Annotated in this window: 61 protein-coding genes and 1 tRNA gene (2 of these 62 running past the window's edge); 32 read left to right on the top strand and 30 right to left on the bottom strand. The window is 66.2% G+C overall.

The window, feature by feature from the left end; all coding sequences use genetic code 11:
- Positions 1-1095 carry the 3' portion of an ABCB family ABC transporter ATP-binding protein/permease gene (locus tag H7692_RS08075; protein ID WP_201928833.1) on the top strand. The gene continues 720 nt to the left of window position 1, outside the view, so 1095 of the gene's 1815 nt are visible here — the last part of the coding sequence; its start codon lies off the left edge, out of view; its stop codon occupies positions 1093-1095.
- Positions 1096-1257: 162 nt separating this feature from the next.
- On the opposite strand, the gene H7692_RS08070 is transcribed toward H7692_RS08075, so the two are convergent.
- Entirely contained in the window at positions 1258-1566 is a 309-nt protein-coding gene (locus H7692_RS08070; RefSeq protein WP_201928834.1) for a hypothetical protein, read from the bottom strand.
- Positions 1567-1972: 406 nt separating this feature from the next.
- On the opposite strand from H7692_RS08070, the gene H7692_RS08065 reads away from it, so the two are divergent.
- From H7692_RS08065 to H7692_RS08050, 4 genes are read left to right on the top strand one after another with little or no spacing between them, the layout of a single operon-like run.
- Positions 1973-2317, top strand: a complete 345-nt coding sequence (locus H7692_RS08065) for an ArsR/SmtB family transcription factor (protein WP_222135414.1) — start codon at positions 1973-1975, stop codon at positions 2315-2317.
- Positions 2314-2787: an ArsI/CadI family heavy metal resistance metalloenzyme gene (locus H7692_RS08060; RefSeq protein WP_201928836.1), complete on the top strand. Its 474-nt coding sequence runs from the start codon at positions 2314-2316 to the stop codon at positions 2785-2787. The genes H7692_RS08065 and H7692_RS08060 overlap by 4 nt, the downstream gene beginning before the upstream one ends.
- 4 nt (positions 2788-2791) lie before the next feature.
- Entirely contained in the window at positions 2792-3298 is a 507-nt protein-coding gene (locus tag H7692_RS08055) for an arsenate reductase ArsC (RefSeq protein WP_222135415.1), read from the top strand.
- Positions 3295-3963, top strand: coding sequence for an aquaporin (locus H7692_RS08050; RefSeq protein ID WP_201928838.1), 669 nt, complete (start codon positions 3295-3297; stop codon positions 3961-3963). Before H7692_RS08055 ends, H7692_RS08050 begins: the two co-directional genes overlap by 4 nt.
- Here the strand turns inward: H7692_RS08050 and H7692_RS08045 are convergent.
- The gene (locus tag H7692_RS08045; RefSeq protein ID WP_222135416.1) at positions 3960-5006 is read right to left on the bottom strand and encodes a phytase; all 1047 of its coding nucleotides are present in this window, start codon (positions 5004-5006) and stop codon (positions 3960-3962) included. The two genes, H7692_RS08050 and H7692_RS08045, sit on opposite strands and share 4 nt — an antisense overlap.
- Positions 5007-5133: 127 nt before the next feature.
- Between H7692_RS08045 and recQ the strand changes: the two genes are divergently transcribed.
- From recQ to H7692_RS08015, 6 genes are all read left to right on the top strand, one after another.
- Positions 5134-6906, top strand: a complete 1773-nt coding sequence (gene recQ, locus H7692_RS08040; RefSeq protein WP_222135417.1) for a DNA helicase RecQ — start codon at positions 5134-5136, stop codon at positions 6904-6906.
- 135 nt (positions 6907-7041) lie between these two features.
- On the top strand, positions 7042-7251 hold the full coding sequence (locus H7692_RS08035) for a hypothetical protein (protein WP_179493994.1): 210 nt from the start codon (positions 7042-7044) through the stop codon (positions 7249-7251).
- Between the two features lie 566 nt (positions 7252-7817).
- Positions 7818-8252, top strand: coding sequence for a TIGR01244 family sulfur transferase (locus tag H7692_RS08030; RefSeq protein ID WP_222135418.1), 435 nt, complete (start codon positions 7818-7820; stop codon positions 8250-8252).
- A complete protein-coding gene (locus H7692_RS08025; protein WP_201928843.1) occupies positions 8249-8656 on the top strand; it encodes a hypothetical protein in 408 nt (135 codons plus the stop codon). Before H7692_RS08030 ends, H7692_RS08025 begins: the two co-directional genes overlap by 4 nt.
- The gene (locus H7692_RS08020; RefSeq protein ID WP_227340011.1) at positions 8649-9644 is read left to right on the top strand and encodes a sterol desaturase family protein; all 996 of its coding nucleotides are present in this window, start codon (positions 8649-8651) and stop codon (positions 9642-9644) included. The genes H7692_RS08025 and H7692_RS08020 overlap by 8 nt, the downstream gene beginning before the upstream one ends.
- A gap of 84 nt (positions 9645-9728) precedes the next feature.
- Entirely contained in the window at positions 9729-11318 is a 1590-nt protein-coding gene (locus H7692_RS08015; RefSeq protein ID WP_222135419.1) for a GMC family oxidoreductase, read from the top strand.
- On the opposite strand, the gene H7692_RS08010 is transcribed toward H7692_RS08015, so the two are convergent.
- A complete protein-coding gene (locus H7692_RS08010) occupies positions 11315-11845 on the bottom strand; it encodes a winged helix-turn-helix transcriptional regulator (RefSeq protein ID WP_201928845.1) in 531 nt (176 codons plus the stop codon). The two genes, H7692_RS08015 and H7692_RS08010, sit on opposite strands and share 4 nt — an antisense overlap.
- 94 nt (positions 11846-11939) lie before the next feature.
- Here H7692_RS08010 and H7692_RS08005 point away from each other — a divergent pair, with 94 nt between their 5' ends.
- Both H7692_RS08005 and H7692_RS08000 read left to right on the top strand, forming a co-directional pair.
- Positions 11940-12314: a VOC family protein gene (locus tag H7692_RS08005; RefSeq protein ID WP_227340010.1), complete on the top strand. Its 375-nt coding sequence runs from the start codon at positions 11940-11942 to the stop codon at positions 12312-12314.
- Entirely contained in the window at positions 12311-12820 is a 510-nt protein-coding gene (locus H7692_RS08000; RefSeq protein ID WP_227340009.1) for a hypothetical protein, read from the top strand. The genes H7692_RS08005 and H7692_RS08000 overlap by 4 nt, the downstream gene beginning before the upstream one ends.
- 234 nt (positions 12821-13054) lie before the next feature.
- Here H7692_RS08000 and H7692_RS07995 read toward each other — a convergent pair whose 3' ends face one another.
- From H7692_RS07995 to H7692_RS07945, 11 genes are all read right to left on the bottom strand, one after another.
- Positions 13055-15421, bottom strand: coding sequence for a TonB-dependent receptor (locus tag H7692_RS07995; protein WP_201928848.1), 2367 nt, complete (start codon positions 15419-15421; stop codon positions 13055-13057).
- 251 nt (positions 15422-15672) lie between these two features.
- On the bottom strand, positions 15673-17049 hold the full coding sequence (locus tag H7692_RS07990; RefSeq protein WP_222135423.1) for an ammonium transporter: 1377 nt from the start codon (positions 17047-17049) through the stop codon (positions 15673-15675).
- Positions 17050-17066: 17 nt separating this feature from the next.
- On the bottom strand, positions 17067-17405 hold the full coding sequence (locus H7692_RS07985; protein WP_033074080.1) for a P-II family nitrogen regulator: 339 nt from the start codon (positions 17403-17405) through the stop codon (positions 17067-17069).
- A gap of 184 nt (positions 17406-17589) precedes the next feature.
- Positions 17590-18285 (bottom strand): endonuclease/exonuclease/phosphatase family protein, encoded by a 696-nt coding sequence (locus tag H7692_RS07980; RefSeq protein ID WP_201928850.1) that lies wholly within the window; start codon positions 18283-18285, stop codon positions 17590-17592.
- Positions 18286-18415: 130 nt separating this feature from the next.
- Positions 18416-18628: a DUF2007 domain-containing protein gene (locus tag H7692_RS07975; RefSeq protein WP_201928851.1), complete on the bottom strand. Its 213-nt coding sequence runs from the start codon at positions 18626-18628 to the stop codon at positions 18416-18418.
- Positions 18628-19206: a pyridoxamine 5'-phosphate oxidase family protein gene (locus H7692_RS07970; RefSeq protein WP_222135424.1), complete on the bottom strand. Its 579-nt coding sequence runs from the start codon at positions 19204-19206 to the stop codon at positions 18628-18630. The genes H7692_RS07975 and H7692_RS07970 overlap by 1 nt, the downstream gene beginning before the upstream one ends.
- Positions 19207-19245: 39 nt before the next feature.
- Complete coding sequence (locus tag H7692_RS07965) at positions 19246-19824, bottom strand: DUF924 family protein (RefSeq protein ID WP_222135425.1); 579 nt, start codon at positions 19822-19824, stop codon at positions 19246-19248.
- A gap of 8 nt (positions 19825-19832) precedes the next feature.
- Positions 19833-20234: a hypothetical protein gene (locus H7692_RS07960; protein ID WP_201928854.1), complete on the bottom strand. Its 402-nt coding sequence runs from the start codon at positions 20232-20234 to the stop codon at positions 19833-19835.
- Between the two features lie 104 nt (positions 20235-20338).
- The gene (locus H7692_RS07955; RefSeq protein ID WP_222135426.1) at positions 20339-21568 is read right to left on the bottom strand and encodes a hypothetical protein; all 1230 of its coding nucleotides are present in this window, start codon (positions 21566-21568) and stop codon (positions 20339-20341) included.
- Positions 21569-21752: 184 nt separating this feature from the next.
- Positions 21753-23195: a metalloprotease TldD gene (gene tldD / locus H7692_RS07950; RefSeq protein WP_222135427.1), complete on the bottom strand. Its 1443-nt coding sequence runs from the start codon at positions 23193-23195 to the stop codon at positions 21753-21755.
- Positions 23196-23269: 74 nt separating this feature from the next.
- Entirely contained in the window at positions 23270-24799 is a 1530-nt protein-coding gene (locus tag H7692_RS07945) for a class I adenylate-forming enzyme family protein (RefSeq protein WP_227340008.1), read from the bottom strand.
- A 146-nt stretch (positions 24800-24945) separates the two neighbouring features.
- On the opposite strand from H7692_RS07945, the gene H7692_RS07940 reads away from it, so the two are divergent.
- The 3 genes from H7692_RS07940 to H7692_RS07930 are packed head-to-tail and all read left to right on the top strand — an operon-like array spanning position 24946 to position 27901.
- Positions 24946-26487 (top strand): acyl-CoA synthetase, encoded by a 1542-nt coding sequence (locus H7692_RS07940; RefSeq protein ID WP_227340007.1) that lies wholly within the window; start codon positions 24946-24948, stop codon positions 26485-26487.
- Positions 26484-27101: a 2-hydroxychromene-2-carboxylate isomerase gene (locus H7692_RS07935; RefSeq protein WP_227340006.1), complete on the top strand. Its 618-nt coding sequence runs from the start codon at positions 26484-26486 to the stop codon at positions 27099-27101. Before H7692_RS07940 ends, H7692_RS07935 begins: the two co-directional genes overlap by 4 nt.
- Entirely contained in the window at positions 27098-27901 is an 804-nt protein-coding gene (locus tag H7692_RS07930; RefSeq protein ID WP_222135431.1) for a crotonase/enoyl-CoA hydratase family protein, read from the top strand. The genes H7692_RS07935 and H7692_RS07930 overlap by 4 nt, the downstream gene beginning before the upstream one ends.
- Here the strand turns inward: H7692_RS07930 and H7692_RS07925 are convergent.
- From H7692_RS07925 to H7692_RS07900, 6 genes are read right to left on the bottom strand one after another with little or no spacing between them, the layout of a single operon-like run.
- Positions 27898-28593 carry an ATP12 family chaperone protein gene (locus tag H7692_RS07925; protein WP_227340005.1) on the bottom strand — a complete coding sequence of 232 codons (696 nt, stop codon included), beginning with the start codon at positions 28591-28593 and terminating at the stop codon, positions 27898-27900. The two genes, H7692_RS07930 and H7692_RS07925, sit on opposite strands and share 4 nt — an antisense overlap.
- Positions 28590-28826: a hypothetical protein gene (locus H7692_RS07920; RefSeq protein WP_201928862.1), complete on the bottom strand. Its 237-nt coding sequence runs from the start codon at positions 28824-28826 to the stop codon at positions 28590-28592. The genes H7692_RS07925 and H7692_RS07920 overlap by 4 nt, the downstream gene beginning before the upstream one ends.
- Positions 28823-29446 carry an FMN-binding negative transcriptional regulator gene (locus H7692_RS07915; RefSeq protein WP_227340004.1) on the bottom strand — a complete coding sequence of 208 codons (624 nt, stop codon included), beginning with the start codon at positions 29444-29446 and terminating at the stop codon, positions 28823-28825. Before H7692_RS07915 ends, H7692_RS07920 begins: the two co-directional genes overlap by 4 nt.
- The gene (locus tag H7692_RS07910) at positions 29446-30645 is read right to left on the bottom strand and encodes an RluA family pseudouridine synthase (RefSeq protein WP_222135434.1); all 1200 of its coding nucleotides are present in this window, start codon (positions 30643-30645) and stop codon (positions 29446-29448) included. Before H7692_RS07910 ends, H7692_RS07915 begins: the two co-directional genes overlap by 1 nt.
- Positions 30642-31019 carry a fluoride efflux transporter CrcB gene (gene crcB / locus H7692_RS07905; RefSeq protein ID WP_222135435.1) on the bottom strand — a complete coding sequence of 126 codons (378 nt, stop codon included), beginning with the start codon at positions 31017-31019 and terminating at the stop codon, positions 30642-30644. The genes H7692_RS07910 and crcB overlap by 4 nt, the downstream gene beginning before the upstream one ends.
- 47 nt (positions 31020-31066) lie before the next feature.
- Positions 31067-31627: a thermonuclease family protein gene (locus H7692_RS07900; protein ID WP_222135436.1), complete on the bottom strand. Its 561-nt coding sequence runs from the start codon at positions 31625-31627 to the stop codon at positions 31067-31069.
- On the opposite strand from H7692_RS07900, the gene H7692_RS07895 reads away from it, so the two are divergent.
- From H7692_RS07895 to H7692_RS07885, 3 genes are all read left to right on the top strand, one after another.
- Positions 31626-31802: a hypothetical protein gene (locus H7692_RS07895; protein WP_222135437.1), complete on the top strand. Its 177-nt coding sequence runs from the start codon at positions 31626-31628 to the stop codon at positions 31800-31802. The two genes, H7692_RS07900 and H7692_RS07895, sit on opposite strands and share 2 nt — an antisense overlap.
- A gap of 134 nt (positions 31803-31936) precedes the next feature.
- Complete coding sequence (locus H7692_RS07890; protein WP_222135438.1) at positions 31937-32896, top strand: winged helix DNA-binding protein; 960 nt, start codon at positions 31937-31939, stop codon at positions 32894-32896.
- 52 nt (positions 32897-32948) lie between these two features.
- Positions 32949-33024 (top strand) — tRNA-Val (locus H7692_RS07885).
- A gap of 26 nt (positions 33025-33050) precedes the next feature.
- Here the strand turns inward: H7692_RS07885 and H7692_RS07880 are convergent.
- Both H7692_RS07880 and acnA read right to left on the bottom strand, forming a co-directional pair.
- Positions 33051-33332, bottom strand: coding sequence for a ribosomal protein L7/L12 (locus H7692_RS07880; protein ID WP_222135439.1), 282 nt, complete (start codon positions 33330-33332; stop codon positions 33051-33053).
- Between the two features lie 21 nt (positions 33333-33353).
- Complete coding sequence (gene acnA, locus H7692_RS07875) at positions 33354-36029, bottom strand: aconitate hydratase AcnA (RefSeq protein WP_227340003.1); 2676 nt, start codon at positions 36027-36029, stop codon at positions 33354-33356.
- 400 nt (positions 36030-36429) lie between these two features.
- Here acnA and H7692_RS07870 point away from each other — a divergent pair, with 400 nt between their 5' ends.
- Together H7692_RS07870 and H7692_RS07865 are read left to right on the top strand one after the other, a co-directional pair.
- Complete coding sequence (locus H7692_RS07870; RefSeq protein WP_222135441.1) at positions 36430-36717, top strand: AbrB/MazE/SpoVT family DNA-binding domain-containing protein; 288 nt, start codon at positions 36430-36432, stop codon at positions 36715-36717.
- Positions 36718-36734: 17 nt separating this feature from the next.
- Positions 36735-37097 (top strand): type II toxin-antitoxin system VapC family toxin, encoded by a 363-nt coding sequence (locus H7692_RS07865; protein ID WP_227340002.1) that lies wholly within the window; start codon positions 36735-36737, stop codon positions 37095-37097.
- 35 nt (positions 37098-37132) lie between these two features.
- Here H7692_RS07865 and H7692_RS07860 read toward each other — a convergent pair whose 3' ends face one another.
- The 3 genes from H7692_RS07860 to H7692_RS07850 are packed head-to-tail and all read right to left on the bottom strand — an operon-like array spanning position 37133 to position 38203.
- The gene (locus H7692_RS07860; protein ID WP_222135443.1) at positions 37133-37723 is read right to left on the bottom strand and encodes a hypothetical protein; all 591 of its coding nucleotides are present in this window, start codon (positions 37721-37723) and stop codon (positions 37133-37135) included.
- A gap of 37 nt (positions 37724-37760) precedes the next feature.
- Entirely contained in the window at positions 37761-37934 is a 174-nt protein-coding gene (locus tag H7692_RS07855) for a hypothetical protein (protein ID WP_222135444.1), read from the bottom strand.
- Positions 37931-38203: a type II toxin-antitoxin system ParD family antitoxin gene (locus H7692_RS07850; RefSeq protein WP_222135445.1), complete on the bottom strand. Its 273-nt coding sequence runs from the start codon at positions 38201-38203 to the stop codon at positions 37931-37933. Before H7692_RS07850 ends, H7692_RS07855 begins: the two co-directional genes overlap by 4 nt.
- A gap of 424 nt (positions 38204-38627) precedes the next feature.
- Here H7692_RS07850 and H7692_RS07845 point away from each other — a divergent pair, with 424 nt between their 5' ends.
- On the top strand, positions 38628-39341 hold the full coding sequence (locus tag H7692_RS07845; protein WP_222135446.1) for a hypothetical protein: 714 nt from the start codon (positions 38628-38630) through the stop codon (positions 39339-39341).
- A gap of 74 nt (positions 39342-39415) precedes the next feature.
- A complete protein-coding gene (locus tag H7692_RS07840) occupies positions 39416-39907 on the top strand; it encodes a RidA family protein (RefSeq protein WP_201928874.1) in 492 nt (163 codons plus the stop codon).
- 7 nt (positions 39908-39914) lie between these two features.
- Here the strand turns inward: H7692_RS07840 and H7692_RS07835 are convergent, their stop codons facing one another.
- Both H7692_RS07835 and H7692_RS07830 read right to left on the bottom strand, forming a co-directional pair.
- Positions 39915-40931 (bottom strand): LacI family DNA-binding transcriptional regulator, encoded by a 1017-nt coding sequence (locus H7692_RS07835; protein ID WP_227340001.1) that lies wholly within the window; start codon positions 40929-40931, stop codon positions 39915-39917.
- 50 nt (positions 40932-40981) lie between these two features.
- Positions 40982-42610, bottom strand: coding sequence for a CHASE domain-containing protein (locus H7692_RS07830; protein WP_222135447.1), 1629 nt, complete (start codon positions 42608-42610; stop codon positions 40982-40984).
- 170 nt (positions 42611-42780) lie between these two features.
- Here H7692_RS07830 and H7692_RS07825 point away from each other — a divergent pair, with 170 nt between their 5' ends.
- The gene (locus H7692_RS07825; protein WP_201928876.1) at positions 42781-43431 is read left to right on the top strand and encodes a glutathione S-transferase family protein; all 651 of its coding nucleotides are present in this window, start codon (positions 42781-42783) and stop codon (positions 43429-43431) included.
- Positions 43432-43592: 161 nt separating this feature from the next.
- On the opposite strand, the gene H7692_RS07820 is transcribed toward H7692_RS07825, so the two are convergent.
- The 3 genes from H7692_RS07820 to H7692_RS07810 form a co-directional block, all read right to left on the bottom strand.
- Positions 43593-45185: an ABC-F family ATP-binding cassette domain-containing protein gene (locus tag H7692_RS07820; RefSeq protein WP_222135448.1), complete on the bottom strand. Its 1593-nt coding sequence runs from the start codon at positions 45183-45185 to the stop codon at positions 43593-43595.
- Positions 45186-45315: 130 nt separating this feature from the next.
- Positions 45316-45981, bottom strand: a complete 666-nt coding sequence (locus H7692_RS07815; RefSeq protein ID WP_201928878.1) for a helix-turn-helix domain-containing protein — start codon at positions 45979-45981, stop codon at positions 45316-45318.
- A gap of 198 nt (positions 45982-46179) precedes the next feature.
- Entirely contained in the window at positions 46180-46851 is a 672-nt protein-coding gene (locus H7692_RS07810; protein ID WP_201928879.1) for a helix-turn-helix domain-containing protein, read from the bottom strand.
- 86 nt (positions 46852-46937) lie between these two features.
- On the opposite strand from H7692_RS07810, the gene H7692_RS07805 reads away from it, so the two are divergent.
- The 8 genes from H7692_RS07805 to H7692_RS07770 all read left to right on the top strand — a co-directional run.
- Positions 46938-47414, top strand: coding sequence for a hypothetical protein (locus H7692_RS07805; RefSeq protein ID WP_227340000.1), 477 nt, complete (start codon positions 46938-46940; stop codon positions 47412-47414).
- A gap of 208 nt (positions 47415-47622) precedes the next feature.
- Positions 47623-48663 (top strand): rod shape-determining protein, encoded by a 1041-nt coding sequence (locus H7692_RS07800; RefSeq protein WP_201928881.1) that lies wholly within the window; start codon positions 47623-47625, stop codon positions 48661-48663.
- A gap of 223 nt (positions 48664-48886) precedes the next feature.
- The gene (locus H7692_RS07795; protein WP_227339999.1) at positions 48887-50965 is read left to right on the top strand and encodes a TonB-dependent receptor plug domain-containing protein; all 2079 of its coding nucleotides are present in this window, start codon (positions 48887-48889) and stop codon (positions 50963-50965) included.
- A gap of 121 nt (positions 50966-51086) precedes the next feature.
- Positions 51087-52085, top strand: a complete 999-nt coding sequence (locus H7692_RS07790) for an amidohydrolase family protein (protein ID WP_222135452.1) — start codon at positions 51087-51089, stop codon at positions 52083-52085.
- A gap of 145 nt (positions 52086-52230) precedes the next feature.
- Positions 52231-52758: a hypothetical protein gene (locus tag H7692_RS07785; RefSeq protein ID WP_222135453.1), complete on the top strand. Its 528-nt coding sequence runs from the start codon at positions 52231-52233 to the stop codon at positions 52756-52758.
- The gene (locus tag H7692_RS07780) at positions 52755-54107 is read left to right on the top strand and encodes a DNA-packaging protein (protein WP_227339998.1); all 1353 of its coding nucleotides are present in this window, start codon (positions 52755-52757) and stop codon (positions 54105-54107) included. The genes H7692_RS07785 and H7692_RS07780 overlap by 4 nt, the downstream gene beginning before the upstream one ends.
- Positions 54108-54305: 198 nt before the next feature.
- Entirely contained in the window at positions 54306-54605 is a 300-nt protein-coding gene (locus H7692_RS07775) for a GIY-YIG nuclease family protein (protein ID WP_227339997.1), read from the top strand.
- A gap of 75 nt (positions 54606-54680) precedes the next feature.
- Positions 54681-54721, top strand: partial view of a phage portal protein gene (locus H7692_RS07770; RefSeq protein WP_227339996.1) — the 5' portion only. It continues 1066 nt past the right edge of the window; 41 of the gene's 1107 nt are visible here — the first part of the coding sequence; the start codon lies at positions 54681-54683; its stop codon lies beyond the right edge, outside the window.

Genomic DNA, 54721 nt, shown 5'->3' with positions numbered 1-54721 from the left:
CGCGAGACGGCGCGCTATCGCGACGTCGCCGACCAATATGCCCGCGCCGCGGTGAAAAGCGAGAACAGCCTCGCCTGGCTCAACATCGGGCAGAGCCTGATCACCAACGCCGCAATGGCGGGGGCGATGGCCTATACGGTGTGGGGATGGTCGCGCGGCGAATTTGCCGTCGGCGACGTCGTGCTCGTCAACACGCTGCTCGCGCAGCTTTTCCGCCCGCTCGACATGCTCGGTATGGTCTATCGCATCATCCGCCAGGGCCTGATCGACATGGAGGCGATGTTCCGCCTGATCGACACGCCGTCCGAGATTGCCGACACGCCGGGCGCGGCGGCGCTCGTCGTGAACGGCGGAGCAGTGATGTTCGAGAATGTGGTGTTCGGCTACGAGCCCGACCGCACGATCCTGAACGGCGTCAGCTTTGCTGTCGGCGCGGGCGAGACGCTGGCGATCGTCGGGCCGTCGGGTGCGGGCAAGTCGACGATCGCGCGGCTCTTGTTCCGTTTCTATGACCCGCAGGGCGGGCGCGTGACAATTGACGGACAGGATATCAAGGCGGTGACGCAAGCCAGCCTGCGCGCGGCGATCGGCATCGTTCCGCAGGATACGGTGCTGTTTAACGACAGCATCGGCTATAACATCGCCTATGGCCGCGAGGACGCTAACGCCGAAGAAGTCGCTGCCGCGGCCGAGGGCGCCGCGATCGACGACTTCATCGCCACGCTGCCGCAAGGTTATGAGACCGAGGTAGGCGAGCGCGGTCTCAAGCTGTCGGGCGGCGAGAAGCAGCGCGTCGCAATTGCGCGCACGCTGCTTAAAAACCCGCCGGTGCTGATTTTGGACGAGGCGACGAGCGCGCTCGACAGCCGCACAGAGGCGGCGATTCAGGGCACGCTCGACCGCATCGCGCAACGCCGCACGACGCTGGTGATCGCGCACCGCCTGTCGACGGTGACGGGCGCCGACCGGATCATCGTGCTGGATAAGGGCCATGTCGCGGAGACGGGGACGCACGACCAACTGCTGCGCATGCGCGGGCTCTACGCCGACATGTGGGCGCGGCAACAGGCGGAGGTTGAGGAGGGGACGGTATAATTTTCTGCGCCGCTTTGCCGACTGGGGCCACGGACGAGTTTGATCGGATTGTGGGACAAAATTTATGGCGAGAAACGCGCCGTCGAATATTTGAGACAAGCGCCGCAAGGTGGCACGACCAGAATTTGTCCGTCCGGTCGTGCCCAGGCTGCTGACCTGCTGCTACCGCGGTGATGAATGTCCCATGGGCTTGCGTTCGCGGTCGGGATAGCGACCATGCGCCACCGTACGACACCAATAGCGATTTTTAGCGCCGGGCTTGGTGAACGAAGCAATCCCGCACGTGCACGGATCGAAAGACAAAAGCTGGGCGCTACCTAACTGGTTCTGCGCATTTCGCTTCGTTTTTTCGCATGCCTCGGATTCTGTCGCGCCATAGATTTGGGCCTTGCGTTCGATGTCCTTGGCCATTGCACCACCGGCAAGGGCCAATGTTGCAAGCCCCGCGGCCGCTATAATGATTGTCTTCATGATCAATCTCCCTTCGACAGCATGTGTGCGTGTTCATGTGCAAGGTATTGGGTCGCCTCGCATGGGGAAAATATGCGCTGTACCGGGAGCAGTCTTTGCCTAGCCGTTGAATAATTGTGAAAAATATGAATGATATATAATTCAATGAGTTAGATCATGTGCAAGAGTGATGCGACGGGGGATTGCGCGTTGGCACGGTTGTAGCCATGCCATCGCCCGGACAGCGCGGCCGCACAATGCAATTCAGTTTTCACTTTTCTCAGTATATTGGCCGCGACATTTTAACTGGGTTCGAACGACGCGCACATCGTCGCCCCGATTTTAGCCAATCGATCTCGCAAAAATAGTCCTTGACTGCCTCTCTATAATTCCATAGTTCGACAATCATCGAATTATAGAGGCCGATATGGAGTCCGAACCCGTCATTCGCGCCTTAAGCGCGCTTGCGCAGGAGCATCGCCTCGCGCTGTTCCGGCTGCTGGTGCAGGCGGGGCCTGAGGGCTTGGCAGCGGGGGCGATTGCCGGGGCTTTGGAGGTGCCCGCATCCTCCTTGTCGCACCATCTGACTCAGCTCACCAATGCGGGGCTGATCGTGCAGCGGCGCGAGAGCCGGTCGCTGATCTATTCGGCTGACTATCGCGCGATGAACGCGCTCGTCGGCTTCCTCATGGAAAATTGCTGCGGTGGCGGGGCCTGCGCGCCCGACACCGCGTGCGAACCCAATACAGACGAAGAAAGGAAAAGCGCATGAGCCGTTTTCATATGCATGTCGGCGTTGCCGATCTGGACAAGTCGATTGCCTTTTACACGGGACTTTTCGGCGCGACACCGAGCGTGACGAAGGATGATTATGCCAAATGGATGCTCGACGATCCGCGCATCAATTTCGCCATCTCGGTGCGCGACGGCGCGCATCGCGGGGTCGAACATGTCGGGATCCAGGTCGAGGATGCCGACGAGCTCGCCGCGGTCTATGGCCGGCTCAAGGATGCGGGCGCGCCGGTGCTCGAGGAAGGCGCGACGACCTGTTGCTATGCCAAGTCCGAAAAAAGCTGGATCGCCGATCCCGACGGCGTCGTGTGGGAAGCGTTTCTGACCAATGGCGAAGCCACCGTTTATGGCGACAGCCCCGATTTCGCGCCGCTCGCATCGCCTGCGGCGGCCGAAGGAAGTTGCTGCGTCCCGGCCGCGGCCAAGCCCGCTCCCGCCACCTGCTGTTGACGCCATGGCGGGCGCGAAGCCGGGGATTTTGGTGCTGTGCACGGGCAATTCGGCGCGCAGCATCTTGGGCGAAGCGCTGATCGCGCGCATGGGCGAAGGCCGCGTGCGCGCCTTTAGCGCGGGCAGCCAGCCCAAGGGTGCGCCGCACCCGGCGGCGCTGCGGCTGCTCGCTGCGAAGGGCTACGATATTGCTGCGTTCCGGTCGAAAAGCTGGGACGAGTTTGCAGCACCCGGCGCGCCGCGAATCGACATTGCCATCACCGTCTGCGGCAACGCGGAGGGAGAAGCCTGCCCGTTGTTCGTCGGCGCCCCCGTGCGCGCGCATTGGGGTCTCGCCGACCCTGCCGATACTCCGGGCGGCGAAGCAGCGGAGGATGCCGCCTTTGCCGAAACCTGGCGCCTGCTCGAGGCGCGCGCAACGGCAATGTTCGCGCTGCCAATCGAGACGATGGGGCGCAACGAATTGCGCGAGGCGCTGGGGCATATCGGCAAGATGGAGGGCGCGGCATGACGCAGGGGCTTTCGCGCAGCCTGCTCGCCGAAGGGCTCGGCAGCTTTTTCCTGTTCGCGACCGTCGTCGGCTCAGGCGTGATGGCCGAGCAATTGTCGGGCGGCAATGTCGGGATCGCGCTTCTCGCCAACGCGCTTGCGACCGGCGCCATCCTGTTCGTGCTTATCGCGATGCTCGGCCCCGTGTCGGGCGCGCATTTCAACCCGGCGGTTACGCTCGTGATGGCGCTCGGACGCGCAATCGCGCCGCGCCGCGCTCTCCTTTATGTCACAATGCAGATTGTTGGCGGCATTTTGGGGGTGTGGGCGGCGCATCTGATGTTCGATCTGCCGATCGTCCAATTCTCGGCAAAGGCGCGCACCGGCGCGGGGCAATGGGCGGGTGAGTTCATCGCGACCTTTGGCCTCATCCTCACCATCATCGGCACGCTGCGTCACCGCGCCGAATGGGTCGCGCCGAGCGTCGCGCTCTATATCACCGCGGCATATTGGTTCACCTCGTCGACCAGCTTCGCCAATCCGGCGATTGCGGTCGCGCGCAGCCTGTCCAACAGCTTTGCCGGCATTGCGCCCGCCGATGTCCCGGCCTTTATCGCTGCACAGCTTGCGGGGGCGGTCGCGGCTTACGCTATCGCGCGCTCGCTCTTCTCTCCCGCGGCCGATTAGCGGGGGTCGATCCTAAGCGCCGCGAGGATGGCGCCCAGCGGAACAAGCTTGAAATTCTGCGGCGCCTTGCGTCCCTTTTCGTCGCGATTTTTCCCGTCGTGCGCGACGAAAAGCCCGCCCGGCCATCGCGGTCCGAAATTGCCCGCATGCAGGGCGATGCCGTCGGTTTCCTCGGTTCCGTCGATGGCGCCGCCGCGAATCCGAAAACTGCCGACGAACGCGCCATCGGGGACATGGAACACCGAATAGCTGTCGTCGCCCTGGTTCGACGCGAAAAGAAAGCCGCGCGTCGCCCCGACAGGAAGCAGCGCCAGCCCTTCGGCGTCCTTATGAAGATGGACACCATCGACATCGGCGATCTTGATGGGCGCCATCGGCCGGTCAGGGGCGGTGTTTATGCGCCAGATGGCTACTTTGTCCTCAGCGACATAGAGCTGGCCGCTGCGGTCGTCGACGACGCAGCCTTCGCTTCGGCTCTCGAGGTCGAAGCGGCGCAAGACACGGCCCCGCGCCGGCAGGGTTGCAAGGTCGAGCGCGACCTGTTCGACGATCCCTTCCTTATAGACCATGAAGGCGTCAACCGCGTCGCCCCGCCGATGGAGACAAAGGCCATAGGCCTGGCCATCGGGAAGCGCGATCGTGCCGATCGGGATCAGCGCGGGCGCCGCGGGGTCGAGTCGGAACAGGCGGAGCAGCGGGTCGTCCTTGTCGCTCCGGTCCGATGCCGCGACGAGCGTCGCGCGCGCTCCCGCGATCGGCACATCGTCGCGCAGGTCGACATTGTTGATGTCGCCCAATCGCTGAAAGGCGAGCAGCCGGCCCGACAGGTCGTGGATCGCGAGCCCCGCCTTCTTGTCGGTCGAGATGACGAGGCTTGCCGCGGGATCGGCCGGATTGCGCCAGATCGCCGGATCGTCGGCGCGGTCGCCGCGGCTGTCGGTGACCGGCGCGGTTTCGACGCGCGCGGGAATTTCGGGCAGCGGGCGACCTCCCGGCTGGTGCGTCGCGGACAGGAGTGCCGCGAGAAGGAACGATAACGGCATAGCGGACCTCAAACCTCCACCATTGCAACGGTTCGCGGCGCGCGGCGGTTGCATGGTGCGGCGGGGCGCGGCCGGACGCGGCGCGCGGCCTTCCCTCGCGCGACCAAACTGCCTATCGCGCTAGTCAATGTCGGCCGAAGCTCTCCTCCCCCTCCTGAAATCGACCTTCGGATTCGACGCCTTCCGCGGACGGCAGGGCGATGTCGTCGACCGGGTGATGGCGGGCATGCACACGCTTGCCGTAATGCCGACGGGCGCGGGCAAGTCGCTCACCTATCAGCTTCCGGCGGTGGCATTTTCGGGATGCGTGGTCGTGATCTCGCCGCTGATCGCGTTGATGCACGACCAGCTCCGCGGCGCACGCGCTGCGGGGATTCGCGCCGCGTCGCTGACCAGCGTCGATGCCGATTTCGCCGACACGCGGCAGGCCTATCGCGACGGCGAACTCGATCTCCTTTATATTGCGCCCGAACGCGCGACGGGCGAGGGATTTCGCGCGCTGCTCGCCGCCCGCCCGCCCGCGCTGTTCGCCATCGACGAGGCGCATTGCGTGTCGGAATGGGGGCATGATTTCCGCCCCGATTATCGCCTGCTGCGCCCGCTGCTCGATGCTTTTCCTGCGGTGCCGCGCCTTGCGCTCACCGCGACCGCCGACCGCCACACGCGCGAGGATATTCTGGTCCAGCTCGGCATTCCCGCCGACGGGCTGGTGCTCGCGGGGTTCGACCGGCCCAATATCCGCTACCGCGTGACCCCGCGCATCAGCCCGGCGCGCCAGCTTGCCGACTTCATCGCCGCCAACCCCGGCCCCGGCATCGTCTATTGCCCGACGCGCGACGGCACCGAGCGGATGGCGGCGCGGCTTGCGGGCGCGACGGGGCGCAGCGTCGCCGCCTATCACGCGGGGCTCGACCCCGAAAGGCGCGCGCGGGTGCAGCATGACTTCGTGGCGTCGGAGGACGGCATCGTCACCGCGACGGTCGCGTTCGGCATGGGGATCGACAAGCCCGACGTGCGCTTCGTCGCGCATGCCGGGCTGCCGAAGTCGATCGAGAGCTATTATCAGGAAACCGGGCGCGCGGGGCGCGACGGCGACCCCGCCGAGGCACTGATGCTGTGGGGCGCCGAGGATTTTGCGCGCGCGCGGATGCGGCTGTCCGAACTTCCCGAGGCGCGCATCGCGGGCGAGCGCGCGCGGCTGAACGCGCTCGCCGCGCTCGTCGAGACGGTCGAGTGCCGCCGCGCGCTGCTGCTGCGTCATTTCGGCGAGGACCCGCCCGAACGCTGCGGCAATTGCGACACCTGTCTCGACCCGCCCGCGCGGCTCGACGTGTCGGTGCTCGCGCAAAAGCTGCTCTCGGCAGTCTATCGCACCGGGCAGAGCTTTGGCGCGGGGCATGTCGAGGCGGTGCTGACGGGCAAGCGCGACGAGCGCGTCGCGGCGCGCGGGCACGACAAGCTGTCGGTGTTCGGCATCGTCGAGGGCGAGGAGGCGCGGCTGATCAAGCCGCTCGTGCGCACGCTCGTCGCGCGCGAGGCGCTCGATACCACCGAACATGGCGGGCTGATGCTCGGCCGCGCGGCGCGCCCGCTGCTGAAGGGCGAGGCGCCGGTGCTGATGGCCGAGCCGCCGGTCAAACGCACGCGGCGCGAGCGCGGCGGCGGCGCGGCGGCGAACCCGGTGGGCGATCCGCTGTTCGACGCATTGCGCGCCACCCGCCGCGACCTGTCTGCCGAAGCCGGCGTGCCGCCCTATGTCGTCTTTCACGATGCGGTACTCCGCGCGATGGCGAGCGAACGGCCGGCGACGCGTGCCGAACTGGCGGCGATCCCCGGCGTGGGGGCAAAGAAGCTCGAAGCATGGGGCGACGCGTTTCTGGCGGTGATCCGGCAGTATTGAGCGGCTGATTGTCGTTGAGCATTGTTTTCGCCGTCATCCCGGACTTGATCCGGGATGACGAAGGTCTGGTAGCGACCAATTGCGGCCGTAGGCGCGATCTGACATACTTCGCGAAACATTGGTGGAGCGTCGCAGATGAATTTTCTCGAGCGAGCGGAATTATTTCTGGCAGGAATGTTCTTGTCGCTGGGCTTGGTTCATTTTGAAGTTGTAAATGATTTGGATCAGGCAGCTTTCTGGGTGACGGGCACAATGATCAGTTGCTGGGGAATTGGCGCGCTGCTTAAGCATCGTGAAAAGACCCTTGGCCCTTCAGTTAACTTCGACGATGCGAAGGGACGCTGATTGTATCTGGGGCTTATGTCCACTCTCCACCCCATTTTGGCCATTCGGTCCCGATCTGGATGCGATGACCGGACTTGACCGGTTGCGGACGCTCCCAATCCCGTTCGCATCGAGCGAAGTCGAGATGCCTATCGGGAAAGGCGGTGTGTCGATGGGTGTCTCGACTTCGCTCGACACGAACGGACATTGGAATGTTGGAAAGCGGTCAATTGCCGACGTTCATATATCGTCATCCCGGCGGAGGCCGGGATCTCGCCGGTGCGGTAAACCGAGAGGGTGAGATCCCGGCCTTCGCCGGGATGACGAATGTCTGGTAGCGACCGGTTGCGGCCATCAGATCCTCCCTGTGCCCCAGGCATGGGGAGGTGGCAGCCCGGAGGGCTGACGGAGGGGCTGATGGCGCAACGTCGCGGCCCCTCCACCCCTCGCTTCGCGAGCGGTCCCCCTCCCCATCGCTGCGCGACAGGGAGGATTTACGGCAAATTTCCACCCCGAAGCCGACGCCTTTGGTTGCCGGCGCAGCTTCACGCTTGTCAGCGGGCGGAGGGCAGGAGTAGATGCTTTGCATGAGCGATTTTCGTCCCCTGTCCGCCCAGTTCAGCGTCGCGCCGCAGATCGGTCTCGACGATATTGCCGAAGCGAGGGCGCAGGGCTTTGCGCTGATCGTCAACAATCGGCCCGACGGTGAGGAGCCGACGGCGCCGCAGGGCGCCGAAATCGGCCATGCCGCCGCGGCAGAGGGGCTCGCCTATGCCGCCATCCCGATCGGCCATGCGGGGTTCAGCCATGCGCAGATCGACGCGCTCGACGCCCTGATGGCCGATGCGACGGGGCCGATCCTCGCCTATTGCCGCTCGGGCACGCGTTCGACGCATCTGTGGGCACTCGCGCGGGCGCGTGCGGGCGACGATGTCGATGCGATCTGCAATGCGGCGGCAAAGGCGGGCTATGACTTGACGGGACTGCGGCTGATGCTCGACGCGCTCGCCGGCGGGAAATGACGACGGCCTTCTGGATTCAGACGGGCGGTTCGCTTGTCGCGGTGCTCGTCGTCGCCTGGCTCGTCGGGCGCATCGGACTCGGCGCCGACCCGCGCATCGCCGATGCCGAGCATGCGATCCGCCTTGCCGAAGAGGCCGAGGCGGGGTTCGGCGGCGTCGAGGTCGCGCGCGACCGCGCGGGCTTTGCCGCGATCGTCCGCAACGCCGAGGGGCGCATGATGCTGGTGCGCGCGCACGGCAATTTCTTTGCCGCGCGGCCGGTCGACGCGAGCGTCATCGGGCGGCTCGACAAGGATTTCCTGACGCTGACCATGGCCGAGCGGACCTTCGGCGCGGTGACGCTGCACCTGGGCAAGGAGGCGGGCATGTGGGCGAGCCGGATGCGGGAGATTGCGCGTGCCTGAGCTTCCCGATCCGGTCGTCTATGCGGTGCCCGCCTTCATCCTGCTGCTGCTCGTCGAAATGGTCGTGTCGCTGCGCGCCGACAAGAGCCGCTACGAGGCGCGCGACACGCTGACCTCGCTGATGCTCGGGACGGGCAGCCAGGTCGCGGGCGCGCTCGTCGGCGCGGCGGTCGTCGGCATGGCGGTGTGGGTGCACCAGTTCCGCCTTTTCGACATCGGCCTTGCGTTTCGCGAATGGTGGTGGGCGTGGGTCCTCTGCTTCTTCCTCGACGATCTGGCCTATTATGTCTTTCACCGGAGCGCGCACCGGGTGCGCTGGTTCTGGGCGAGCCATGTCATCCACCACAGCTCGCAGCATTATAATCTGTCGACCGCGCTCAGGCAGACGTGGACGGGCTTTTTCAGCCTGGGCTTCATCTTTCGCCTGCCGCTGTTCCTGATCGGCTTTCCGCCCGCGATGGTGTTCTTTTGCGCGGGGCTGAACCTGATCTACCAGTTCTGGATCCATACCGAGGCGATCAGGCGGATGCCGCGATGGTTCGAGGCGGTGATGAACACGCCGTCGCACCACCGCGTCCATCACGGCGTCAATCCGCGCTACCTCGACGCCAATTATGCGGGGGTGTTCATCATCTGGGACAGGATGTTCGGCAGCTTCGTCGCCGAACGCGACGACGAGCCGGTGCGCTATGGCATCGTCAAGCAGCTCGGCAGCTTCAACATCCTCTGGGCCGCGGTGCACGAGTGGGTCGGCATCGCCAAGGATGTGTGGCACGCGCCGTGGCGGCACAAGCTCGACTATCTGTGGCGCGAACCCGGCTGGAGCCACGACGGCAGCCGCGCGACGAGCGCGACGATCAAGGCACGCTGGGCGGCGGGGCAGCCGGTCGAGGAAGCGGCAGAGCAATTATCCCGTCACCCCGGACTTGATCCGGGGTCCCGCTCTTTCACCGCTATGAAGCGGGACCCCGGGTCAAGCCCGGGGTGACGGGATTGGCCTTGCCTCTCCCCCTAATGACATTCATGTAAGCACCCAGGCGACCGCCGACCCGGCGGCGAGGGGAGCGGCTTCATGGATCAGTTCGACATCATCGTCATCGGCGGCGGCAGTGCGGGGAGCGCGGCGGCGGGGCGGCTTGCCGAAGACGGGTCGCGGACGGTGTGTCTGGTCGAGGCGGGCGGGTCGAACGATCGGGTACGTGTCAAGACGCCGGGGCTGATGCCCTTCATCCCCAAATCGTCGAACTACCGATACGACACAGTGCCGCAGATCGGGCTGGGTGGCCGGATCGGTTACCAGCCGCGCGGACGCGGGCTGGGCGGGTCGAGCGCGATCAACGCGATGGTCTATATCCGCGGGCACGCCTTCGATTACGACCAGTGGGCGGCGCTCGGCGCGACGGGGTGGAGCTATGCCGATGTGCTGCCCTGGTTCAAGCGCAGCGAGGGCAATGAGCGCGGCGCCGACGAATGGCATGGCGGCGACGGGCCGCTCAATGTCATGGACCAGCGTTGGCCCAACGTTACGAGCAAGCGCTTCGTCGAAAGCGCGACGGCGCTGCAACTGCCGCGCACCGACGACTTCAACCGCGCCGACAATGAAGGGTTCGGCCTCTATCAGGTGACGCAGAAGGGCGGCGAGCGCTGGTCGGCGGCGCGCGCCTATGTCGAGCCGCTGCGCGCGCGCGCGAATTTCGACATTCGCACCGGCGCGCTGGTCGAGAAAATCCTGATCGAGCATGGGCGCGCGGTGGGGGTCATCATCCGGCGCGGGCGCAGGCGCGAGACGCTGCGCGCGCGCGGCGGCGTCGTGCTGTCGGCGGGGGCATTCGGCAGTCCGCAGATATTGATGCTGTCGGGGATCGGGCCCGCGGCGCACCTTCGCGAGCAGGGTATCGACGTCGCCCTCGACCGCGCGGGCGTCGGCGACAATCTGCAGGACCATATCGACTATGTTTCGAGCTGGGAGACGCGCTCGGCCGACCCCTTCGGCGACAGCCTGGGCGGAACGTGGCGGATGCTGAAAGCCATATTCGAACATCGCACCCGGCGCAGCGGGATCATGACGACCTGTTTCGCCGAAGCGGGCGGCTTCTGGAAATCGCGGCCCGACCTGCCCGCACCCGACATCCAATATCATTTCGTCCCCGCGATGCTCGAGGATCATGGCCGCACCAAGGTGAAGGGGCACGGCTTTTCGTGCCACGCCTGCGTGCTGCGCCCCGAAAGCCGGGGCACGGTGCGCCTTGCGTCGCCCGACGCGGCGGCGGCGCCCGCGATCGACCCCGGCTTTTTGACCGACGACCGCGACATCGCGACCTTGCGCGCAGGGGTGCGGATGATGCACCGGATCGTCGATGCGCCGCCGCTTTCCGACTATGCCGGGCGCGACCGCTATCCCGTCGACCTGTCGGACGACGCCGCGCTCGACGCGCTGATCCGCAGCCGCGCCGACACCGTCTATCACCCGGTCGGCACCTGTCGCATGGGCAGCGACGCCGATGCGGTGGTCGACCCGACGCTGAAGCTCAACGGCGTCGAGGGGCTGTGGGTCGCCGATGCCAGCATCATGCCGCGGCTGGTGTCGGGGAACACCAATGCGCCGAGCATCATGATCGGCGAACGCGCAGCCGCTTTTGTCAGGGCCGCGCTAGCCGCTTAGGGCGCGCAGGATTCCGCCAGCGTCCGTCCGCTCGCGGTCAGCGCATAGCGCGTGGCGGGCGGACGAAGGTCGAGCAGTTCGCGCGTCACCAGCCGGTGCGTCCCGAGCGCCTTGAGCCCCTGCGACAGCGCGCGCGGGCTTGCGGGCGGGAGCAGCCGCGCGAGCGCGTTGAACCGGTCGTGTCCCGCCGCAATCCCCGCGACCAGCGGCAGGCCCCAGCGCGTCGTCGCGCCGGGGGGCAGGCCGAGCGCAGCCTGCGCTTTCGCAATCGTCGCCGCGCGCGCGGCGGCCGCGGTGCCGGCCTCGGTCAATATATATTCGGGACGCAGCGGGTGGCCGTGACCCGGGTTGCGCGCGATCCAGCCCAGCGCCGCCGCGGCGGCGAGCGTGCGCGTCAGGCTGTCGCGCGACAGGTCGAGGCGGTGGACGAGCTCGACAAAGCGCGCGCCGCGATGCGCGGCGAGATCGGCGAGCAAGGGCACGAGCCAGCGGTGCGCGGACAGCTGGGCGAGCAGCGGATCGGACATGCTTGACGGCATTTGCAAGTAACTATACAAAACGGACTTAATGCGCAAGCCGGATGGGCGGTCGCGCGCGACCGAGTCTGGAGGGACAGAGATTATGACAGTCGAAATCGGATCGGAACTGACCTGCTCGATGGGCGTCACCGACATGGCCGCATCGATCGCCTGGTACGAACGCGTGATGCACTGCACATTGCTCTATCGCGTCGACGAGATCGGCTGGTGCGAGCTCGCCACGCCAATGAAGGGGGTCAACATCGGCCTCAGCCAGGTCGAAAATGTCGTGCAGGGCGGCGGCGCGACCAATGTGTTCGAAGTCGCCGACATCGACGCGGCCAAGGCGCATCTCGATGCCGAGGGCGTGCGACAGGATGGCGAAATTCGCCATATCGAGGGGCTGGTGAAGCTCGTCACCTTCTATGACCCCGACGGCAACTGCTTCATGTTTTCGCAATCGGAACAGTCTGCATGACGCCATCGCTGGCCGCCTGGCTTCTTGTGCTCGCGTCGCACCAGCCATCGATGCCCGCAACCGCAACCGCAACCGCCACCGTCGCCGAAGCGCCGACGCTCGCGGCGTTTCGCGGGAATTGGGGAGGCGAAGGCATCGCCTTCGGCCGACCGGCGCGCGCGACACTCGCCATTGGTCCAGCCGACGACGGCGGCATGGCGCTCGCCTACCGCCTTGTCGTCGAGCGCGAGCCCGCCATCGCCTATTCGGCGCACGCCGATTATCGCATCGATGCGAAGGGACGCGTGCGCGGTCGCTGGTCCGACAGTCGTGGACAGATGCGGCCGGTTACGGGAATTCTGACGTCGGAGGGCCTGTCGACCCATTGGGGAAGCGCGGACGTCGAGATCGGCCGCTCGACCTATATGTTGCACTCCGACGATGGGCTGACGGTTACCGATTCGGTGCTGCAACACGACGGCAGTTGGCGCGTTTTTGCGACGCTGCGCTATCGCAAGAATCCCTGAATTTCGGCATTTCCGGGAGCCGCGCGCGGAACGGGCAAAAAAAGAGGGCCGGAACTTTCGTCCCGGCCCAGCCTTTCAGGCTCTCCCCTCCTGAAACTCTTGACAGACTGAATGCCATATTAATGTCATGATGAAAAGGCCTAAACTTGCGGCATGGCTGCCTAAATGTTGTGCAGTGCAGCAATGCACAAAAAAAGGGCCGGCGCGTGAAGCGACCGGCCCTTTGCCCCCCGATCAGAAGGTCTTGCGTGCCGTGATGCCAAAGGTCCGTGGCTGCCCGACGCTGTAGCCGAGGCGCGCCCGCCCGCCGCGTTCGCGGTCGAACGACAGCAGTGCATTTTCGTCGAACACATTGTTGACATAGACGATCAACGACAGCCCGCTGTCAAAGTCGACGCCCGCGCTGAGGTTGACCAGCTGATAGTCGGGCAGCTCAAGGTCGACCGTCGTCGCGGCGTTCGCCGGTGCGCCGCCGAACGGCAGCCCGTGCGTGAAGGTGCGCGGGTTGTTTTCCTGGTCGGCAGGCTGTGTGTAGCGCGTCCCGACATGCTGGAACGACGCCGCGACATAGGCGCTCGCGCGGTCACCGATCGGCCATTCATAGCTGCCCGAAGCCGACAGCTGGAATTTGGGGACCGAAGGTAGGCGGTTGCCGTCGCGGATGCCGGTCGCGGCCGTCAGCGCGCCAGGAAGCGTCGTGTCGAATTCGGCTTCGATGATGCTTCCGGACAGGTCAAAGCTGAGCCCCTGTGCGGGGTTCAACCCGAGCTCGAATTCGAGCCCCATCGAATGCGCCTTGTCGACGTTGAAGACGATACGCGACGAACAGGTGCCCGCATCGAGCGTGACCTGCAGATTGCGGATATCGTTGTAGAAGCCAGCGGCGTTGAAGGTGAAGCCGCGCCCCTGCGACTTCACGCCAAGCTCGTAGTTCCACAGCGTCTCGTCGTCATAATCCTGGAAGCCGCCGAAGAGCGCCGCATCGGTCGGCGAGCAAAGCGGCAGGTTGAGCGGATCGTTGACGCCGCCGAGACGGAAGCCCTTTGACGCCTGCGCGTTGACGGACACATTGTCGCTGACGTCATAGGAGAGCAGGAATCGCGGTGTGAAACCGTCGGACTTGGTGCTGTCAGTGCGGTTGTCGCCGTTCGAGAACAGGCCGCCCGAAACGAAACTGCGCGTTTCCTTGAAGTCGTAATAGCGCCCGCCAGCCGTCGCGGTGAAGGCGTCGGTGATATCATAGCTGACCTCGCCGAAAATCGCGAACTGCTTGATGTCATAGGGCAGGTCGGCGTTGTACGGCGAATTGGGTCCGAACCCGTTCGCCGCGCCCGCCGAGGTGCCCGCACCGAGCGTCGCGTCCGTCACCGCGTCATAGCCGGGGGTCGGCAGCCGCTGCATATAGACTCGGTCGATCGTCGAATAGAATCCGCCGACGACCCATTGGAAGCGACTGTCATTGTCCGACGCCAACCGGACCTCCTGCGTCCAGACTTCCAGGTCGGTGGTATCGACAAGGTTCGACGGCAGCAGCACGCCTGCGTCGGGGAAGCCGAGGTCGACCGACACCGATCCGGTGAGCGCGCTGGCATCACGGCTGACGAGGATGTCGCGGTTGATATAGCTGGTGACCGAGGTCAGCGACGCGCCGCCGAGTCCGATATTGATGTTGAGATCGGCGATCAGCGTCTCGTCCTCGAACGCCTCGCGCAGCAGCAGATATTGCTGACGTTCGTCGAACGTCACCGCGGGGCGCGTCGTCGTGAACGGGTTGGCATAGAGATTGTAGATCTCCTGCCGGTTGAACCCGTCGGCCTTGACCTTCTGATAGACGATGCGCGGGGTGATCGAGAAATTGTCGGAGGGTTCGAAGGTCAGCGCAAGGCGCCCGCCATAGCGCTCGCCGCTGTTGACATCGTCGCCGCCCGCCGGGCCGATGGCGTTGATGAAGCCGCCATAGCGCGTGTAATATCCGACCGCGCGCAGCGCCGCCGTGTCGCCCATCGGGACGTTCACTGCGCCCTTGAGGTGGCCGCCGATGTCGTCGCCGTCGACGAGGTTGAGGTTCGCCTCGACGCTGCCTTCCGTAACCCCGATTTTTGGCTGGTTGGTGATGTAGCGGATCGTTCCGCCGACCGAACCCGAACCGAACAACGTCCCCTGCGGACCGCGCAGCGTTTCGACGCGGTTGAGGTCGTAGAGGTCGATGTCGGGCGTGAAAAGCGATAGCGAGATCACGCTTTCGTCGAGATAGACGCCGACCTGTTCCTTGACGCCGGGCTGGTCGCGGACGACCTGCCCCGCCGATACGCCGCGCACCGATACCTGGCTCTGGCCCGGGCCGAGGTTCTGGACCGACAGGCCCGCGACATTGCGCGACAGGTCCTCGAGCGTCACGGCGCCCGACTTCTGGATGTCCTCAGCCGTTTGCGCGTTGATCGAAAAGGGAATGTCCTGGATGCTGGCATCGCGCTTCGTCGCGGTCACGACGATGGCATTGCCGTCATATCGGTCTGCAGGGGCGTCCTGTGCGGCGGCGGGTGTGGCGATTGTCAGGGCAAAAAGCGACAGTCCGGCCAGCATCGTAGAACGTGCGTGCATCATAATCCTCCTCCAAATTGCCGGGTCTGTGCCCGGTCATGCTTAGGAGTGCGCTTGCGGGCGGCATTTCGCAACGGTCGTTGCGGTTGAGACGAAAAAAGGTCGCAGCATGTTGCTTCGCGGCCACAGTCGAAAAAAATGGCCGGGACGTCAGTCCCGGCCAGTGGTTCGCAGGAGGAACCTGGGGAGGACCCCGCCGCTCGCCTTTGAAAGAGGAGAGAGTGCGGCGGCGGGTGTCCTGTCTCGTGCAATCAGTAGTTGTAGGCGCGCTCCCCATGCTCGCCGAGGTCGAGGCCTTCGCGCTCGACTTCGTCGGAGACGCGCCCGCCGGTCACCATCTTGGCGATGTAGAAAGCGATCGCCGAACCGATGCCCGACCAGAGGACCGCGACAACGACCGACTTGATCTGGATCCACAACTGGGTGCCGAGGGCATAATCGTCACCGGCCGGACCGCCGAGCGCCGACAACATCGTCACCGCCGTCAGCACCGAGCCGATCAGGCCGCCGAGGCCGTGGATGCCGAACACGTCGAGCGAATCGTCGAAGCCGAGCTTGGGCTTCACCTTCATGACGAACCAGCAGCAGACCATGCCCGCGATCGCGCCGAGCAGGATCGCGCCGAACGGACCCGAGTTGCCCGCGGCCGGAGTGACCGCGACAAGACCGGCGATCGCGCCCGAGCAGGCGCCGAGCAGCGAGCCCTTGTGACCGAGCATGCGCTCGGCGAGCATCCAGAAAAGGACGCCGGCAGCGGTCGCGGTGAAGGTGTTGATCAGCGCAAGGCCGGCCGAACCATTGGCTTCGAGCGCCGAACCGGCGTTGAAGCCGAACCAGCCCACCCAGAGGAGACCGGTGCCGATCAGCGTCATGGTCAGCGAGTGCGGCGCCATGATTTCTTTCTGATAGCCATTGCGCTTGCCGATGATCATGCAGCCGACGAGCGCCGCGACACCCGCGTTGATGTGGACGACGGTGCCGCCTGCGAAATCGAGCGCGCCCCAGTCGAAGATCAGGCCCGTGGTCGCGGAGTCGGCGCCGGCGTACCAGACCATGTGCGCGATCGGATAATAGACGAGCGTCAGCCAGATGATCGCGAAGACCATCACCGCCGAAAATTTCATGCGCTCGACAAGCCCGCCGAGCACGAGCGCGACGGTGATCGCCGAGAAGGTCATCTGGAAGGCGATGAAGACGAATTCGGGGATTTCGAAACCCTCGGAGAAGGTCGCGACCGTCGAATCGGCGGTGACCCCGGCAAGGAAAAGCTTGCCTGCCGAGATGAACTGGTTGGCATCGCCGCCAAAGGCGAGGCTGTAGCCGAACATCACCCACATGATCATCGCGAGGCTGGCGACCGCGATGATCTGCGTGAGCACCGACGCCATATTCTTGGTGCGGACAAGGCCGCCGTAAAAGAGCGCGAGGCCGGGGACGATCATCGCCATCACGAGCACGGTCGCGGTGATCATCCATGCGGTGTCGCCCTTGTCGACGACCGCGGCCGCCGTTTCCTCGGCGACCTCGGCCACCGCCTCGGTGGCTTCCTGCGCCCAGGCGGGCAGCGCGGCGAACAGCGCAAGGCCCGTGGCCCCGGCGCCCGCCGCCATCTTGCTAGCGAATTTCATTGCTTCCCCCTTCATCGTTACAGCGCCGCTTCGCCGGTCTCGCCGGTGCGGATGCGCACGGCCTGACCCACGTCGAGCACGAAAATCTTGCCGTCACCGATCGAACCGGTGCCGGCGCTTTGCTGGAGTGTTTCGACAACGCGCGCCGCGAGGGCGTCGTCGCAGACGAGCTCGATCTTCACCTTCGGCACCATATTGGTCGCATATTCGGCGCCGCGGTAAATTTCGGTCTGTCCCTTTTGCCGGCCGAAACCCTTGACCTCGGTCACGGTCATGCCGGCGATGCCCAGCCCGGTCAGCGCCTCGCGCACCTCGTCGAGCTTGAACGGTTTGATGATAGCCAGGATCAGCTTCATGATGCCCCCTTCTGCTTATGGCACCATGTTGCAGTGCAACAGCCGTGCCAGATTGCGCGGGACGGCAGAAAGTTAACATTTTGTGACGGTTTTGCGCCCCTGGACGCACGCAAACGTTCAATCGATGGGCAGCGCACACGCGCGAATGCCTATTTTATAGGCATGCAAGGGCGATCGGCGGCGGCTATCCGGTCGGCTTGAACTTCGCCCAGATCGGCAGATGGTCGGACGCGCGCGCGGCGAGCGGGCTGTTGTGCACCCCCGCCTCGACGGCTTCGAGATGGCGCGAGGCAAAGATGCGGTCGAGCCGCGCGACCGGGCGGCGGCTGTGAAAGCTGTGGCCGGTATCGACCATCGCGTGATGCTCGCCGAAATCGTGGAGGCAGCCGCCGCGGCTGCGCCACTCGTTGCAGTCGCCCATCAGCACCGTCGGCAGATCTTCGCCATCGGCGACATGATCGAGGATGGCGCGCGCCTGATGGCGGCGGCGCAGCCCCGATATGTCGAGGTGCATCCCGACGACACGCAGCCTGGTGTCGCCGATGCGCACGGTGGCGGCGACGGCGCCGCGCGGCTCGAGCGTCGGCAGGTGGAGCGCATGACTCTCCTCGACCTCGGCACCGCGCCGTACGAGCAGCGCGTTGCCGTGCCAGCCGATCGCATAGGGGCGCCCGTCGAGCAGGTCGACGGGAACATAGTCGCTTTCGTCGAACATATGCGGGGGGATGGCGCTTGCACGCGTGCCGAAACGGCGGTCGGCTTCCTGCAATGCGATGATGTCGGCGTCGAGTTCGCGCAGCACCGACAGCACCCGCCCGGGATCGCGGCGGCGGTCGAGCCCGATGGCCTTGCGCATATTGTAACTGGCGACTTTTACCATGATCGAATGCGACGGACCCTGTTGCTTTGGGGGCAGCTCCTGCCGGGCAGCCGCTGCATTGCTCCGTTCAAAAACAAAGACGGCCCTTCGACAAGGTCAGGACGAACGAACAGGCGGGCAGGTTGCGAATTCACCCGATGTCGAACTCCGCCATCAGCGCCTTTGCCTCGTCGAGATCCTCGTCGAGCACCATGACGCGCACCGGGATCATCAGCCCCACGCTCTCGGCGATGTTCATCCCCGCATCGAAACATACCGCATGCACCCCGGCGCTTTCGAGGCGCCCGCGCAGCAGCTCGGCCTCGGCGCCATTGGGCAGCCGCACCAGTTCGACGAGCGCCATCAGCCCTCGGCGTCCTGCGGCTCACCGGCGATATAGCGGTCGGTGGCGCGCGTCGGCAGCCCGTCGATGCTTCGCGTCCGCCCCTGGAGCTTCTCGACCCACGCCGCCGGGTCGGCCTGGCGGTGATATTTTTGCAGTGTTTCGCGCTCGTTCTGCAACTCCATCATCGGCACGCCCCACCCGCAGCTCGTCTGCACGCTGTCGACGTCGATGACGAAAATCTGGCGGGTCCCGGGCAGCAGGGTGAAGCGCGCGGCGAGTTCGTCCCATTCGCCGTCCTGCGGCAACACCGCGCGCCCGCGCCCATAGATGCGCAGGATCAGGGCGGTGCGGTCAAAGGCGCAGAACATGACGGTGATCCGGCCGTCGGCGGCGAGATGCGCGTGCGTCTCGTTCCCCGACCCGCCAAGGTCGAGATAGGCGACCTGGTTTTCCGACAATATCTTGAAACAGTCGCCATAGCCTTTGGGCGACAGGTTGATGCGCGCGTCAGCCGCAGCGGTCGCGGTGAAGAAGACCGGCTGCTTTTCGATGAAGGCGATATGCTTGGCGGTCAGCGCGTCGGTGAATTCGGCCATGATCGATACTCCGCAGGCTAACCTAACGATCCGGCCCTATCACCAATTCTTCCCCGCTTCTATCGCTGCCCGTTCGTCGGGCCGTGTCGAACGGCCGAGCGCGGCGTTGCGGTGCGGGAAGCGGCCGAAGCGATCGACGATGTCGAAATGCGCCTTGGCATAATCCTGAAACATCGGGTCGTCGAACTGCGCGAACAGGCGCAGCGATTCGCGCTGGTCGCCAATGTCTTCGCTATGCTGGAAAGGAAGGCAGGCGAACTGCCGCCTGTCGTCGGCCCAGCCCTTATGCCATTCGCGTTCGACAATTCCGCGCGCGATCGCGCGCGCGAGGCTGTCGGTCGCAAAGGCTTCGGCCGATCCGCGAAAGATGTTGCGCGGGACCTGGTCGAAGAGGATTGTCGCGGCCAGCGCGGTTTCAGGGTCAGTCAGGAAAGACGCCGCGGGAAGCGAGCGCAGCGCCGCGTGCCAGTCGGCGGCAAGGTCGCGGACCGCCTGGTCGAAGTCCGCGCCGCCGCCGTACCAGTCATCCATGCCGTGCGCGTCGAACCAAAAGGAGAGCAAACGCGCCGCCCAATCGTCGGGCGGCGCGGGAATCTCCCGTTCGATGCTATCGCTCATCCGCGCGACTATTCGGACGCGGGGCGCCGATAAGGGACGAATTCGCCGAGCGAAACAAAGCCGCGATAGAAATGGGCCTGACGGTCGTGCAATTCCACCGTGTCGATGCTGCACAGCCGGTTGCCGATCAGCTTGGTGACGAGGATATCGTCGTCATTGAGCGCGTCGGCACCGCTGCGCGGACGGTTGACGTACAGCGTCCCTCCCGAACGATAGACGATCGCGGTCTTGTCGATGACCTGCGAACTCTGCGTCGTGGTGAGCGAGATGCAATTTTGCGGTTCCCCCGCCACACGGCCTTCGAGCAGCTTTGCCAGTTCTTCCTCGGGCGTAAGCTTTTCTTTGGCCGCCAAGGCGGCGGGACTCGCGGCCACGGCAGCGGCCAGCAGGATAGTGATCAATGGGCGCATGTTTCGACTCCTATGCTTCAACATAGCCTCCCTGTCGCCATCCTAGAAGAGCGGGTGTTAACGGCGGCTGACTCGCGCCGCTGCCGTCAGGCCGCCGTTGCCGGTTAACAGGTCGGAAGCGGAATGCCGAGCGGACCCTTGCACTTCTTTTTCTTTTCAGGCTCGGCGGGAGCTTCGCTTCCGCCGCGGCTCGACCCGCCCATGCCGCCAAAATCGGCGCCGATCATCAGCGACGTCTGCGAACGGAACCGGACCTTTGCCGTCCAGTCGATGTTCCACACCGCATTGCCTGCGGGCTTGGGCGGATAGGAGAAATTGGCCTCTGGCCCGAAGGCGTTGAGATTGCCGAACATCATCTCGCCCGACGCCTTCTTGGCCTCGGCCGGGATTTCGCAGCTTGTCTGCGCGGGCGGCATCACGATCTTCTTCGCAACCAGGTTCGCAACGGTCGCCGGAGGCAACCATTCCCACAGGCCGCCGCCGAACTCGCGCGCGCTTGCGCTTGTCCACCAGACCATGTCGGCGTTGCCGCCGCCGCGGTCCATCCCGCCGAACGCCCAGGCGACATAGCCGGTCGCGGGCGCAATCTGGTTCCAGCGGATCATCACCGAACCGTCCGCCTGCTGCGTTGTCGACGCGTTCAGCCCCGGCATATAATCCTGCGCCAGCGTGAAATTAATCTCGGGGCCGACATTGCTCGCGACGCGGTGCGCGCCGAGCAGCGAGCTGCCCGCGGGCACCGGCTTTGACGATTTCCGATTCGGCCAATCGGCGTAGGAGGCGCTGTTCGACGCCATCACTTCGCGAACGCGCGGCACGGTCGAGGTGAAGAGGTTCGGCGGCATTTGGCCCGCCGCCATCTTCGAAAAGTCAATGACGACCGGCTGGCCGGGTCCGGCCTTCGCCCCGCAGCCCCAGAACAACAGCAAACGTCCCTTGGGACGTTCGAAGTCCTTGGGGACTTCATTATATTCGGTTTCGGTGCGCTTGCCGGGTTCGTGGGGCAGGAGCGGCACCGATGCCCCCAGCTTTGCTTGCGGAAGAAAGAAATGATCGGCTTTAACCGGAGGGCTCGATGGTGCCTGGTTCGAACCCAGCCGCAGTTCGAGCGTGTGCGCGACGCGGCTTTCTGGCGAGCCGCCGAACATCATGCCGAGCGCGCTCCCCATTCCCGGCTTGCCGCCGCCAGCGGTCATCGCCGCAAAGCCGGACATCGTCGCGACATCCATTTCATACCGTTCCTTGGGACCGGTCGACCGCTGTGCGGAACCCGGAACGGCGGCGAGCATCGCGGCAATCGTCGCGACCGAAACAAAGCGAAAAGACGAACGCATGAAAAACCTCCCTTGTCGGACGGAATTCCCGTGCGGGATGTTGTCCGATTCAAAACTGCTGTCGAGCATTAATTGCCCGGCGCCGGCGTCGCCAAGCTGTGCTGACAGTCACAAGGGGAGGGAAATTCGACGAATACCCACTACAGGCCGACAAAGACCTGCATTTTTGCGTCGCCCCCTGGGGTCAGGCAGTGCCGCCGACGGTGAGCCCGCTGACCAGCAAGGTCGGCTGGCCGACGCCCGCGGGGACGCTTTGCCCGCCCTTGCCGCAGATGCCGATGCCTTCGTCGATCGCCATGTCGTTGCCGATGCCTGTAACCTTGGTCAGCACGCTCGGCCCGTCGCCGATCAAGGTCGCGCCCTTGATCGGGTCGCCAAGCTTGCCGTCCTTGATCTTGTAGGCTTCGGTGCAGCTGAAAACGAACTTGCCCGACACGATGTCGACCTGCCCGCCGCCAAAGCTCTTGGCAAAAATGCCGTTCTTCACGCGGCTCAGCAGTTCGGAGGGATCGTCGTGGCCGCCGCGCATGAAGGTGTTGGTCATCCGTGGCATCGGCGCATGGGCAAAGCTTTCGCGGCGCCCGTTGCCCGTCGGTTCGACCCCCATCAGCCGCGCGTTGAGCCGGTCCTGCATATAGCCCTTCAATATGCCGTCCTCGATCAGCACGGTCTCGCGCGTCGGGGTGCCTTCGTCGTCGATCGACAGCGAGCCGCGGCGACCGCCGCCCACCGGGCTTGCCATTGCGCCATCGTCGACCACCGTCACGCCGGGTGCGGCGACGCGTTCGCCGATGCGGCCCGAAAAGGCACTCGTTCCCTTGCGGTTGAAATCGCCTTCGAGCCCGTGGCCGACCGCTTCGTGAAGCAGGACACCGGGCCAGCCGGGGCCGAGCAGCACGGTCATTTCGCCCGCCGGCGCGTCGACCGCGCGCAGATTGACGAGCGCCTGCGCCAGCGCTTCGTCGATCGCGCGGTTCCACTGCGCTTCCTCGAACAGATGATCGTACATATAGCGACCGCCGAGGCCGAAATAGCCGCTCTCGCGCCGTCCGTTTTCCTCGACCACAATGCTGACGTTCAGCCGCACGAGCGGCCGGATGTCGGTCGCGAGGAAGCCGTCGGCGCGGACGATCTCGACGACCGACCAGCTGCCGGCAAGGCTGACCGACACCTGGGCGATGCGCGGATCGCGTGCGCGCGCCGCGGCATCGATTTGCTGGCAGAGCGCGACCTTCTTGGCGAAGGGGACGAGGTCGAGCGGGTTCGCCTCGTCATACAGGTGGCGGTTGGTGCGCGCCGGCGGCGGCGCGTGCGGCGCCTTCGCGGGGTCGAGCAGCGCCAGCGTCTCGGCGGCGCGTCGGATCGCGCCCGCGCTGATGTCGCTCGCATGGGCAAAGCCCGTCATTTCGCCCGACACCGCGCGCAGGCCGAATCCCGCGTCGGTCGAATAGTCGGCGGTCTTGAGGCGGCCGTCGTCGAATCCGAAGCTCTCGGTCGCGCGATATTGCAGGTAGAGTTCGCCATCGTCGGCCCTCGCCAGCGCCTCGCGCGTCAGCTGCTGCGCCAAATCGGGGTCGAGCGCATCGGTGCGATAGAGGAAGCGGCGAGGATCGGTGAGGCTTGTCATTTGCGCGATATAGGCACGGGGGCGTGGTTGCGCAAAGTCGCCTTGACGCTTTTGTGCGATCTCCGCCCCGCGCCTCAGCGATAGGCGTCGCGCAATTCGCGCTTGAGCACCTTGCCGATGGGGCTGCGCGGCAGCTCGGCGACAGTGCGAATCGCGCTCAATCGCTGAGTCTTGCCGACCTTTGCGTTGCAGTCGGCGCGCACCGCCCCGGCATCGGCGCCCGGGACCAGAACGACGAAGGCAACGGGGGTTTCGCCCCACTCCTCGCTCGGCATCCCGACCACCGCGGCCTCGACGACGCGTTCGTCGGCGAGCAGGATGGCCTCGAGATCGCTCGGATAGATGTTGAACCCGCCCGAGATGATCATGTCCTTCGCGCGGTCCATCAGGGTCAGGAAGCCGTCCTCGTCGAAGCGTCCGATGTCGCCGTGGCGATAGAAGAGATTCCCCTCGGCATCGCGCCAGTGCATCGCCTGCGTCGCATCGGGGCGGTTGTTGTATCCCGTCATCATCGCCGGACTGCGCCCGACGATTTCGCCGACCTCGCCCTGCGGCAGTTCGTTGCCCGCCTCGTCGATGACCTTGGCGATATGACCCGGCGCGGGCTGGCCGACGGTGTGGAGCTTGTCGGGATATTTATGCGCTTCGAGCAAAAAGGCCGCGCCGCCCTCGGTCATGCCGTAGATTTCGACGAGCCCGCCGGGCCAGCGTTTCAAAATGTCGGCCTTGAGCGCGGCGGGGAAGGGCGCCGAGGTGCAATATTTCATGACAAAGCTCGACAGGTCGAAGCGGTCGAAATCGTCGAGCGCCATGATGCGGCGATACTGGACGGGGACGAGCATCGTGTTGGTCGCGCGCTCGCGCTCGGCAAGTTCGAGGAAACCGCGTGCGTCGAACTTTTTCATCAGCACGACGCGCCCGCCCGACCCGACCGTCGGCATGAAGCTCGCCATCGTCGTGTTCGAATAAAGCGGCGTCGACAGGATCGTCACCGCGCCGTGGCCATAGGCGGGCGCGCCGCGGACGATATGCTGCCAGCGCATCGCCTGGCTTTGCACGATGCCCTTCGGCGTGCCGGTCGTCCCCGACGAATAGATGATGTTGAAGCCGTCTTCGGGCGCGACTGCGACCGGCGCAGGGCGCGCGCCGGGGGCGGCCATCCATGCCGAAAGCCGCGTGCCCGCGTCGCTTTCGTCCATCGCGATGCGATCGGACGCCCGCACATCCAGCCCGGCAAGGCTCGCGGCGGCAGCGCTGTCGAGGAAGAGGTGGCGCGCGCCGGTGTCGGCGATCATCGCCGCCATCTGTTCGCCGGTCGCGCTGTTGGTAATCAGCCCCGCGACGCCGCCGGCGCGGAGGGTGCCGAGAATGACCGCCACCTGCTCGACGCTGTTGAGCCCCGCAATCGCCGTGCGGTCGCCCTTCGCAAAGCCATCGGCCTGCAGGCGCGTCGCGATTCGGTCGGTGAGCGCGTCGAGTTCGGCCCAGCTCAGGCGCCGTTCGGGGTCCGCCGCCGCTACGGCATCGGGGCGTTCGACGGCGTGCGCGCGGACGAGGTCGGGCAGGGTGGCGAAAGCGCTTTCGAGCATGGCGGTGCTGGTCATCGCATCGGGGTAGCACAGCAATATCTGCGCGCAATGGCGCCCCATCGCATTCGGCGGCGCACGCCGGGGCCGCCTCGCTTGACCAAAAGTTTCAGTCCGCTACTCATTTGGCGACACGATAAACATGATTCCGGAGACGATGCCCGATGCACCCTTCTGTCCACGCGCAAACGCATCCCGACAAACCGGCGGTGATCGTCGCGGAGACCGGCGAGACGCTGAGCTATGCCGAACTCGATGCCTTGTCGAACCGCGCCGCGCAGCTGTTTCGCGGGCGGGGGCTCGGGCATGAGGATGTCGTTGCCTTCATGCTCGACAACACGCCGCGCTATTACGGGCTGACCTGGGGCGCGCAGCGCGCGGGGCTGCGCTATGTCTGCATCTCGTCGCGGCTGACGCAGGACGAGACCGACTATATCCTCGAAAATTCGGGGGCAAAGCTGCTCGTCGTATCGGCGAGCCTCGCGCCCGCGGCGCTCGAACTGGAGACGACGATCGCGCGCTTCTCGATGGGAGGGGAGATTGCGGGCTGGCCGGCGATCGAGGAGGCGCTTGCCGCAATGCCTTCCGAGCGGATCGCCGACGAACGCGCCGGAGTCGACATGCTCTATTCGTCGGGGACGACGGGGCGGCCCAAGGGGGTCAAGGTTCCCTTGCCCGAGGAGCGCGCAATCGATGCGCCCAACAGCCTCGTCATGCTGGCGGCTGCGGCGTTTGGCATCGGTCCCGACAGCATCTATCTGTCGCCCGCGCCGCTCTATCATGCCGCGCCGCTGCGCTGGTCGATGACGATCCACCGGCTCGGCGGAACGGTCGTGCTGATGAAGAAATTCGACCCCGAAGGCGCGCTTGCCGCAATCGAGACCTATCGCTGCAACAGCGCGCAGTTCGTGCCGACCCATTTCGTGCGGATGCTCAAGCTGCCCGAAGCGGTGCGCGCGAAATATGACGTGTCGTCGATGAAGGGCGCGATCCACGCGGCTGCGCCGTGTCCGGTGCCGGTCAAGCAGGCGATGATCGACTGGTGGGGTCCGGTGCTGCTCGAATATTATGCCGGGTCGGAGGGCAATGGGATGACCTTCGCATCGAGCGCCGACTGGCTCGCGCACAAGGGGACCGTCGGGCGTCCGCTCAACGGGGCGGTGCATATCATGGCCGAGGACAAGGAAAGCGAGCTGCCCGCCGGTGAGGAGGGCATCGTCTTTTTCGAAAGCGAGAATGTTTTCGAGTATCACGACGATCCCGAAAAGACGGCGGCGAGCCGCAACAGCCGCGGCTGGACGACGCTGGGCGATGTCGGAAAGGTCGACGCCGACGGGTTCCTCTACCTCACCGACCGCAAGAGCTTCATGATCATTTCGGGCGGGGTGAACATTTATCCGCAGGAGATTGAGAATCATCTGGTGACGCACCCGAAGGTCGCCGACGTTGCGGTCGTCGGCGGCCCGCACGAGGAGATGGGCGAGGAAGTGATCGCCGTTATCCAGCTCTCGGACATGGCCGACGCGACCGACGCCTTTCGCGACGAACTGGTCGCCTTTGCGCGCCAGAAGCTGTCGGGGATCAAAATCCCGCGGCGGATCGATTTCGTCGAAGCCCTGCCGCGGCATGACACGGGCAAGCTCTACAAGCGCCTGCTCCGCGACAAATATTGGGAGAAGGCGAAGGCCGAAGGCGTAAGCGCGTGACCGATCGGGTCGAGTTCTTTTTTGACCTGTCGTCGCCCTGGACGTGCCTTGCCTTTCACAACCTGCCTGCGCTGCTCGAGCGGACGGGCGCGAGCGCACGCTATCGCCCGATCCTGGTCGGCGGGGTGTTCAATGCCGTCAATCCGGCGGTCTATGCCGCGCGCGAACAGGCCGACAACCGGCGGCTCGCGCATAGCTGGAAGGTGCTGAAGGACTGGGCGCGCCTTGCGGGCGTGCCGATGAACTTTCCGTCAAAGTGGCATCCGGCCAAGAGCGTCGCGGCGATGCGCTTCTGCTGCGCTCTGGAGGATGACCAGGCGGCGCTGGTGCGCTTTGCGCGCGGCGCCTTTGCGAGCTATTTCGGCGCGCAGGAGAATCTCGACGACCCTGCGGTGCTGATCGCGGTTGCCGATTCCGCGGGGCTCGACGGTGCAGCGGTCGCCCAGGCTGCGGTGGGCGACGATGCCAAGGCGCGGCTGCGCGCCAACACCGACGAGTTGATCGCGCGCGGCGGCTATGGATCGCCAACGATCTTCGTCGACGGCGACGACATGTATTTCGGAAACGACCAGCTCCCGCTCGTAGAGGCGGCGCTTGAAAGGACTCTCCCATGAAGGACCGCATTTCGATCACCATGCTGGAGGACGGCATCGCCGACGTCCGGCTGATCCGCGCCGACAAGATGAACGCGCTCGACGGCGCGATGTGGGAGGCGCTCGCCGAGGCGATCGACACGCTGAAGGCCACCGACGGGCTGCGCGTCGTCGTGCTGTCGGGCGAGGGGCGCGCCTTTTGCGCGGGTCTCGACCTCTCCAGCCTGTCGGCCGACCGCGATCCGGGCGCGAGCAGCGCGGGCGGCAGCCTGTCCGACCGCACCAAGGGGATTGCGAACAACGCCCAATATGTCGCCTGGGGCTGGCGCGAACTTCCCGTTCCGGTCATCGCGGCCGTGCATGGCGTCGCATTCGGCGCGGGCAGCCAGATCATGGCGGCGGCGGACATCCGCATCGTCCATCCCGACACGCGGATTGCGATCATGGAAATGCGCTGGGGCCTCGTCCCCGACGTCGCGGGCATGGCGCTGTGGCGCACGCAGGTCGCCGACGATGTGCTGCGCGAGATGATCTATACCAACCGCGAGTTCAACGGGAGCGAGGCGAAGCTGCTCGGTTTCGCGACGCATGTCTCCGACGAGCCGCTGGCGCATGCGATGGATCTCGCCCGCACGATTGCGGGCAAGAATCCCCATGCGATCCGCGGTGCGAAGCGGCTGTGCAACATGCTCGGCCACGCGAGCGACGCCGAAATCCTGCAGGCCGAAAGCGACGAGCAGGTCAAGGTTATCCGCACCCCCAACCAGATCGAGGCGGTGATGGCGCACATGCAGAAACGCGCGCCAAACTTCGTCGATTAGACTGCCAGCAACTCCAGAAACCGCACCGCATTGTTCCAGTCGCGCTGTTTCGCGGCGCGCGCCTTTTGCGCGTCGCTGTCGGCGCCCCAGCGGCGTTCCTGATAAAGTTCGTCAAGGGTGACTGCGGACCATAGGATATCGGCATCGAAAGCCCGTTCGATCAGCGCGAGACCTGCGACGAGCGAGCCACCGATGGTGACGAGCGGCGCCAATGGCGCGAGCCGAAACGGCGTTTGCGCGAGCACGGCGTCCCGCAACCCAGCCAATGTCGCCGGGGGCTGGTCGACCGGCAGCACGCCCTGCGCGAGGTTGAACTCCACGCCATAGCGCGACTCGGCCCATGCAAGCAGCGGGTTCCAGCTTGCCGCCTGCTCGGCCTGAAGCGCAGCGTCGCGGTCATCGCGGTAGCAGAAAAGGTCGCTTTCGGCATAAGCGGCAATCGGTGCGGCAAAGGCGGGGGGGGCGGGAAGCGCAAGGTCGATCGCGGCATTGGCGATGCCGGTCATCGGCATGCGCGCTGGATCGAGCGTGTCGCCTTGCACGTCCCATTCGGCGACGATGGCCTGCGCAAGCGCCTCGCTCGGTACCGAAAGCGGCGCACGGCCCGGGGTGCGCACCGGCCGCTCGTCGAGCGCGATACTCCAGCCGTCCGGTTCGCGGACGGCGGCGGCGGCCTTCCAGAACCGCTTCACAGGTCGCGCGGCGAACGCCAGCGGCGTGCGAGGATTTTCGGCATGACCGCAAAATCGAAGGCGCCGACGAGAACAACGGCGACCCCGATCCAACGGTCGGTTGGCTGACCCGCCAGTTCAATGCCGCCGCGGATAAGGACAAAACCTGCCAGCACCAGAATTGCGCCCATGATGCGCATGCTGGACAGCGCCACAAAGCGCTTTTTGGCGAGGGCGTCGTCGGTCTGGGTCATGCGCTCTCCCTAGCGCCGCCAAGCTGGCGTATCAAATGTGCGAGCGCGCCGTGGCCCGTCGCCTCGATCCCCGCCGCGACGCGTTCGCGTTCGTCAGGCGATTTATTCTGCGACAGTTTCAGCGTCGGCCGCCACGCGGTGATGCGCATTTCGAACCCGACAATCGCACCCGTCATCTTGCCGAACAGCGCGGGTTCCATCTTGGCCCGTGTCCACGGCGGGTTTTCGCCGATCCGTGCCTCATGGAGCGCCGACAGGTCATCAAGCATCGCGACGAGCCCCGCGTCGTCGAGCTTGCGAACCTCGCCTTCCATTTCGATTGCGACATAATTCCATGTCGGCACCATCTTGTCGGCGGCGGCGTACCAATTGGCGCTGACATAAGCGTCGGGACCCTGCACGACCGCCAGCAATGTTCCGCCGTCGATATGTTTGGCGAGCGCATTGCCGCGCGAGATGTGAAAGCGCAGCGTCGCGTTGTCGTCGCCGAGCAGCACGGGCGCGTGCGCGACGCGCGGGCCGTCGGGAGTCGCAGCGAACAAGGCGGCAAAGCCGATCTCGCGTACGAACATGGGCGCAAGCTGGTCATCCTTGGGCCGAAAAATCTGGTTGGGGTGCATCAGCGTGTCTTTCGGGGGCCGGGTTTGCGCGCGCCGGGCTTGGCGGGGCCGCGGCGAGCCGGGGGCTTTCCGGTCTTTGCTTTGGGTTTGCCGACATTGTCGGTGGGCTTGCTCGTTGCGGTGCGTCCGCGGCGTTCGCCGCGGCGCGCCTTGCGGATCTGTTTGCTGTGCGCCTTGGCGGCGGCCTTCATCGCTGCCTTGGGGGCGGGCCCCCGTTCCTCTTCATCGGTGTGGATGTCGCCGAGCAGCAGGTCGAAGCCCAGCGCGTCGAGGCTCGCGGCGAAATGTTCGGGCAGGTCGGCGGTGACGTCGAGCTGGCCGCCGTCGGGATGATCGATCCGCAACCGCCGGCTGTGGAGGTGCAGCTTGCGGCTGATCGTGCCGGTCAGGAACGCACCCTTGCCTCCATATTTGCCGTCGCCGACGATCGGATGGCCGATCGCCGCCATATGGACGCGCAACTGATGCGTGCGCCCGGTGAGCGGTTGCAACTCGACCCACGCCGCACTGTTCCCCGCGCGTTCGATGACGCGATAGCGCGTTTTCGACGGCAGGCCGCTGTCGTGCACATGCATCTTCTCGCCGCCCGAACCGGGCTGCTTGGCAAGCGGCAGATCGATCTCGCCCTGCGCGATGTCGGGGACGCCGACGACGATCGCCCAATAGGTTTTCTTGGCGCTACGGTTCGAGAAGCTCTTGGCGAACCAGGCGGCGGCGCGCGGCGTGCGTGCGACGAGCAGCGCCCCCGATGTGTCCTTGTCGAGCCGGTGGACGAGCTTGGGACGCACGGGCGCATCATATTTGAAGGCGTCGAGCAAGCCGTCGACATGCGCGTCGGTCTTTGTCCCGCCCTGCGTCGCGAGGCCGGGAGGCTTGTTGAGCACCAATGCGCTCGCGTCGCGGTGGACGAGCATCGATTCGGCAAGTGCGACGTCGGCGTCGGTCAGCGGACGGTCCTTGCGCGCCGGGGGCGCCGTGCGTTCGACCGGCGGCGTAGGCATGGCGAGCGTTTGCCCTGCAGCAATCCTGTCCGACACGTCGGCCTTTTGCCCGTCGAGCGTGAGCTGCCCCGACCGCGCCCAGCGCGCGAGCAGGGCATGCGGGGTTCCCGGCCGGTGCCGTTTGAACCAGCGGTCGAGCCGGATGCCGTCATCCTCTTCGCCGATGGTCGCGCCGTCCATTTTTATGCCGCCACTCATGCCGGCACCTGCCGCATCATCAGAATGCCGATCCCGCAGGCCATGATCGCTCCGGCGACCGACGCAACTGCATAGGCTGCCGCCTGCGCAGTCTGGCCACGCTCGAAGAGCAGCCAGAATTCCATGCTGAACGACGAAAAGGTCGTGAAACCTCCCAGAAGGCCGACGCCGAGGAACAGCCGCGCCGCTTCGGTCGCTCCGCTGCGTGCGAAATGGCCGATCAGCAGCCCCATCGCCAGGCTGCCCACGACATTCACCGCGAGCGTCCACCATGGAAAGCCGGGGCCGAGCCGCGCGAGCATCGCATAGCCGACCAAATGCCGCGCGCCCGCGCCTATCGCGCCGCCGACCATCACTGGGAAAAGCCCGTTCATCCCGCCGCCCTAGCCCGAAAGATCGCGCGCGAAAAGCATCGCCATCATTATTCGCGCGCAGCCTTTGCCGACGAAGCTTGCTGTGCCCGCCAATCGGAGGGGCGAAGGAAATCGCCTTGCCAGACGCCGCGCCGCTGGGCCTGCGCGGCGGCTTCTTCGGCCAGATAGTCGTCGCTCGTCGCAACGGCCCAGCCCCGGCGGACTATTTCGGCGCCGATGTCGACGCCGTCGGGCGCGGTTCGGGTCCGACATTGTGCCAGGGTGCGCCCGTAATTGTCCTTGGCCAGGAAGCGGCAATGCAGCGCGCCGCGCCCGACGATCTGGTGCAGCGCGTCGCGCGCCTCGATGCCGCACGGCCAGTCGACGCGCTGGCGCGAGCAGGATTGGCGATATTCGACCGCATCGATTCCACGCAGGCGTACGGCCAGAGCGCGGCCGTCATACCGGACAATCAGGCTGTCGCCGTCGACGATGCGGATCGGCGCGACGGTTTCGACCGGTTCGGGATTCCACGTCCAAATGAGCGCGAGCATCGCCGCCAGCAGCAACAGCGCACCCGTCGCCCGCAGCCGCCGGCGCCAACGCAATCGGGGTACGGACAATCGCATGGCGCGGCGACTGGCCGCAGCCCGCATCGATGGCAAGCATCAAATGGGATTGACGATGAGAACAAATCGTGTCCAAAATGGAGTGACGCTGAACGCGCTGGTCGGACGCATGGCGACGATCAGCGCCTCTTTGGTCCGATTTGGCGACAAAGAGGAGCGAACAGGATGCGGTTGACACCGCATTGACGACATAGGGGTGTCAGGGTGGAGCGAATGATGGGGGAGGGCGCTGGAATGGAGCAATTGGTGGATCTGCAATCCGAGGCACGGTCGCTGCGGTATCCGGCCAGTCTCGAATTGAAATCCGGCATGCGACAGTGGGACGAGCCGGACGTCGGGGCGGCCCCCTTGTTGTTCGTCGGGCCGCACGACGAATTTGCGGCGCCGGATGCTTTTGGGGGCGTCCGGCTCGCTGCGGCCGTCGCGCCGGTGCAGGCGGCCGGGTGGATCAGGCAAATGGCGCGGGTCGACATCGTTTGGCTCGCCGCGTCCGAATCGATCGAGAACGAATTGCTGACCGAGCTATGCGATGCAGCGGCGGCGCGGGGGTGCAGACTGGTCTGCGAAACAACCATGGCTGCGCTCGACCGCGTCGTCGCGCTGGTCCCCGACGCGCTCCGTGCGGAGTTTCTGGTCGACGCCGACGCGGCCGACCGGCTTGCCGCGATCGCCGCAGTCCGCGCGCCGCGCCAACTTGTCGTTTGCGACGTCGCGCGCGATGCGGCGATGGAGCGCATCGATCGCTTGCAGGAAGAGGTGGCGCGGATTTCGCGGATGCTCGGCGACATCGCGAGCCAGGGTGGTCTCAGCGGGACGCCGGCGGACGCGTCTTCGGCAAGCCACGAAGAATATAGTGGATTTGCAGGCGGCGTGCGGTCGCCGCTGCGCGATTTCGCCGCCATGCCGCGAAGCTTCGTCCCCGAAGACCGTGCGCTCGACCGTCAGCGTGCAAAGATGGTGCGCCGGATGATCCGGCAACGGCGGATGCGCGAGCAATATTTCCCGGCCGACCTGTTCGCCGACCCGGCGTGGGACATGCTGCTCGATCTCTATGCCGCGCGGCTCGAACGTCAGCCGGTATCGGTATCGAGCCTGTGCATCGCCGCCGCGGTTCCCGCAACGACCGCGCTGCGCTGGATCAAGACAATGACCGACGCGGGCCTGTTCCTGCGCGAGGCCGACCCCGATGACGGACGGCGCATCTTCATCGCGCTCGCCGATGGCGCGTTCGACGCGATGGCGCGCTTTTTCGAGGCGCTCGACGAGTAAGCAGCGGCTTGCCAGCGCCGTCCGGCTGTGGCAGGGGCGCGCTTCCCTTTGGGGGCGCTTAGCTCAGTTGGTAGAGCATCTCGTTTACACCGAGAGGGTCGGCGGTTCGAGCCCGTCAGCGCCCACCATGTGCGGAAGGCCGCACCCCTGAAATTCAGCGCTGCTCGCGCTCGATCGCCTCGACGGCGTCCTTGGCTTCGGCCAGCCCCATGCCCGTCTGTTCGCGCATCCGCTTGATCGCCTCGATCTTGCGGCCAAGGCGGAGGAGGACGATGATTTCGGCCTCATCGATGTCGCTGCTGGTCGCGCGCGGCGGCGCGAGCCGGGCGGGCGGCGGTGTGGTCAGGTCGCGCCGGTCGCCGCTGCGCCGCTGGAGAGCGAGCGTCAGCGCAATGCCCGCGACAAGGCCGAGGACGAAAAGGATCAGTGCGCCCATCGTCCCCGCCTTGCCTGCTGCTTACGCCGCCAGCTTGCGCAGGACGTAGTGCAGGATGCCGCCGTTCATATAATATTCGACCTCGTTCGCGGTATCGATGCGGCAGAGCGTGTCGAAGCTGAAGGTCGAGCCGTCGGGGCGCGTCACTTCGACCGTCACCGTCTGGCGCGGCTTGAGATCGGCCACCCCGCGGATCGTGAACTGATCGTCGCCGGTCAGGCCGAGCGTTTCGCGCGTGTCGCCGCCGGTGAACTGGAGCGGCAGCACGCCCATGCCGACGAGGTTCGAGCGGTGGATGCGCTCGAAACTCTCGACGATCACCGCGCGAACGCCGAGCAGGTTGGTGCCCTTTGCCGCCCAGTCGCGTGACGAGCCGGTGCCATATTCCTTGCCCGCCACGACGACGAGCGGGGTGCCGTCGGCCTTGTGGCGCATCGCGGCGTCGTAGATCGGCATGACTTCGTCGCCATAGCGCGACATGCCGCCCTCGATTCCGGGGACCATTTCGTTTTTGATGCGGATGTTGGCGAAGGTGCCGCGCATCATGACTTCGTGGTGGCCGCGGCGGGCGCCGTAGCTGTTGAAGTCGGCCTTGCTAACCTGATGTTCCATAAGCCATTTTCCGGCCGGGCTGTCCGCCTTGATGCTGCCCGCGGGGCTGATGTGGTCGGTGGTGATGCTGTCGCCGAGGATCGCGAGCGGCTTGGCATTCACGATGTCGGATACCGGCGCGGGGGTCATTTCCATCCCCTCGAAATAAGGCGGGTTCGCGACATAGGTGCTGCCCGCGCGCCACTGATAGGTGTCGCTGCCCTCGACCTCGATCTTTTGCCAATGCTCGTCGCCCTGATAGACATGCGCGTAGCGGCCGAGGAACATGTCGCGGTCGACCGCGCCCGCGATGGTGTCGGCAACCTCCTGGTTGGTCGGCCAGATGTCGGCGAGGAAGACGTCGTTGCCGTCCTGGTCCTGCCCGATCGGCGTGGTGGTGAAATCCTGCGTCACCGTGCCCTTGAGCGCATAGGCGACGACGAGCGGCGGCGAGGCGAGGAAGTTCGCGCGCACGTCGGGCGACACGCGGCCCTCGAAGTTGCGGTTGCCCGACAGCACCGACGCGGCGACGATGTCGTTGCCGTTGATCGCGGCCGAAATCGGCTCGGCCAGCGGCCCCGAATTGCCGATGCAGGTGGTGCAGCCATAGCCGACGAGGTTGTAGCCGATCGCGTCGAGGTGCGGCTGCAACCCCGATTTGACCAGATAGTCGGTGACGACCTGCGACCCCGGAGCGAGGCTGGTCTTGACCCACGGCTTGGGCTTCATGCCCAGTTCGTTCGCCTTTTTGGCGACGAGCCCCGCGGCGACCATCACGCCGGGGTTCGAGGTGTTGGTGCAGCTGGTGATCGCGGCGATCACGACGTCGCCGTCGCCGATGTCATGATCCTTGCCCGCGACCGCGACGCGCGCGGGCGCATCCTTGCCGTAAAGTTTCTTGAGGTCGGCGTTGAACACATCGTCGACTTCGGTGAGGACGACCTTGTCCTGCGGGCGCTTCGGCCCCGCGAGGCTCGGCGCGACGCTGCCCATGTCGAGCTCGAGCGTGTCGGTGAACACCGGATCGGGCATGTCGGCCGACAGCCACAGCCCCTGCGCCTTCGCATAGGCCTCGACCAGCGCGATATTGTCGTCGCTGCGGCCGGTCAGGCGCATATAATCGAGCGTCTTGTCGTCGATGCCGAAGAAGCCGCAGGTCGCGCCATATTCGGGCGCCATATTGGCGAGCGTCGCGCGGTCGGCGAGGCTGAGCGTCGACAGGCCCGGCCCGAAATATTCGACGAAGCGCCCGACGACGCCCTTGGCGCGCAGCATCTGCGTCGCGGTGAGCACGAGGTCGGTCGCGGTGACGCCCTCCTTCAATTTGCCCGTCAGCTTGAAGCCGACGACTTCGGGAATCAGCATCGACACCGGCTGGCCGAGCATCGCGGCCTCCGCCTCGATCCCGCCGACGCCCCAGCCGAGCACGCCGAGCCCGTTGATCATCGTCGTGTGGCTGTCGGTGCCGACGCAGGTGTCGGGATAGGCGACCATTTCGCCCGAACCATCCTCGCTCGACCACACCGCCTGCGCGATATGTTCAAGGTTGACCTGGTGGCAGATGCCGGTGCCCGGCGGCACCGCCTTGAAATTGTCGAGGCTTTTCGACCCCCATTTCAGGAAGTCATAGCGTTCGCCGTTGCGATAATATTCGATCTCGACATTCTGTTCGAACGCCTTGGGATGGCCGAATTCGTCGACCATGACCGAGTGGTCGATGACGAGGTGGACGGGGACGAGCGGGTTGATCTTCGACGTGTCGCCGCCCAGCTTGGCAATCGCATCGCGCATCGCGGCAAGGTCGACGACGCAGGGCACGCCGGTGAAATCCTGGAGCAGCACGCGCGCGGGGCGATACTGGATCTCGCGGCTCGACCGGGGGTCGTTCTGCCAGTCGACCAGCGCCTGCACATCGTCGGTCGACACGGTGAAGCCGCCATCCTCGAACCGCAGCAGGTTTTCGAGCAGCACCTTCATGCTGAACGGCAGCCGCGACACGTCGCCGAGCTTCGCCGCCGCCTTGTCGAGCGAGTAATAGGCATAGGACTTGCCGTCGACGTCGAGCGTCGAGCGGGTGCCAAGCGTGTCGTTGCCGGTGGTGGTCATGTGCAGTTTCCCTGTTCGGGCGCGGCGGGGGATGACGGACGCCGGCCCGTTTCAGGAGAGCGGGGCAAGCGGAGTCGCGCGCGCGGTTTGTGTTGGCGACGCCTTACGCCGGGGGCGGGGAATTGCAAGGGGGTGGGGGGTGGATGGATTGCTATGCGGCGGGTGCGGGCGCGGGCGTTGGTGGGGGGTGCGAGGGGGGCGGGATGGATTTATCTCACACAAAGACGCAAAGGCACGAAGGCGCGAAGGAAAGTCGAAGCATTTACCCGCTTCGTCACCCCGGACCCGATCCGGGGTCCAGCTTTTCGACCTCGCCGAGCGGGACCCCGGATCAAGTCCGGGGTGACGAGAATTAAGAGGCTGGCTTGTTCGTCGAGTGCATCGATGTTATCTTACCGGTATGACCAAGGAAACCAGAGTCTCTGCCAAGGGCCAGGTCGTCATCCCCAAGGATGTTCGCGACCGGCTGCATTGGGACGTCGGCACGGTGTTGGAGGTCGTCGATGGCCCCGCCGGCGTGATGTTGCGCGCCAAGCCCAAGGCGAAAAAGGCGCTGAGTTTCGACGAGGCGATGGCGAAAATTCGCAAGACCGCCAATTACAAGGGGCCGCGGATCAGCGACGAGGACGCCAATGCGGCGATCGACAAGATGTTTCGTGAGGACAAGAGCTGGGATCCGCCGAATTGAAGGCGGTCGATACCAATGTGCTGGTGCGGGCGATGCTGGGCGACGACGATGTGCAATCGCCCATCGCGCATCGAATCCTGCAAGGCGAGATATTCGTTCCGTTGACCGTGTTGCTCGAAACGGGCTGGGTTCTGAAGTCGAGCGCGCGGTTGGACCGAACCCAGATCGCCGAAATGCTGGCCACCTTCGTTCAGCTGCCCAATGTGCAGGTCGATGATCTGGATGGGGTTCTTGCCGCGCTGACAGCCTATGCCAAAGGCGGCGATTTTGCCGACCATATCCATCTGGTTGCGTCGAAGGGCGTTGAAGCGTTTGTGACGTTCGACCGGGGTGTGATGGCGAATGAAGACATTGGGGTGCCGGTCGAAATCGTCGGTTGAGATTGGCGATTTGGGATTCGTTCACCGCTTTTGTGTCATTCTGACGGATCGGTGATGGCATATCCTTTGATTAGAGACGGAAATCTACCATCCTGAATGGAAGGGAATGGGATCCAGATTGCCTTGTGAACGATGCCTTTGAGCAAGGGCGTGAGAAGATTGTAAGGCCGTGTCGCTCCTACCTCGACGGAAATATTCCGTTTCCCTTCGCACAGCACATCGACCTCCAAAATAGAGCCGTACCAGCCTATAAAATCAAGATTTCCTCTCTCCAGAATCTTTGGTTGGCTCATATCAATAACTTTGACTGATCCATCTGGTTGAACAACTTTTGACCAATGGCCAGCAGGAGGGTCGTCAAAGGGAATATAGAGTCGCCGCTCATAACTCACGCGGCCGCTTCCCCGATCTTCAAGCCAGCATCTGGCAGCGTGTTTCAGAAAGATATGAAGGTCTGTCTGTTTCCCTATGCAGGCTTCTTCATAATGAGCCTTATCGGTCGCGTTGGGACAGGTTAAGCTGATTTCCTGAACGTCCAAGTCTAGCGGCTCGCCATACCATTTCTGTAGCCAAGCGATTGTACCTTGGATTCCTGTATCACGACCGTTTCGATAGAAGCTGCTCATCGCATAGCAACCAGATACCTTTCTGCTCGTGCCAAGCCTAGAAGAATACGTTGTGGCGGTAAGTGCAACAATCCCTAACACCGTTGGCCTCCGATATCTGCGCCAGGCCCAACTCCTGCTCCGCACGGAACATGCGAAGCACCTCGGCCACCTTGCCCACCTGATAAGCAATAATAACCCGGCGCCAGACGACGCGGAGCGGCTTGGTCAAGCGGACTTGCCGGTCCGCCGGGCGTGGCGGGCGGCTAGCTGCGCGCGAACATCGTCGGCGGATTGGGCGGCACGGGTGTCGGCGGGCGCCTCGGCAACGCGCGCCTTGAGCAGTTCGTCGAGCAGCGCTTCCTCGCGGTCGAGCGCGCGCAGGCCCGCGCGGACGACGTCGCTGACCGAAGCATAACGGCCCGACGTGACGCAATCCTGCGCGGCGCGGGTCAGGGGGCCGAGGGTGACGGTGACGGGCTTTTCGGCGCGAGCGGCCATCGGCATTCTCCTATGACAGTGTCATATCAAGGGTGCGGGCGGGGTCAAACTGCGCGCGGACATGGGAGCAAGCTGGACCCCGGATCAAGTCCGGGGTGACGAAGGAAAATAGCGCTTTCCTACATTATCCAAATAGGTTCAAAATAGCTCCGATTCGATCCAAGGTGATTCGGGAGGTTGAGCTATGGCGCGTGCGGTGGGGCGGGGTTCGCGGGGGAAATCGGGTAGGAATGGCGGCTTAGGGGTTGGTGCGGACCGAAACAGGCCCTCCCCCAACCCCTCCCGCTTGCGGGAGGGGAGCAGGGCGGGGCGGGAGGCGTCCAAGCACTCCAATCCCTTCATGCCCGGGCTGCGCGTGCGGTCGGACGGGTGGACGGCGGCGCGGACGCGGGTGTTCCTGGCGACTTTGGGAAAGACGGGGTGCGTGGCCGACGCGGCGCGGGTGGCGGGGGTCAGCACGACCTCGGTCAACCGCTCGCGCGCGCTGTTCGCGCCGTTCGACAAGGCGTGCGAGGAGGCGATCGCCAAGGCGCTGCGCGGGCTGGAGGCGGTCGCGTACGAGCGCGCGGTCGAGGGGCGCGAGATGGTGATCCTGCGGGGCGGCAAGGAGGTCGAGCGGCGGATCGTGCCGTCGGATTCGATCCTCGGGCTGCTCATCAAGCGCGGCGACCTCAAGAACGGGAAGAATGTCCATCTGACCCCCGAAGAGGCCAAGGCCTATGTCCTGCCCGAGGCGGTGCAGCACCGCTTTCTGTCGCGCGAGGAATTTTTCCGCGGGGTCACGTTCGACAAGAGGCCAAAGGGCGGCAAATGCGCGCGCCCGACCGCCGACGAAACCGACGCCGAAATCCTGCGCCGCATCGCGATCATCGAACGCTCGCGCAGCCGCGAGGACCTGAACGCCGGATGCTGCCGCATGTGCGGCCAGCCGATCGGCGCGGTCGGGCGCGCGGTGCTGGAGGCCAAGGCGACGCAGGTGATCGCGCCGCGCGACCCGGTGTGGACCGTGTCGCCGCGCGTTGCCGACCATCTGCTCGACGAGGGCGCGGATGCGCATGCCGACGGCGGTGACGATGACGGCGGCGACGACGATGACGATGTCGAGGGCGACGGCGACGGTCCGGACGCCGCCGCCTGAGCGCTGCGTTCGCGATTGCGCGCGCCGCGACTTGCTGCCACGCTTGGCGCGGCCGGGGATCGAGAGGAGATATTATGCAGACGATGAAACGGGCGCTGCTGGTGGCGGCGATGACGGGGGCTGCGATGACGGGAATGGGAGGCGCGATGGCCGCGCCGGCGCTGGCGGGCGAGCCGACGACGGTGCTGATGCCCGAAGACCCGCGCGCGCGGGCGTTCCAGGAAGAGTTCGGCTATGCCGATGCGGTGATCGCGGGCGACACCATCTATCTGTCGGGGGTCGTCGCGGGGCCGCGCGAGGGCGACGACGGGCTGGAGCCGGGGTTCGAGCGGGCCTTTCAGCGGATCGGCGCGACCCTGGCGCGCGCGGGGGCGAGCTGGGCCGACGTCGTCGACCTCACGACCTTTCACACCGACCTGCGCGGGTCGATCGACGCGCTGGCGGCGGTCAAGAACCGCCATGTGAAGGCGCCCTTTCCGGCGTGGACCGCGATCGGCGTCAGCGCGCTTTACGACCCGAATGCGGTCGTCGAGATCAAGGTGGTGGCGCGGCGCGCGCAGCGCTGAGCCTCGGTCAGGCGGTGCCGCGCCGCGCGAGGCGCACGGGGATGCGCGTTCCGCCGAGGCGGTGGTCGTCATCCTCGAGCGCCATCGCGACGAGCGCCTCGCCCGCGGCGTCGAGGTCGGGCTCGAGCGTCGTCAGCGCCGGGTCGGCGAGCGTGCCCGCGCGGATGCCGTCGAAGCCGATGAGCGCGACGTCGCCCGGCACGCTGCGCCCCGCATCCTTGAGCCCCTGAAGCACGCCGAGTGCGAGCATGTCGCTGGCGGCGAAGATCGCGTCGGTGTCGGGATGCGCGTCGAGCAGCGCGCGCGCCGCGGCGACCCCCTGTGCATGGCGGTCGGCGCCGGCGGGCGGCGAGACGATCGCGGGGGTGATGCCGTGCGCGGCGAGCGCGGCGGCGAACCCGTCGCGCCGCTCGTCGAACTGGCGCTGCGGCGAACGCTGCGGGCCGACGAAGGCCGGGCGGCGGCGGCCGGTCGCGACCAGATGCTCGGCGGCGATGCGCCCGCCCGCGTCATTGTCGCTGCGCATCCAGTGAAAGGGATCGCCGGGGCTGCCCCAGCACACGAATTCGAGCCCCGACGCCTGCGCCTCGGCGAAATAGTCCCACGCCGCGCGGTTGCTGGTCGTGCCGATGACGATCATCGCGTCGGCAAGCCCCGAGGCGACGAAATCGGCGCGGAAATTGGCGGGGCTTTCCTGGAAGCTGACGAGCAGGTTGAAGCCGCGCGCCGACGTCGCGGCGGCGATGCTGCCGAGGAGCGCGAAGTAGAAGGGGTTGATCGCGCTGCGATCCTCGCCGGGGCGGCAGATGGTGACGAGCGCGAGCGTCTCGCTGCTCTTGAGGCGCAGCGACGAGGCGTGGCGGTCGACGACATAGCCAAGCTCGCGCGCAGCCGCCGACACGCGGGCGCGCGTCTCGGCATTGACGCCGGGGCTGCCGCGCAGCGCGCGCGACACGGTCGATTGCGACACGCCCGCGCGCTCGGCGACGTCGAAGCTGGTCGGGCGCAGCATGCGTGCGGTCACCTATATCGTCCTCCCCTGTCGCCAGTCTCTTGCCGCGAGGGTCGGGATTGTCAATCGGCAGCGGGTGCGTCGGGCCAGCGGATGACGATCGACAGGCGGTTTCCGTCCGCCGTCCGCTCCCAGCTTCCCTTGAGCTGGCGCTCGATCATCGAACGGATGAACTGCGTCCCGAAGCTTTCGCGCGCGACGTCGGGGGTGGTGGCGAGCCCGGTCTCCGTCCAGCGCAGCACGACCTCGCCCTCGCCGCGCGACCAGTCGACCGCGAGCGCGCCGGTGCCCGACAGCGCGCCATATTTGATGCTGTTGGTCACAAATTCGTGGATCGCGAGCGAAATCGCCTGCGCGCCCTCCTCGTCGAGCAGCACCGCAGGGCCGTCGACGGCGCGGAGCCTTTCCTCGTTCCAGCCCGCGAGTTCGAGTTCGCGGTGGACGATCGCCGAAAGCTCGACCGCGTCGACCGTTCCGGTCACCAGCATCTGCTTGGCGTCGGACAGCGCGCGCAACCGGCCGTCGAAGCGCACCTCGAAATCGTCGAGACCCTTTGATTCGCGCAAGGTGATCCGCGCGAGCGCGCCGATCCGCGCGAAGGCGTTTTTCATCCGGTGCGCCATTTCGCCGATCATCAGTTCGCGATCGTCGGCGTGGCGGGCCTTTTCCTCGGCGAGCGCCTGCGCCGCGCCGACGCGCCGCTGCTGCATCCGGTGCAACTGGGTCGCGAGCAGCGCCAGCGCGAGCCCGAAGAGGAAGATCGCCACCGGCCGCCCGATCCGTTCGAGGATGCGGCCATAGGAAATCCGCATCGTCCATTCGCGGTCGGCGACGCGCAGCCGCCGTTCCTCGACATCCCAGCCCATGCGGCCGTGGCGGAACACCGGCATCGCCGCGGGGCCGTCGCCGGCGTAAATCTCGATCCCCTCGATTGCATCGAGCTGCGCGCCGAGCACCGCGGTCATCAGATCCCCGGTACGGAAAGGGGCATAGACAAAGGCTTCGATGGGGCGCGTCCCGGTGTCGCCGGTGACGGTTTCCGGCCGGGTGGCGTCCGGCGGCAGATCCCGGTCGGCATAGACCGGGATATAGACGAGAAAGCCGGGCTGCTTGTGCGCAAGCCCCTTTTCCTGGACGAGCTGGACGATGCCGCTCGCGGCGGGTTGGCCGGTGCGCCACGCGCGCCGCATCGCCTCGCGCCGCACCGGCTCGCTGAACATATCATATCCGAGCGCATTGTCCCGCCGCGGGTTCGCGGGTTCGACGAGCACGATCGGAAAGCCGATCGGCTGGTCGGTCGTCGGCCAGACCGATATGTCCCTGCCGTAATTTTCGCGCAGCATCGCTTCGGCCGCCGCAGGGGTATCCTGCCGGATCGCGATTGCGATCCCGATACCCTCCATCCCCGGCGCGCGCTGTTGCGGGCGGAGCGCGGCGAGATAGGCGCGGATTCCCGGCCCGCTGGACGTCGTGTCGGATTGATAGAGGGCGCGGACGCCTTCGAGCACCGCAATATGGTCGCGAAGTCGCTGGTTGACCTGAATGGCCACGCGGTCGGCGCGGGCCGAATCCTCTGCCTTGTTGTAAAGGAAGCTCGCCGTCGCGGCGGCAATCGTCGCGAGCAGGATGAGGATGCCGACAAAACGGACCAGCACGGCCAACAGCCGGTCTGCCCAGGTCGAAGGGCGCATTGTTGGAGTCCTGCCTGATTGCTGCCGCAGCAGCGTCCCCCCCTCCGGCCGTGGTTGTTCCATGCGCACGGGGCGAACGCAAGCGGATTCAGACCTCTGGAAACGCATGTGATTATGGTTGCAGTCTGCAACCTTTTTTCTATGGTGCGGCGTCAAAAGGAGAAGTCGCAATGATTGTTTACGGGTCTATCGTGTCGCCTTTCGTTCGCAAGCTGATCGCCTATCTGGGCGAGAAGGGGCTGGCGTTCGAGCTCAAGGGCGTGGGGATCGGCGATCCCGACCCGGGGTTCCGCGCGGCGTCGCCGCTGGGAAAGATGCCCGCGATCGACGATGACGGCTATCTGCTCGCCGATTCGAGCGCGATCATCCACTATCTGGAGGCGAAGCACCCCGAACCCGCGTTGATCCCGGCCGATCCCGCCGAGCGCGGACAGGTCATCTGGTGGGACGAGTTTGCCGACACGGTGTTCGCGGCGTGCGGCGGCAAGATGTTCTTCAACCGCATCGTCGCGCCGAAATTCCTGCAGCGCGAAGGCGACCTTGCCGCCGCGGCGGAGGCGGAAACGGTCGAACTGCCCAAGCTGCTCGACTATCTGGAAAGCGCGATCCCCGACAGCGGATTTCTGGTCGGCGACCGGCTGACGATCGCCGACCTGGCGGTCGTGTCGCCGCTGGTGAACCTGCGCCACTGCGGAAGCTGCATCGACGCGGCGACGCACCCGCGCATCGCCAAATGGAGCGAAGCCATCCTTGCGCGCCCGAGCATGGCGCCGTGGGTCGCAAAGGAAGAACGGATGATGGCGAAGGTGCTCGCGGCCTGAGCGGCCGCGGCGCCCGATCCTCCCTGCGGCGTAGCCGTGGGGGGGGGGCGCTGCCGTTGCGTCAGTTGCCCCTCCGTCAGCGCTGCGCGCTGCCACCTCCCCATCGCTGCGCGACAGGGAGGATTTAGCGGCAGCTCCCCCACCCCGACTGTATTGTCCGGCTAAACGCCCAGCGCGACCTCGCGGGTGATGCCGATGGCGGCCAGGAAGGCGGGGTCGTGGCTGACGACGAGGAGCGCGCCGTCATAGGCCGCGAGGCCGGATTCGATGGCGGCGAGCGTGTCGAGGTCGAGGTGGTTGCCGGGTTCGTCGAGGATCAGAAGCTGCGGCGGTTGCGGTGCGCCCAGCGTGCAGGCGAGGCCGGCGCGCAGCATCTGGCCGCCGCTGAGCGTCCCGACGATGCGGTCGGCGGCGTCGGCGCGAAAGCGGAAACGGGCGAGCGCGGCGCGGCACTGGTTGTTCGTCGTGCCGGGATTGATCGCGAGGAAATTGTCGGCAATCGACCGCGCCGGGTCGAGCAGCGACACGCGCTGGTCGAACATTGCGAAGGGCACGCGTGTGTCGACGCGTCCCGACCATGGCGCGAGCGTTCCCGCGACGAGCGCGAGCAGGGTCGATTTTCCCGAGCCGTTGGGACCGGTGATCGCGATGCGTTCGGGGCCGGTGACGGTGAGCGTGACGTCATGGACGACCGGCTGACCCGCGACATAGCCCGCGGTCACCGAATCGAGTTCGAGCACGGTGCGCGACGCCGGCAGGCCGGTCGGGGCGAGCCCCGCCGACAGCGGGTCGATGATCTCTATCCGGTCGCGCGCCGCGGCGAGCGCGGCCTCGGCATCGGCGCGCTGGCGCTCGGCGAGGCGGCTGTTCGCGCCCGCGCTTTCCTCGGCGCGCTGCTTGCGCGCGCCGATCAGGATCCGGGGCATGTCGCCGCGCGCCGCCTTGCGCCGCCCGCCGGCATCGCGGCGGTCCTGGCGCTCGGTCGCGGCCTGCGCCTGGCGGCGGACCAGATCGGCCTGTTTTTCGGCGGCGGCGAGCCGGGCGTCGGCCGCCGCGTCCTCGACCGCCTTGCGCGCGCGATAGGCGCTCCAGCCGCCGCCGTAGCGCGCCGCGCCGTTGCCGGTCAGTTCGACGATGGCATCCATTTCCTCGAGCAATTCGCGGTCGTGGCTGACGACGATCGCGCCGCCGGTCCAGTTCGCGAGAAGGTCGCGGACGGCGCGGCGCCCGTCGCGGTCGAGATTGTTCGTCGGTTCGTCGAGAAGCAGGAAATCGGGCCGCGCAAAGATGGCGGCCGCAAGCGCGGCGCGCGTCCGCTGACCGCCCGACAGCGACAGGAGCCGCGTGTCGGCGGCGAGCGCGGCAAGCCCGACGCCGGCGAGCGCCTCGTCGAGCCGCGCCTCGAGCGTCCAGTCGGCATCGGCGATGTCGTCGAGGCTCGCGGTGCCCGCCTCTGCCCTGCGGAGCAGCGCGAGCGCTTCGCGCACGGCGAACAGGTCGGCGACGGTGGCGTCGGGCGCCACCTGAACATCCTGATGGACGATGGCGATGGTGCCGCCGATCGCGACACTGCCCGCGGTCGGGCGCAGATCGCCGGTCAGCAGGCGCAGCAGCGTCGATTTGCCGACGCCGTTGCGCCCGACGATGCCGGTGCGTTCGCGCGGAAACTGAAGGTCGAGGTCCGAAAGGACGGCGCGGCCGTCAGGCGCGGTCCAACCGAGACGGGCGAGGGTGATCGAAGCGGGGGCAGACATGGACAAGATCTTTCACGGCGGCAAGGCGGTGCGGCGTTGCTGTCGGTGTCTTGTCCATTGTTCGGGCTCCGTGCGCGGGGAGCAGCCGTTTACCGCGGCTTGTCGACCGAGGCAAGCGCGGCGGCCGGGGTCAGAGTTCGATGACGATCCGCACCTTTTCGGACGCGGTGCCGAGCGCGCGCGCAATCTGTTCGCGGCTGCGGTCGATCAGGTCCTGCAGCCGTTCGGGAGCCGGGTCGCCGAGCAGTTCGGACACCGGCACGCCGAGCAGCTCGGCGAGCGCCGCGATGCGGTTGTTCTTGGGCCGCGCGCGCCCCTTTTCCCATCCCGAGATCGACGGCGCGCTGACGCCCATCCGGTCGGCGAGTTCGGCCTGGCTCAACCCCTTGGCGGCGCGAAGCCGCTGGAGGCGGGCGCCGAAGCGCTCGGCGAGCGGCGAGGGTTCGTCGCTGTCGAAATGAAGGTCGGCGCCAACCGCGCTGCGCAGCTCCGCCGCGCTGAGCGTCGCCGGCGAGACGGGCGATTCGAATTCGCAGCCGAACAGCCGGCCGCTGGCCCAGATGGTGCGCGCCGGGATCGCCCCGGCGTGCGGCAGTTCGATCTCGATCCGCTCGCCGACCGCAAGCCGCACGTCGCTTTCGACGAGCAACCCGGTTTCGGAGATATTGTGGATCAGGACCTCGATTCCCGCGCCCGTTTCCTTGACGCCCTGCGCTACGAGACTGAGCCTGCGGCGCGCGCTGAACCTTTGGTCGGCCGTCGCGGACGATTGTTCGAGGAATCCGGGGATAGACATGGGGGACATATGTCGGCTGCGCACAGTTAAAAAAATGTTATCGGATCGAACGAAAATGACGCGCGGCGGCGTCTTGGCGTCAGATTTATACACAAGAGAATTGCTTCATGCGCCAGCGTGATGCGCTTCGACGCCCCGCGGACGCGATGGGCCGAAGCGTTCGGGGGCGAACGCCGCGCGATTGTACGCGCGTCGGCGCTACAGGTCGATCCGGATCCGTACGAGGTCGATGCCAACCCCTGCCGCCGCGGCAATTTCTTTCCGGCAGCGGTCGAGCACGTCGTGCAGCCTGTCGGGCGAGGGCGCGCCTTCGAGTTCGGCGAGCGACACGCCGAGCAGTTCGGCCAGCGCCGCCAGCCGGTCGGGCTTCGGACGCGCGCGCCCCTTTTCCCAACCCGATATCGACGGCGTCCGCACCCCGAGCCGCTGCGCGACATCGGACTGGCTCAGCCCCTTGACGACGCGCAGCTGGCGCAGCCGCGACCCGAACTGCAACGCTTCGGGCGAAGGCTGGGCGTCGTTGCCGAGGCCGGCGCCGAGATCGGTGCCGACCGCGCTGCGCAGCTCGGCCGCACTCAGCGCCGCCTGCGAGATCGGGGTGTCGAAGCGGCAGCCGAAAAGGCGGCCATTGGTCCAGATGACCTTGGCGGCAACCGGACCGGCGTGCGGCAGTTCGAGGTCGATCGGCTCGCCGATCGCCAGCGCCGCCTCGCTTTCGATGAGCAGCCCGCTTGTCGATATGTCGTGGAGGAGGGCGGCTATTCCGACGCCGTCCTGGACACCCTGAACCTCGAGCCGCAATTTGCGGCGAGCACTGCTGCGACTGCCCGCGCTGAGCGCCGGTTCGTCGAGAAAGGCGGAAATCGACATGGCGCCATGTCGGTCGCGGAAGATTAAGACTTTCCAAACTTGTTGGGTTAAACAGGATGAACCGAGGGAAAGCACCAACAGGATCGATGGCCTATACCGACCCCCTGCCGCTGCGGCACAGCTGGCCGCTTTTCGAGCGCGAGCGCTATTTCGCGCTGGGGCAGATCGAGGGCGGCGCGCGGCTCGACACGGTGGCGGACATTGTCGACGCGATCGCGGCGGGGCAGCCGCTCCACCCGCGCATCGGCCAGTGGGAATGCCGGCTGTCCGACAACCGGCTGAGCTGGTCGGGCGAGGTTTACGATATTTTCGGCATCGCGCGCGGCGCCGAGGTGGCGCGCGGCGACGCGGTCGCGCTCTATGCCGAAAATTCGCGCGCGGCGATGGAGCGGCTGCGCGCGCACGCGATCCGTCACCGGCGCGGCTTTACCATCGACGTCGAGATCCGGCCCGACCGCGCCGAGCCGCGCTGGATGCGGCTGATCGCGGCGCCGGTCTGTTCGGGCGACGCGGTCGTCGGGCTGCGCGGCCTGAAGTTCATCGTCGGCAACACGGCCGAATAGCCGGGCGATTCGCGCGGCGAGGGGTGGCTGGAGCGCGACGGAAGGCGCATTAACCTCGTTCGGGCCTGAGAAACCACCGGTCCGACGCCCACCACAGTTGACGCGCCCGCGCCGCCGCCACAAGCCCGCAGGCGACTGGTGTCGCGGGAGGGTAAAGGGGGCCGCGGCCCGATCCACCTGTCCAAAATCGAAGGGTCCACCCCCGCCAATGAGCTTCTTTCACCGTTTTTCCTCGGCATCGCACGACATGGCGATCGACCTGGGGACCGTTAACACTGTTGTTTATGTCAGGGATCGGGGAATTGTCCTGAACGAGCCGTCGGTCGTCGCGCTCGAGACGCGCGCCGGGGTGCGCCGCGTCAAGGTCGTCGGCAACGAGGCGAAGCTGATGATGGGCAAGACGCCCGACAATATCCAGGCGATCCGCCCCTTGCGCGACGGCGTCATCGCCGACATCGACGTCGCCGAACAGATGATCAAGCATTTCATCGACAAGGCGCTGGGCGGCGCGAGCCGCTTTCGCCAGCGCAGCCATGTCGTCATCTGCGTCCCGTCGAGCTCGACGATGGTCGAGCGCCGCGCGATCCGCGACGCCGCGACCAACGCCGGCGCGGTGTCGGTGCAGCTGATCGAGGAATCGATTGCCGCAGCGATCGGCGCGGGATTGCAGGTCACCGACCCGATGGGCGCGATGGTCGTCGACATCGGCGGCGGCACGACCGAGGTCGCGGTGCTCTCGCTCGGCGGCATCGCCTATGCCAATTCGGTGCGCGTCGGCGGCGACAAGATGGACGACATGATCGCCTCGCACATCCGTCGCAAACATAATCTGATGATCGGCGAAATGACCGCCGAGCGCGTCAAGCTGGCGATCGGCTGCGCCACCGCCCCCGAGGACGAGGGGATCGTCATCGGCGTCAAGGGCCGCGACCTCGTCAACGGCCGCCCCGCCGAAGTGCAGGTGACCGAGGCCGAGGTCGCCGACGCGCTGGCCGAACCCGTCGGCCAGATCGTCGCCGCGGTGATGGCGGCGCTCGAGAATACGCCCCCCGAACTGTCGGCCGACATCATCGACGCGGGCATCACGCTGACCGGCGGCGGCGCGCTGTTGCGCCGGATGGACCAGGCGATCGCGCGCGCGACGGGGATGCAGGTCGTGGTCGCCGACGACGCGCTGATGTGCGTCGCCAAGGGCGCCGGGCGCGCGTTCGAGGACAGCGCCTATCGCGGCGTGCTGATCGCCGCGTAATTTCCTCCGCAACGGGCGGCATCGCGGTTTCGTCTTGCCCGCCCTGTCGTTCGGCCATTGGACGAACGGCGGCGCGCATTGGTCGAAGGGCATTTGGGATTGGCGCGCGCGACGGGCAGCGCGCGCCATCCCCGTTCTTCGGCAAGGAATAAAGACAATGTGCAGTTCAATCGCCGGTTCCGGCCTCGGGCGGGACAGGCGCTGCGCAACGCGGTTGGCGCTGATGGCCGGCGCGATCGCATCGGCCACGGCGTCGATGACGGCGCTCGCGCAGGAAGCGGCCGCGAATGGCGATATTCCGCCCGCCGAAGGCACGCCCGCCGCCGCGGGAAGCGGCCTGACGCGGCAGGTTTTCGCCCCCGTCGATTTCGCGCGCTACGCCCCCAAAAATGCCTATGACATGCTGGCGCAGGTCCCCGGCTTCACGATCCGCGACAACGAGCAGCTGCGCGGATTGGGGCAGGCGACGGGCAATGTGCTGTTCAACGGCGAGCGGCCGTCGAACAAGGCCGACGACATGTTCACCCAATTGTCGCGCATCCCCGCGGGCAATGTCGAACGCATCGAGGTCGTCGACGGCGCGAGCCTCGACATTCCCGGCCTGTCGGGACAGGTCGCCAATATCATCTATCGCGCCGGCGGGCTGTCGGGCCAGTTTTCGTGGCGGCCGCAGTTTCGCGCGCACCACACCGACCCCCTGCTGACGCGCGGCGACATTTCGCTGCGCGGGCGCAGCGGCGAGGTCGAATATGAGGCGTCGCTGAGCAATCTTGAGTCGGCACGCAGCGGCGCGGGCGGGCTGACCTTGATCCGCAACGGCGCGGGCGATGTCGTCGAGCGGCGCGACGATGTCTGGGACACGCATTATGACACGCCCAAGCTCGCCGGCCGTATCACCTGGGACCCCGCGGGCGACACGGTCGCCAATTTCGGCGGCCATTACCAACGCAAATATGATCGCTATCGCGAAGACGGGCTGCGCGTCGCGCCCGGCCTGCCCGACCGCTTTCGCACCGTTCGCGAGAAATCCGACAGCTGGAATTACGAGCTGGGCGGCGATTACCAGTTCGGGGCCGGGCCGGGGAAGCTCAAGCTGATCGGGCTGCGCCGTTTCTCGCGCGAGCCCTATGCGCTGGAAGTCGTGACGACCCCCGCCGACGGATCGACCGTGACCGGCGACCGTTTCGCGCAAACGGGCGACCTTGGCGAGACGATCGCGCGCGGCGAATATCAATGGCGGATGCTGGGCGGCGACTGGCAGCTGTCGGGCGAGGCGGCGTTCAACACGCTGGACAATGTCGCGTCGATCGCCGTGCTCGACCCGTCGGGACGCTTCGTCGACGTGCCGTTCGAGGGCGGCACCGGCGGCGTGAAAGAGGACCGTTATGAGGGGCTGTTGAGCTTTGGCCGCAAGCTGACCGACAAGCTGTCGTTCCAGCTGACAGCGGGCGCCGAACATTCGACGATCGTGCAGACGGGCGTCAACGGCCTGCAACGCAGCTTTTTCCGGCCCAAGGGGTCGCTGACGCTCGCCTGGGCGCCGGCGAGCGATTTCGACGCGTCGCTCAAACTGCGGCGGCGCGTGCTGCAACTGTCCTTCTACGACTTTCTCGCGCGCGCTTTCCTTAACGACGGCAACCAGAATGTCAGCAACAACGAACTGCGCCCGCAGCAGGACTGGAGCGTCGAGGGCGAGATCAACAAGAAGATCGGCCCGTGGGGATCGACCAAGCTGATCTTCATCTATCGCGACGTCGAGGACCGCGTCGACATCATCCCGGTCGGCGATGGCGAGGCGGTCGGCAATATCGCCAAGTCGACCGCGGGGGCGGTGAACTGGACGTCGACCTTCAACCTCGACCCCGCGGGGCTGAAGGGGATGAAGCTCGACACGACATTCCTGTTCCAGAAATCGTCGCTGCGCGACCCCTTCACCGGCGAGAAACGGCAGTGGAACCGCTTTACCGACACGGTGATCGAGGCGGCGCTGCGTCACGATATTCCGGGCAGCGACTGGGCGTGGGGCGCCAATGCCCATTACACCCACAACCAGCCCGCCTATCGCCGGCAGGAGGTCGACCGCATATGGGAAGGGCCCGTGTTCGCCGACGTCTTTGTCGAGCACAAGGATGTGTTGGGGCTGACGGTGCGCGCGACGGTGGCGAATATATTGAACGCGCGCTCGCGCCGCGACCGCACCGTCTATACCGGCGTGCGCGGCGCAAGCCCGATCGCCTTCGTCGAGGACCGCGACCGCATGATCGGGCCGATCTTCTCCTTTTCGGTGCGGGGGAATATCTAGGGTCCTGACCCTAGGATCGGGCTGGCGGGGCGTGTGGGGAGGCGGCCGCCCGCGCCCCATATGCCGGATTTCCTTCGGCTTTCACCGCGCCTGCGCTATGGACGGGTCGAGGGAGCCCGCCATGCACAAGCTGTTGCCGTTGCTGTTCTTTGCCGCCTCGCCTGCCGCCGCGCAGCAGGCCGGGGCGCCGGTCATCGACATGCACGCGCACGCCTATACGGTCGATTTCGTCGCGGGGGCGAGCATCTGTCCGGGGAGCAGCGGGGTGCCGATCCCGACGGTCGACCCGCGCGACGCATTCGATCCCGTCGAGCTGTCGCGCTGCGCCGCGCCGATCGCCGCGCCCGCGACCGACGCCGCGTTGATGGACGAGAGCATCGCCGCGATGCGGCGCTTCAATATCCGCCGCGCGGTGACGTCGGGCGATCCCGACAGCGTCGCGAAATGGCGCGCCGCGGCGCCCGACCTGATCGTACCCGCGCTGGGGTTCGGCGCGTCGGAGCCGGTGAGCGTCGAAACGCTGACCGCGCTCGCGGACGAAGGGCGGCTCGCGGTGCTCGGCGAAAGCTTTACCCAATATCGCGGTATCCGCGCCGACGATCCGCAGTGGGAGGCATATTGGGCCTTTGCCGAGGCAAGGGACATTCCGGTCGGGCTGCACCTGGGCGAAGGGCCGCCCGCGACCGCGCGCTTTCCGGGATATGAAAGCTATCGCGCCAGCCTGACCTCTCCCTTCCAGCTCGAGGCGGTGCTGCACGCGCATCCGAAGCTGCGCCTCTATGTCATGCATTATGCCTCGCCGCTGGTCGACGAGATGATCGCGATGATGTACGCGCACCCCAATCTGTACGTCGATATTTCGGCCAATGTCGGGATGGCGCCGCGCGCGCAGTTTTACGACCATCTGAAACGGATGGTCGACGCCGGGTTCGGCAAGCGGATCATGTGGGGATCGGACCAGATGCAGTGGCCGGGGATCATCGGCGAAAGCGTCGCGTCGATCGAAGAAGCACCCTTCCTGACCGCCGAGCAGCGGCGCGACATATTCTATAACAATGCCGCGCGCTTCCTGCGCCTGTCGCCCGAGGAGATCGCGCGCGACCACGCCCCGCGCGAATAGCGGCGATGGCGAACGAATAACCATATAGGTTATTTTATATTGACATCGTAACGCTGATATGGCACAATTGTCACATCATGAAGAATTGCGATTCGGGCCGGCGCCTTTCGGGGTGCGCGGCCCGATTGCTTTTGGAGGGCGGGCGATGGCATCGGACACAGGAGGCGAGTGCAAGGGCGACTGCCCGCGCGCGTTGGTGCGGGGCGAATGCGTGACGCGGTTCCGCGAGATCGGCGAAACGCAGCGGCGGCTGTTTATCGAGGTGCTGAGCGAGTGCTGCAACGTGCGCCATGCCGCTGCGGTTGCGGGATTTGCCCATTCGGCGTACAAGCTGCGCCGCGTCGACCGCGAATTTGCCGACGCGTGGCAGGCGGCGCTCGAAAGCGGTTATGCGCGGCTGGAAATGGCGCTTGTCGAGCGCGCGATCGACACGATCGAGAAATTGAACGGCGGCGACGACGGCACGCCCTTGCCGCCCGTCGGCGCAATGACGGTCGCGCAGGCGATGGACGTGATGGCGAAACACCGCGCGAGCGTCGAGGGCGGGCGCGCCAAGCGCGTCCGGCTGAACATCCATGCGCGGCCGAGCGCCGAGGAAACCGATGCCGAGATCCTGCGGCGCATCGCGATCATCGAGGCGCAGCGCGCCGCGCCGAAAGGAAAGGAGCGGTGACGAAGCGCTGGGCCGCGCGGCTGGAACTGCGCGAAGGCGAGACGATCCTCGACCGCTTGCTCAAACTGGAAGCCGAAGAGCGCGGAAAGCTGCTGCGCGACATGCCGCGCAAATATGTGCAGGAGCTGCACGACCGCTGGTATCAATGGGCGCACGACGGGCAGCGCGAGCCGCCGGGCGACTGGCCGGTGTGGCTGATCCGCGCCGGGCGCGGGTTCGGCAAGACGCGCGCGGGCGCCGAATGGGTGAGCGAGGTTGCGCGCAGCTTGCCCGGCGCACGGATCGCGCTGGTCGCGGCGAACGAGGCCGACGGTATCCGCGTGATGATCGAGGGGCCGAGCGGGCTGCTCGGCGTCGCGCGCACCGACGAAGGGCCCAAATGGCGCGAGCGGATGCGCCAACTGCATTTCGACAGCGGCGCGATCGCGACGCTCTATTCGGCGGGCACGCCCGAGAATTTGCGCGGTCCCGAACATCATGCGGCCTGGTGCGACGAACTGGCCAAATGGGGGCAGCGCGGCGAGGCGGCGTGGGACAATCTGATGCTGGGGATGCGGCTGGGCGACACCCCGCGCGTCCTGGTGACAACGACGCCGCGCCCGGTGCCGCTGATGCGCAAGGTCGAGGCGGTGCCGGGATGCGTGACGACATTGGGGCGGACGTCGGAAAACCCGCACCTGCCCGCGAGCTTCGTCGCGCACATGATCGCGCAATATGGCGGCACGCGGCTGGGGCGGCAGGAGCTCGACGGCGAGCTGCTGGAGGATGTCGAGGGCGCGCTGTGGAGCCGCGCGCTGATCGAGCGCTGCCGCGTCGATGCGGACGCGGCGGCGAAGCCCGTGCGCGTCGTGATCGGCGTCGATCCGCCCGCGACGCGGCGGGGCGATGCGTGCGGGATCGTCGTCGCGGCGCTGCTGCGCGACGGCCGCGTCGCGGTGGTCGAGGATGCGAGCGTCGAAAAGGCCGCGCCGCACGTCTGGGCGCAGGCGGTGGCAAGCGCCGCGGCGCGCTGGAACGCCGACCGCGTGGTCGCCGAGAGCAATATGGGCGGCGAGATGGTCGCCGCGGTGCTCGCGCAGGCCGATGTGACGCTGCCGGTGCGCGCGGTGCACGCGAGCGTCGGCAAGGCGCGGCGGGCGGAACCGGTGGCGCTCGCCTATGAGCGCGGGCAGGTGGTCCATGCGGGGGCGTTCGCGGCGCTCGAGGACGAGCTTTGCGGGATGCAGATCGGCGGCGGCTATGCGGGGCCGGGGAGGTCGCCGGATCGGGCCGATGCCTGCGTGTGGGCGGTCGCGGCGCTGCGCGAGGGGCTGGCGAAAGGACGGGCGCCGGGGGTGCGGGTGGTTTGAGCTTGTTGCTAGCTGGAAAGCGGGACCCCGGGTCAAGCCCGGGGTGACGTGGGTGGGGGTGGGTTGGGGTGGGGAGGTTTCGGCGAGGGTGTGAATCCTGTCCAAACTGGCGCTTTCCCGGCTGAAATGCCGTGGCGAATGGCCTCCAATCGTCACCCCGGGCTTGACCCGGGGTCCCGCTTTTTCGAGACTCGGACAATGGAACGCGAACGCAAGGGCGGCTGGGTCTATATGATGGCCGACCGGTATCGCGGGACAATCTATGTCGGCGTAACGACGCACCTTGCAGCGCGCATCCATCAACACCGCACCGGCGAGGGATCGGATTTTTGCGCGCGTTATGGGTTGAGCCGCCTCGTTTGGGCAGAGCGCGGCGACGATATTGCGCTGTGCATCGCGCAGGAGAAGCGGATCAAGCGGTGGCATAGGGCATGGAAATTCGAGCTGATCGAACGGGGCAATCCCGATTGGCTGGATTTATTCGACGTGCTGGTTTGAGAATAGAATCGGGACCCCGGGTCAAGCCCGGGGTGACGTGGGTTTTTGCCCAGGGCGCAGCGTAGGGAGATCATCATGAACTGGTTTGGCCGGAAGGCTGCGCAGGGGGCTGCGCG

It is taken from the genome of Sphingopyxis sp. P8 (assembly GCF_020622175.1).
In the GTDB taxonomy this organism is placed as follows: Bacteria; Pseudomonadota; Alphaproteobacteria; order Sphingomonadales; family Sphingomonadaceae; genus Sphingopyxis; species Sphingopyxis jiangsuensis.
Note: the sequence above shows the minus strand (reverse complement) of the source record. Positions and strands in the feature narration are given on the sequence as shown.

Coding starts and splice junctions, on each gene's coding strand:
- H7692_RS08070 (WP_201928834.1), bottom strand. CDS start 1,566: ATGAAGACAATCATTATAGCGGCCGCGGGGCTTGCAACATTGGCCCTT.
- H7692_RS08065 (WP_222135414.1), top strand. CDS start 1,973: ATGGAGTCCGAACCCGTCATTCGCGCCTTAAGCGCGCTTGCGCAGGAG.
- H7692_RS08060 (WP_201928836.1), top strand. CDS start 2,314: ATGAGCCGTTTTCATATGCATGTCGGCGTTGCCGATCTGGACAAGTCG.
- H7692_RS08055 (WP_222135415.1), top strand. CDS start 2,792: ATGGCGGGCGCGAAGCCGGGGATTTTGGTGCTGTGCACGGGCAATTCG.
- H7692_RS08050 (WP_201928838.1), top strand. CDS start 3,295: ATGACGCAGGGGCTTTCGCGCAGCCTGCTCGCCGAAGGGCTCGGCAGC.
- H7692_RS08045 (WP_222135416.1), bottom strand. CDS start 5,006: ATGCCGTTATCGTTCCTTCTCGCGGCACTCCTGTCCGCGACGCACCAG.
- recQ (WP_222135417.1), top strand. CDS start 5,134: ATGTCGGCCGAAGCTCTCCTCCCCCTCCTGAAATCGACCTTCGGATTC.
- H7692_RS08035 (WP_179493994.1), top strand. CDS start 7,042: ATGAATTTTCTCGAGCGAGCGGAATTATTTCTGGCAGGAATGTTCTTG.
- H7692_RS08030 (WP_222135418.1), top strand. CDS start 7,818: ATGAGCGATTTTCGTCCCCTGTCCGCCCAGTTCAGCGTCGCGCCGCAG.
- H7692_RS08025 (WP_201928843.1), top strand. CDS start 8,249: ATGACGACGGCCTTCTGGATTCAGACGGGCGGTTCGCTTGTCGCGGTG.
- H7692_RS08015 (WP_222135419.1), top strand. CDS start 9,729: ATGGATCAGTTCGACATCATCGTCATCGGCGGCGGCAGTGCGGGGAGC.
- H7692_RS08010 (WP_201928845.1), bottom strand. CDS start 11,845: ATGTCCGATCCGCTGCTCGCCCAGCTGTCCGCGCACCGCTGGCTCGTG.
- H7692_RS08005 (WP_227340010.1), top strand. CDS start 11,940: ATGACAGTCGAAATCGGATCGGAACTGACCTGCTCGATGGGCGTCACC.
- H7692_RS08000 (WP_227340009.1), top strand. CDS start 12,311: ATGACGCCATCGCTGGCCGCCTGGCTTCTTGTGCTCGCGTCGCACCAG.
- H7692_RS07995 (WP_201928848.1), bottom strand. CDS start 15,421: ATGCACGCACGTTCTACGATGCTGGCCGGACTGTCGCTTTTTGCCCTG.
- H7692_RS07990 (WP_222135423.1), bottom strand. CDS start 17,049: ATGAAATTCGCTAGCAAGATGGCGGCGGGCGCCGGGGCCACGGGCCTT.
- H7692_RS07985 (WP_033074080.1), bottom strand. CDS start 17,405: ATGAAGCTGATCCTGGCTATCATCAAACCGTTCAAGCTCGACGAGGTG.
- H7692_RS07980 (WP_201928850.1), bottom strand. CDS start 18,285: ATGGTAAAAGTCGCCAGTTACAATATGCGCAAGGCCATCGGGCTCGAC.
- H7692_RS07975 (WP_201928851.1), bottom strand. CDS start 18,628: ATGGCGCTCGTCGAACTGGTGCGGCTGCCCAATGGCGCCGAGGCCGAG.
- H7692_RS07970 (WP_222135424.1), bottom strand. CDS start 19,206: ATGGCCGAATTCACCGACGCGCTGACCGCCAAGCATATCGCCTTCATC.
- H7692_RS07965 (WP_222135425.1), bottom strand. CDS start 19,824: ATGAGCGATAGCATCGAACGGGAGATTCCCGCGCCGCCCGACGATTGG.
- H7692_RS07960 (WP_201928854.1), bottom strand. CDS start 20,234: ATGCGCCCATTGATCACTATCCTGCTGGCCGCTGCCGTGGCCGCGAGT.
- H7692_RS07955 (WP_222135426.1), bottom strand. CDS start 21,568: ATGCGTTCGTCTTTTCGCTTTGTTTCGGTCGCGACGATTGCCGCGATG.
- tldD (WP_222135427.1), bottom strand. CDS start 23,195: ATGACAAGCCTCACCGATCCTCGCCGCTTCCTCTATCGCACCGATGCG.
- H7692_RS07945 (WP_227340008.1), bottom strand. CDS start 24,799: ATGACCAGCACCGCCATGCTCGAAAGCGCTTTCGCCACCCTGCCCGAC.
- H7692_RS07940 (WP_227340007.1), top strand. CDS start 24,946: ATGCACCCTTCTGTCCACGCGCAAACGCATCCCGACAAACCGGCGGTG.
- H7692_RS07930 (WP_222135431.1), top strand. CDS start 27,098: ATGAAGGACCGCATTTCGATCACCATGCTGGAGGACGGCATCGCCGAC.
- H7692_RS07920 (WP_201928862.1), bottom strand. CDS start 28,826: ATGACCCAGACCGACGACGCCCTCGCCAAAAAGCGCTTTGTGGCGCTG.
- H7692_RS07915 (WP_227340004.1), bottom strand. CDS start 29,446: ATGCACCCCAACCAGATTTTTCGGCCCAAGGATGACCAGCTTGCGCCC.
- H7692_RS07910 (WP_222135434.1), bottom strand. CDS start 30,645: ATGAGTGGCGGCATAAAAATGGACGGCGCGACCATCGGCGAAGAGGAT.
- crcB (WP_222135435.1), bottom strand. CDS start 31,019: ATGAACGGGCTTTTCCCAGTGATGGTCGGCGGCGCGATAGGCGCGGGC.
- H7692_RS07895 (WP_222135437.1), top strand. CDS start 31,626: ATGGCGCGGCGACTGGCCGCAGCCCGCATCGATGGCAAGCATCAAATG.
- H7692_RS07900 (WP_222135436.1), bottom strand. CDS start 31,627: ATGCGATTGTCCGTACCCCGATTGCGTTGGCGCCGGCGGCTGCGGGCG.
- H7692_RS07890 (WP_222135438.1), top strand. CDS start 31,937: ATGCGACAGTGGGACGAGCCGGACGTCGGGGCGGCCCCCTTGTTGTTC.
- H7692_RS07880 (WP_222135439.1), bottom strand. CDS start 33,332: ATGGGCGCACTGATCCTTTTCGTCCTCGGCCTTGTCGCGGGCATTGCG.
- acnA (WP_227340003.1), bottom strand. CDS start 36,029: ATGACCACCACCGGCAACGACACGCTTGGCACCCGCTCGACGCTCGAC.
- H7692_RS07870 (WP_222135441.1), top strand. CDS start 36,430: ATGACCAAGGAAACCAGAGTCTCTGCCAAGGGCCAGGTCGTCATCCCC.
- H7692_RS07860 (WP_222135443.1), bottom strand. CDS start 37,723: ATGAGCAGCTTCTATCGAAACGGTCGTGATACAGGAATCCAAGGTACA.
- H7692_RS07850 (WP_222135445.1), bottom strand. CDS start 38,203: ATGGCCGCTCGCGCCGAAAAGCCCGTCACCGTCACCCTCGGCCCCCTG.
- H7692_RS07840 (WP_201928874.1), top strand. CDS start 39,416: ATGCAGACGATGAAACGGGCGCTGCTGGTGGCGGCGATGACGGGGGCT.
- H7692_RS07830 (WP_222135447.1), bottom strand. CDS start 42,610: ATGCGCCCTTCGACCTGGGCAGACCGGCTGTTGGCCGTGCTGGTCCGT.
- H7692_RS07825 (WP_201928876.1), top strand. CDS start 42,781: ATGATTGTTTACGGGTCTATCGTGTCGCCTTTCGTTCGCAAGCTGATC.
- H7692_RS07820 (WP_222135448.1), bottom strand. CDS start 45,185: ATGTCTGCCCCCGCTTCGATCACCCTCGCCCGTCTCGGTTGGACCGCG.
- H7692_RS07815 (WP_201928878.1), bottom strand. CDS start 45,981: ATGTCTATCCCCGGATTCCTCGAACAATCGTCCGCGACGGCCGACCAA.
- H7692_RS07810 (WP_201928879.1), bottom strand. CDS start 46,851: ATGTCGATTTCCGCCTTTCTCGACGAACCGGCGCTCAGCGCGGGCAGT.
- H7692_RS07805 (WP_227340000.1), top strand. CDS start 46,938: ATGGCCTATACCGACCCCCTGCCGCTGCGGCACAGCTGGCCGCTTTTC.
- H7692_RS07800 (WP_201928881.1), top strand. CDS start 47,623: ATGAGCTTCTTTCACCGTTTTTCCTCGGCATCGCACGACATGGCGATC.
- H7692_RS07795 (WP_227339999.1), top strand. CDS start 48,887: ATGGCCGGCGCGATCGCATCGGCCACGGCGTCGATGACGGCGCTCGCG.
- H7692_RS07790 (WP_222135452.1), top strand. CDS start 51,087: ATGCACAAGCTGTTGCCGTTGCTGTTCTTTGCCGCCTCGCCTGCCGCC.
- H7692_RS07785 (WP_222135453.1), top strand. CDS start 52,231: ATGGCATCGGACACAGGAGGCGAGTGCAAGGGCGACTGCCCGCGCGCG.
- H7692_RS07775 (WP_227339997.1), top strand. CDS start 54,306: ATGGAACGCGAACGCAAGGGCGGCTGGGTCTATATGATGGCCGACCGG.